Below are 55,826 nucleotides of genomic sequence, written 5' to 3'. Positions count from 1 at the left end.
TTAGGCAGGGTAAGTAAAAGATTAATAACATTAAACCGATAGGAATAATGTTATTAAGTTGAAGTGTTGGAGAGTGTATTTAATGTAAATACTTGCTGTTTTCAAGCGGTATCAGAGAGATATATATTTCTTTTGCGCAGTGTTCTTTAATTTCTTTATTACCCGACTGACCCTTTTTCTGGTTATTAGATGAAAGTCTTTTAACATGATGGGTTTTACCGTATTCACCCACCACTGATTTTGCGTATATTCGAATATATCCCCTATATTGAAATTCCTGGTTGTCATCTCTGTAAAAACATAATGACCAAGATGACCAAAAGAGAGGACATAAATACAGATTCCACCGGGAAAGATTTCCTCCTTGATTATAATCGTACCTTGCATAGACTTACCTCGTAAGGCATTACACACCGAGATGGTCGTCATAATAGATTATGCCTTTCTTAAAAACGAACTTTTTAAGAGCGCGATAGGTGTTTTAGGAAAAAACCTGAGAATGGTCGATTTTTGCTTGCACGTAAGCGAATGAAAAACAAACCTGCCCGGTTTGCAGGGAAGGTGTGATTTCGATTCGCTATCTCGCAAAAAGAGTTTTCCACCGATTCTCATTTTTAACCAAATAGTCTGAACTATAATAAGCGAAGCACTTTCGTTCAGATCCCTACGCCAATCTCACTTTTTTACTGAATCTTTAGGACATACAGCAAATGACGACGTTCTTCGTTTTTTATCGGGTCATTCGACAATCACTGATAGCGGCTTTACCGCAATCTATAGAATTCAATGCGGTAGAAACCCTCAATGGCGCATTCGTCAAGGGGTATTTGGGTGAGGAGACACGAGAGTGGCAAATCGATCGCGTGGATAGCAAAGCCGAACCGAGCAGTATTTTTGTGACAGTACCAAACTACGACTACTTTTTTGTCAATGGACAGGGCGATACCATTGAGGATGCCCCCTGGGAGGCAAGGGAACTGATGTCTGATTTCGACGCGACGGTGCATTGGATGGTCGTCAACAGCTATCTCTTTGTGGAGGGTAAGACCTATCTTTTGTTAGAAAAGTGTCTTAAAACGCCAGAGATCGTCATTCCTGAATAAAAGATCGCCAATCGGCGAGGTGCTTCAGTTACATCGGCTCTTTTGACTGCCTTTCATCATATTGATCGCTGCGCCGAGCAGGATCCGGCGCTCCGTTTCCTGCGACTGAACCAGTTGATACTCTAACTGGCTCACCAGCGATTCAGTATTGATAGCATGACCTTCATGGCGCATCTGCATCACGCAATCGCCAATAATCCTGGCAACCTCATCCCATAACGGCTGAATTTCTTTGTCCGAGAACTTCATACATCACCTCGGGTTGTCTAAATTATATTCAATGTGTCTGCTGTAACTTACCTGCTATCGCGTTCCAGTCAACCCCCACCAGATCCTTGAGGTTTCTCTCCCAAGTTATGCGATCTGTCAATTTTCAAAAATCGGCATTTTCATGGGCAGGGGTCCAATAGCTGTCGATGAAATCTTCAATCGGATAACAGGCCGCATGGCGTAAGCGCTGCTCGTCCATCGCCGCCAAACATTGGAGTTCTGTATGGAACGCATCGATGATCAGTTCGTCACAACTGCCACCCAGATAACAAATAGAAAGTACTAAAGCGTACATGTTTCCCTCAACTTGACGTGTTGCCGGCATCCTATCGACTATGGCTTTATTCCTACTCTTCTTCTTACCAAGCCTAGTCGTTATGCGCATTTAGGGTAATTCTGCCTGGTACTTACTCACTTAAAAATAGGATTATCGCTATTGTAGAAACACTCAGAAACATAATTGTTGCATTTTTGTAATTAAATTGTGACTTCATTGGCAAAAAACAACAATAGTTTGTGCCTATTAGAGGAATAGTTGATTTTTGTCACCCTTTTTTTGAGCATTTAGTGTAAGATTTATCCTAATCTCGTTGTGAGAGATACTTGAACTCAGTAGTGTATTCGAGGTAGTTATGTATATATTTCAGTCACCTTTGTCGTATGTCATCTTGAGTTGTTTGGCGTTCTGGTGTGCTGTAGCCTGGCTGGTGGTTACACTGGCAAAATAAATTGCATTTGCAAAATAAATTATATGGGCGAAATAAATTACACTGGCGAAAGAACTGCATAGATAAGTACCAGAAAACCCGCTAAGGCGGGTTTTCTGGTTTTAGCCCTTTCGTACTTGACGTCGCAGGGGGGTGTTAGCTACGCGCACTTACATGCTATTCTCTGCGCGTTTTTTCAAAACGTGTTTACGAGAGGATAGTCCCATGGCAGATATGCTGACGCAAGAGCAAGAGATTGCCTCAGACCTGGTCGCGTGCCAGTTAGTCATCAAGCAAATTCTTGACGTTATCGATGTCATCGCACCGACAGAAGTGCGCGATAAAATGTCGCACCAGCTCAAGAGTATCGACTTCACCAGGAATCCTGCTGCTGCCGATCCGGTCACAAAAAGGGCAATAGAAAAAGCCATTGCATTGATTGATCTGAAGTTTACCCAATCCTAGCGATTGGGGACCTTTATCGACAACCAGTTAAACCCCTGTTTAAGTTAATCCGCGTAATATGGTCGGTTATAGCGATAATCGAGTGGGACCTAACGTTGTGAGGCTAAAGAAAGTATTGACCGTCGTCGCTGTTGTCGCCGCCTGCATGGTGTTTTACCTGCTGGCGCTGAACAGCTATTGCGATCAGGGCGGGAATTTCACCCAGGGTGTCTGTGCCATTACCTCATTTATTCCGTTTTAACGGAAACCGCGAGCGTGGAAAGATCAAGGGCTGTTCACCTGGCGCGGCGGAATGTTAAGATAGCGGCCTGGTTTTTTAAGCAGTAGGGTTGTCAATGTTTGATTTTGGTATGGGTGCAGTGGGTATGGCTTCACTGCTGGTGTCTCTGCTGACTGCGCTTCTTTTTCTGCTGGTCTGGTTTGTGGTGAACCGGGCGAGTGTCAGGGCCAATGAACAGATCCGTTTACTGCAAGAAATTGCGGATCAACAGCGGCGCCAGACTGAATTACTCAGCGCGCTTGTTGACCATGCACGCGGGAAGTCACTGGCTGATCCTGATTCAAAAGATCCTGCGTTTAATTTCCAGGATCTGATCCCCGAGCGCTAATCCTCGTCCCTGCAAGGCGACCTCCCGGGAGTGTCGACGCTATCCGTTTTCCGTCCTATCCTACACCTGAGAGGCAGCGCTTGACGCTGCCGGTTTTGTTGGCGCAAACGGCGCATTACGGTATTCCCTCGTTTTGTAAAGACCGTAACATTGGCTTAACTTTTTCTTGCTGCGCAAAAGCGCAATTAGCGTTAGTTATATAGCTGTGTTTAGAGGTCGATAGCCAAAGTATTGGTATGCCCAAATATTGCTCAATAACGTTGTAAGATAGTAACCAAAGCCGGGGAATCTATGGTCTATAAGAATGAGTTCTATGATGCCAGTAAAGCGCATCATACCCCGCATGGTTTCCAGAACCCGGAACCTGTTGTGCGTAGGGAAGGGGACTTCAAGCGCTGGCAGCAAGAGCGTAAACAACAGGGCCTGCCCAAACCGCCCCAGCAGGGGTATCAGGCATTCATCGAGCAGTGGTGGCAACGCCCGGACTTCAGCGGCGAGCAGGACGCTGTATGGTGGTTGGGTCATGCCTGCCTGTTAGTGCGGGTTGAGGGTTTCTATATTCTTACCGATCCTGCACTCTCAGAGCGTGCATCGCCTTTCTCTTTCTATGGGCCACGCCGTAAAACGCCGGTTGCTGCTGACGTCGATGATTTTCCGCAAATCGATTATGTGATGCTCTCCCATAATCATTATGACCATCTCGACAAGACCACGATCAGGAAGTTGATCGCCCGCTTCCCGAACATTATTTTTCTGGTTCCGTTGGGATTGAAGCGTTGGCTTGAACGGCACGGCGCACGTTATGTGGAAGAACTTGACTGGTGGAATGAGGCGAGACTGGGCGATCTGTCATTCCACTGTGTTCCAGCACGTCACTGGAGCATGCGCACGCCTTGGGACAAAAATCGCTCTCTCTGGTGTGGTTGGGTGATGACTCACCCAAATTTGCGGTTCTATTTCTCGGGAGATAGTGGGTATTCTGAGCAGTTGGCGGAGATCGGCCAGCGCCTTGGCCCTTTTGATATAGCCGCTTTGCCGATCGGTGCCTATGCACCAAGATGGTTCATGGGCCCGCAACATATGGATCCCCAGCAGTCGGCATTGTTCTTCACAGAGCTTAAATGTCGCCGTGCGATTCCTATTCATTGGGGAGTGTTTGAATTGGCGGATGAGTCGCTTGATGAACCACCAGAAATATTACTGGAGGCCCTTGAGCAGCAAAATATCAGCGCTCATGATTTCTGTGCAGTTAAAATTGGTGAACGTATCATCTTTTAAAATCATTTATCGCTGACGTATTTCGCCAGCGATAAATGGTGCTCGCCGCGATGGGAAGTGGAGATGACTCAGGTGTAATTTCACTTTACAGCGCAATCCATCACGTCGTTATCCCCCTTGAATCACCGGAATCCTGCCTGATTTGCCACTGAATGATAATTAATATCATTGAAACCAATAAAAAGGGCGTAAAAGAACAATATTTTTCCCTATGAATGGTAGGGGCATTGACTGACGGGCGACGCTCGAGGCCATGTGAACTGCGGCTCAGGCGAGGAGCCGGCCAAGGGCGCGTTATAGGTATCGGACAAGCCTGCTCAAAGAACAGAGAACTTGGTGAAAATTTTTAACAATCCACAGAGCATGGCATGAAGATGAAAGTTATTTATAAAATATGACTAAAGAAAGTGAAAAATAATATTTAGAGTTCGATGATTTGTGAAATTTATTCTTTTCCTGCCTAAGTAAAATTCTGAAAATACTAAAGAATGACCATCATCACCTTGCGTGGAATCTGTTCTCGTGAAACCACTCGCTATACTTGTTACAACACCTCGTCTGTTATTAATTCGATGCACAACCCCAGTGCAGAAACATAAGTTTAAAGGCGGAGTCGCACCAAGGCAGGGAGATAGTTATTAGTGCTTACTGCATAACCAGTCAAAGATCCTGGATAACAAGTTGTGAAAAGTGAACATTCTTTCCAGTGATGTCTGGTGCCGCTGTCTGCAAAAAATGTTAGGAGAAAGTAGCTTAATCGTTGATGAGCGGCGATTTTATTTCAGCGTGAGTCGCTGATGAATGCGCAAGGTACTCGCAACTGAAGATGACCACTTCTGTCTGCAGTCGACTCAATAAAGAGGTTATCAAGGGGGCAATTTCTGCCCATCCCAGAGCCCAGGCAGAAGCGGTTCTTGCGGTGTCCAGTGAGTCACGACAGTCTAAGTAGGCTTTTATCAAGAAGATATGATCTCCCTCAAGGGCGCGGAAAACCTTGAGCCAGAGTCGTTTTTGCGTTTACGTGCCATGCAGTGCATCAGTAAGCATATCAAATTCCATAATAATTCATCATAAAGTCGATTTTGCTCTTATCTCTGGCAACTAAATGATCAATAATCAATTGAGAGTTGTTATTGCTGTTGTACGTTCAAGGTTATACCGGTTGTGCTGTGCGACCAGAGCGTGAAATACAGAGCAGAAAATTGCATGGCTATCAACTTATTTTAGCGTAAGGGCATGGCCGTAGCGTTTAACCGTTTCAAATATGTGCGACGTGTCCATCACTGATTAAAAATGGCTTGCCATTAATATCAGAGTGTGTGATAACGCATCTGGGTAAAACGAGGTACAGTTCTGTATATGTGTGGCATTTTCAGTAAAGAAGTTCTGAGTAAAGACGTTAGCGTTGAATACCGCTTCTCTGCCGATCCTTATCTTAGTGCCTCAAGCAGTAACGACTCTAGTTTGTCTATGTAACCGCCTACGGGCGATTTAAACAATCCAAAGGAAATACTCAAGATGGCAAAGATTAAAGGTCAAGTTAAGTGGTTCAACGAGTCTAAAGGTTTTGGTTTCATCACTCCTGCTGACGGCAGCAAAGATGTGTTCGTACACTTCTCTGCAATCCAGGGTAACGGCTTCAAAACCCTGGCTGAAGGCCAGAACGTTGAGTTCGAAATCCAAGACGGCCAGAAAGGCCCGTCTGCAGTTAACGTAACTGCAATCTAAGCAGCGTCAGCTGTAAAAAACCCGCCTGAGTGCGGGTTTTTTTGTTTTTGTCTGTCGGGAATCGTTATGGCTGGTGTATCACCAGACCAGAATATTGATTGCGTCCACGGATCCCAGGGTGCATTGGATCTTGTTTTTGCCGGTGGCTGTTGCGTCTGAAGCTGGTGTATTTGAAACGAGGCCCGTTTTCAGGCTCTCCGCTCAGGGTGCAAATTGTACAATGCCCAGCAATATCAACGTCATAAAACCCCAACTGCCGAATCTTGTGGACGGCAACGGCGGATAAGTCCAGATGCCGTTCGCGCGGTGAAATTACCTCAGGGGGAATATCGGGTAACGTTTGCAGAAAAGTATCGACCAGTTCTTCACTCACCTGATAACAGCAACTGCGTGCTGCTGGGCCTATCGATACGACCCAGTCCGCCGTAGAATCGTAATGATTAATCTGATCGGCCATCCTTTCGATAATGCCGTCCAGCAAACCCCGCCACCCCGCATGTACCACGCCGATGCATTTTCCGTCGCGTCGGGAGAAAAGAATGGGCAGGCAATCGGCAGTCAGAACGGCCAACAAAATGCCCGACTGGCGGGTATAAAAACCGTCAGCATCTGCGCAAATCTGACCGGGATGAGTGACCTCGACAATGCGGGTACCATGAACCTGCTTTTTTTCTGCTAGCGTGTGGCGATATTCACTCAGGGAAGCGGGCATTAGCGATCGTTTATCGCCAAATCCATAGCGAAGGGATGGGATGCTGCTCAGAAGAGGGGATTCATCAGTCATAGATAATGTTCGCGTAATGAAGGGTAAAACAGTGTAGGCAAGATCCCGTCACTATGTCCATTCTACCCCTGTGGGCGTTGCAAGGTGAGAAGGGCTTCATTAGACTACGCCGCATTGTCGCTGGCGCTTTCTCGCCACTTTTATTGCGGAAATGAACATGTCTTACCAATGTCCTCTTTGCCATACGCCGCTGGGGCAGCAGAACAATTTTTGGCGCTGCATCAATAACCACCAGTTTGATTGCGCCAAAGAAGGCTATGTGAATCTGATGCCCGTCCAGCATAAACACTCCAAACAACCCGGTGACAGCACAGAAATGATGCAGGCGCGGCGGGCTTTCCTTGATGCGGGCCACTATCAACCTTTACAGCATGAGGTGGCGGCGATACTGGATCGGGTTCTGCCGGTGACGGCTGAAAACCTGCTGGATATTGGCTGTGGGGAAGGGTATTACACCGCGGCGGTGGCGGATCGCGTGCAGAAGGCCAGGCCGGTACAGGTTTTTGGATTGGATGTTGCCAAAGTTGCCATACGTTATGCGGCACGGCGCTATCAGCAGATCAATTTCTGTGTGGCGTCGAGCCATCGCTTGCCTTTCGCCGATCGTTCCCTGGATGCCGTTTTGCGTATTTATGCCCCCTGCAAGGCACAGGAACTGGCGCGAACGGTCAAACCCCTGGGCTATCTCTTGACTGTCGCACCGGCTCCACGCCATCTGTTCCAGCTCAAGCAGGAAATCTACCAGGAGGTGCAATTGCACCCCGAAGCAGACGAAAAACTTGAGGTTTTTACCGTGCTTGAGACCCAAACGCTGAGCTATGAGATGCAACTCACGGGGTTACAGGCGCTGGATTTGCTGCAGATGACGCCATTTGCCTGGCGAGCCAGCGAGGCAACACGCCAGCGTTTAGGCGAGATGAGTGAGTTCAGGTGTGAAACCGATTTTGTGATCAGGCTGCATCAACGTCAGCCTGATTGATAATGGCACTGGGGTATCAGGCCAGATATCCCAGATGTTCTGCAAGAATATTGAAACCAATCCCGATTAATACGACGCCACCGGCTATTTCGGCGCGCTTACCCAGTAACGGGCCGATAAAACGGCCAATCAGCATGCCCAGTGTGGCCATAATCATGGTTGCCAGACCGATTGCCATAGCGGTGTGAATGATATTCACTTGTAGAAAGGCCAGGCCAACGCCGATTGCCATCGCATCCAGACTGGTGGCGACCGCGGTTGTTGCCAGAACGACGAAACTGTGGCTACGGACTTTTGGTTGATCGTCGATGCGACCGCGACAACCTTCGACGATCATTCTCACGCCAAGGATAAACAACAGGGTAAAGGCAACCCAGTGATCCCAGGACATGATGTATTGGCTGGCGAATAGCCCGATTGCCCAGCCAATCAGCGGGGTAATGGCTTCAATTACGCCAAAAATAAGACCGGTGCGGAAAGCTTCACGGAAACGAGGTTTGTGTAGTGTGGCACCTTTACCGATTGACGCGGCAAATGCATCCATTGACATGCCAAAAGCAAGAATGACTGTTGCAGATAAATTCATCATTGGAATAGTCTCAGTTGGGTGGATCCATATACACGCAGTCCGCCCCCAACTTACGGCAGAGTAACGTGCCTATGGTCTCGCCAACCTTTACTGGATGCTCGCACCACGTTTCACTACCTGAAACGAGTATGTTGACACGAGCGTTTCTGAAGCAAATTTACTTCAAAAACCGGCTACTCCCCAATGACGGCGCAACCTTATCATAATATTTCGCTTCCAGACAACAACAAATAACTTATGGATAATTGGATGCAATTGATAATTATTTTCATTTATGATGAGTGCGTTATAAAACGAGGAAATAATCAACATTATTGCTGTGGAAATAATATGCAAATCGATTCTTTCTTCGGTGGAATTAATCATGATATGAAAACTATCCTGATATTGCGGATAAACATAAATTTTCTTAATTCATTGATTTTCAATGAGTAAATTATATATTTTTTGCAAGTCGTCGATGTCACGGACATGGATAAGTAATTTTCTCTTTTCTAATTGTATGACCAGAACCCCGTCCTCGGATAAATTTATACTCTTCATCCGGTCATAGGCAATAAAGGCATTGGCATAAAAAAACCCTTTGGCTTTGAAGAGTAATTTCGGCCAGCGAATAAATGAAATATAAAAAGCGATAAGCGCTAAAGACACCAACAAATAGCTGGTTAATTGTGTACCGTCAGACGTTATATTGTTGTAAAGCAGTATGGCAATTAACCCAACAAAAATCAGGCAGTCCAACTTGTTCTTACGCAACAGGTTCACTCGCAGCAGGGTTTTTCCCTGTAACCTGTCCATGATGAACTCGTCATAAATCGCATACATCAGCATACAGGCAATAAAAATCACTATCGCAACATCAGTAACAGACATCCATCCCTCCGAAATAGAAACGCCGGGAGCAAAGCCCCCGGCGGAAACTGGCACGCTTACAGACCCAGTACACCAATCCAGTACCCGAAGATACCTATCGCAAAGAATCCAATGATGATCCACAACGCGTTGACCTTGCGGCGTAACAGCCACATACAGCCAAAGGTGAGCAGCAACGGAACCAATCCTGGCATCAACTGATCAAGAATGGTTTGGACAGTGGTGACATTGGTGTGCCCGGTTTGGTCGGTTATCCTCGATACCACAAGTGGAATATTCACATGCGTCCACTTGTTGACCAAGGCCCCCATAACAAACAAACCGAGAATCGAGGCACCCTCCGTCATTTTCTGCAAGAAACCGCCGCCCATATCATTAACGATATCGACGCCTTTCTTGTAGCCGTAGGCCACGCCGTAATAACGGGTGAGCAAACGAACCAGGTTAAACAGAACAAAGAACAACAACGGACCGAGCAGACTGCCGTCCATCGCGATACCGGCACCCAGAGCAGCAAATACCGGACGTACGGTACCCCAGAAAATCGGGTCACCCACACCGGCCAGCGGCCCCATCAAACCGACCTTCAGGCCGTTGATGGCGCTGTCGTCGATAGGTGCGCCATTGGCGCGTTCTTCTTCCATTGCCATCGTTACGCCGAGCACAGGTGCTGCAACGTAAGGTTGGGTGTTGAAGAATTCCAGATGGCGTTTGATTGCCTGCTTACGGTCGTCATTATTCTCAGGATACAGGCGACGGATCACCGGTACCATCGAGAAACAAAAGCCGAGAGCCTGCATACGTTCGAAGTTCCACGAGCCCTGGAAAAGGTTCGAGCGCAGAAACACTTCACGGACATCTCCGGGCGTGAGTTTTTTCTCTTTAATGATATCTACCATTTCTCTCACCTTTTCCTAATCGAGTTCGTTATCGAGATCGTTACTACCCGGTGCTGACACTGCCTGACCCTGAGACTTGTTGTATTTCGGGCTAAGCTGGATGTACAACACGGCCATGACGACACCAATCACACCCAAGGCAACCAGGTTGAAGTTGGTGAATGCAGCGGTAACGAAGCCCAGATAGAAGAATGGCATCAGGTAGCCAGCACGCATCATGTTGATAACCATCGCGTAACCAACCACAACGATCATGCCACCTGCGATGTTCAGGCCATTGGTGACCACTTCAGGAATCGAACTGAGCAGGTTGTGGACAACGCTGGTACCCACAGAGATAGCCACGATCACTGCCGGAACAGCAATACGCATTGCCTGCAGGACTAACGCTGAAATGTGGATCCAGGTAATGGCCCGCAAACTCCCACGTTCAGCCGCACTGTCAGCGGCATGCTGGAACGCCACGGTGATGGTACGAACGATGATGGTAAGAACCTGGCCTGCAGCTGCCAGCGGGATCGCCAGTGCAATACCTGCACCGATTGACTGACCGCCAGCAATAACCAGAATGGTAGAAATGATCGAGGCCAGAGCCGCATCGGGTGCCACTGCCGCACCGATGTTCATCCAACCCAGAGCGATCATCTCCAGCGTACCGCCGATGATAATACCGGTTTTCATATCACCCAAAACAACGCCGATCAGCGTACAGGCGACCAATGGCCGGTGGAACTGGAACTCATCCAGGATGGAACCCATCCCGGCGATACATGCAACGATAAAAACCAGCACAATCTGAAGAGTTGTGATCTCCATTGTACTTCTCCTATGAGCGTAGACCTGAGTAAAATAACTGAATCCATGGCAGCGGGAGCCTTGCCTGCCAGAGCACGTTATTTCGATAAGTGATTAATTTAATTTGCTGATCAAATCCATCATTTTAAGTTTGCTGTCGCTGGAAACCTTACGGACTTCCAGTTCAATTCCGCGCGCATCAAGCTTTTTAAACGCTTCAATATCTTTCTCGTCTACGGATACCGCATTGTTCACCTGCGTTTTACCCTGGCGGAATGCCATCCCCCCAATATTTACCGTAGTGATATTTACGCCGTCCTCAACCAGACGAACGACATCGGTCGGATTGGTAAAAAGCAGCATCACTTTGTCATTGGCATATTTGGGATTGTTGTAGACGCGAATGGCTTTCGCGACGTCAACAACGTGGGCGGTCACTCCCGGAGGTGCAACCTGGGTCAGCAGGGTCTTCCTTACGTGGTCGGCGGCAACTTCATCACTGACCACAATAATGCGGTTTACATTGGTCTCTTTGGTCCAGCGGGTAGCGACCTGACCATGAATCAGGCGGTCATCGATACGTGCAAGGCCGATCTTCATATGATCCTCAGGACCGGTAGGTTTAGCGGCGACAGCCGCTTTCGGCGCGGGTGTACTCTGTTGCGCCACGGGCTTATCACTCTCGACGTCTGGCGTTTTGAGTGCCTTGACGCCAACGCGGCCGGTTTCTACAGCAATGGCAACCAACTCCGCAAACGTGGGGTTGTCGTCACGCGCCATAAAGGTTTCCGCCAGCATAGGAATGTTAACTCCAGTGACGACCTCATAATTATCTTTATCCACCACAATACGGCTGGCGGCATTAAAAGGACTTCCTCCCCATGTATCAACCAGGAACAGCACCCCTTGCGCGGTGTCGAGCCCAGTCAGTTTGCCGTTGTATTTCTCAATAAGCGTTTCAGCGTTTTCGCCGGGAACGAATTCGATAGTGGCAACGTTCTTTTGTTCACCCAGTATCATTTCCGCTGTTTTAAGCAACTGTTCAGCTGCCCACCCGTGAGTGCCGATGATGATAGCAATACTCACTCGCGACCTCCTTTGTTAACCCGAAAAAGAGTTAATGCACATGAATACAGTGGCTGAGGATTTTTCCCGTATCGGCGGGAAAAACTCAGTCACCTTCATTATGGTTGGGAAAAATAGATTCATCCTTGAAATACCCGTATATCAACAAAAAATCTCATGAATTGAATCAGGAATATGCATCAGTTCACGCCCGTTGATGTTATTTATTTTAGTGCGTGAAAAAATAAATTTTGTGACCCGGCTCCGTTATTAAGCGTCAATTTATGTGTTGCGGTATTGTTTGCAGAATTAAACGCCAAAAGTGTTACAGATTCATGCCAGACGTAAAAAAAACTCTCTTTGAAAGCGAAATAAATCCTGATACAGTAATTACCTCATTAATAACAAAGGAGTAAAGGGCCTCAGCCCTCCCCATGGACTGTCACCGAAGTCGCTGTTTTTCATCAGGTAATCCATCGCGCAACCTGACTGGCTTGTGCAATGTTCTGGTTACCGCATCGCTGTATACCACACTCAATTTTTCTTTCATCGCTGGCACATTGCTGCACAGGCGTCGCGTTTCTGCGTCTGAAAAGGCAATTATTTCTGCTACAACCTATTCATATAACGGAGTCTGACATGGAATTTTTGCTGGACCCCTCGATCTGGGTCGGTTTGCTCACGCTGGTCATGCTCGAAATCGTACTGGGTATCGACAACCTGGTATTTATTGCTATCCTTGCTGATAAACTTCCGCCAAAACAAAGAGATAAGGCGCGTATCATCGGGTTGTCCCTGGCGTTGATCATGAGGCTGGGCCTACTGTCATTAATATCGTGGATGGTGCGTCTGACAACGCCACTGTTCAGCATCGCTAATTTCAGTTTCTCAGGCCGCGATCTCATTTTATTGCTGGGTGGACTTTTCCTGTTGTTCAAAGCCACCACCGAATTACATGAGCGGCTGGAAGGGCATGATGAACATGGGGATAGCAACCGGGGTTATGCCAGCTTTTGGGCGGTTGTCGCGCAAATTGTAGTGCTCGACGCGGTGTTCTCACTCGATGCGGTGATTACTGCCGTAGGGATGGTGGATCAGTTGGCGGTGATGATGACGGCGGTGGTGATCGCGATGGGGGTCATGTTACTGGCGTCCAAATCGTTGACTCGCTTTGTTAACGCACACCCGACCGTTGTGGTGCTCTGTTTGAGTTTCCTGCTGATGATCGGGTTGAGCCTGGTGGCTGAAGGCTTTGGTTTCCACATTCCGAAGGGTTATCTGTATGCGGCCATCGGTTTCTCGGTGCTGATAGAACTGTTCAACCAGATTGCCCGACGCAATTTTCTCAAGAATGAATCCCGTCGTCCGTTACGTGCGCGTACAGCCCAGGCGATCCTTGGCCTGATGGGAGGAACGCGTCAGACGAATGAAGATGAGGGAAGTCAGCAACATGAGAAAAATGACGAGACCTTTGCCGAAGAAGAGCGCTATATGATCAGCGGTGTGCTGACGCTGGCTTCCCGTACTTTACGCAGCATCATGACACCTCGCACGGAAATTTCCTGGGTCGACAGCGATCGATCGCCGGAAGAGATTCGGTTGCAATTGCTGGATACGCCGCACAGTTTATTCCCTGTCTGCCGCGCCTCACTGGATGACGTCGTCGGTGTGGTGCGGGCAAAAGACCTGCTGGTGGCGTTGGAAAGGGGCGAAGATATCGTCGCTTTTGCTGAACAGACTCCGCCAATTATTGTGCCGGAAACCATGGACGTCATTAATTTGCTGGCAGTATTGCGCAGGGCGAAAGGGCGACTGGTGGTGGTCAGCAATGAATTCGGCGTTATTCAGGGGTTGGTTACGCCATTGGACGTGTTGGAAGCCATTGCGGGTGAATTCCCGGATGAAGATGAAACGCCCGATATTATCCCCGACGGCAAAGGTTGGCTGGTAAAAGGTGGGGCGGATTTGCACTCCCTGGAGCAGGCCCTGAATTGTACCGGCCTGGTCAGTCCGTCATCGGATTATGCATCCCTTGCAGGCTATCTGCTGTCGCATGCGGGGCAGATGCCCGAAGTGGGTGAGGTTTTTGAACTGCATCAACTTCGATTTATCGTGCGTGAAGTGTCGGAGTATCGTATCGATTTAGTCTATATCGAGAAAATAGTGACCGAAGAACACGACGACGAATAAGTAGAGTGAGTAGTGCTTCTTAACACCACGACAAATTACCGTGGATCGGCTTCGATCCACGGTTTACCAGCCTTGAAACGGTTCTCCCGCTCGTAACTTTCAAGCCAGGTAGGGAAGAATTGCATCGACATGGGTCTGGCGAAATAGTAGCCCTGTAATGCGTTGACTTCCCGTTCCCGCAAATAATTAGCCTGTTCTGCGGTCTCCACCCCTTCAGCAACCAGTTTCAATTTCAAGCGATGCGCCAAAGTGATAATGGTGTCGGTCACTGTTGCATTGACTGCGTCCGTGCCAATCGCGGCAGTAAACGCCTGATCGATTTTCAGCACGTCCGGGTTCAATGTTTTCAGGTAGCTCAGCGAGTTATGGCCAGTGCCAAAATCGTCTATTGCCAATAAAATGCCGAGCTGTTTGAGCTGATGGATTTGCTCGGAATCGATATTCCCCAGCGTGGTCCGTTCCGTCAGTTCGAGCATCAACGAAACAATCGGCTTGGCGGGCAGCCAAATGCTGCGCACATCCTCAAGAATGCGCTGGTCGGTGAAATGTTGCGCGGCGACATTTATGCCGACGTAAAATTCTGGCGTCTGTGGAAAGAGCAGCAGATTTTCGGCCACATTTTTCATGAGGTAGCGAGTCAGCGGAATAATCAGCCCGTGTTGTTCGGCCAGCGGAATGAAAATATCCGGCGGTACCCAACCATGTCGGCGACTTTTCCAGCGCATCAGGGTTTCGACACCAATGCATCTGCCACTTTGGCTCTGGATTATGGGTTGGCAGAAAACCTCAAATTCACGTTGTGCTATCGCATGGCTGATGGGATGCGCCAGACTCATCCTGCTGCCAGCGACCAGATAAATCGCTGTCGCCGCCAACAGACTCAGCAGCATCGAAAGCGCCAGGTGTTCTGACAACTGGGACAGCGCCAATGAGGAGGCGGTGGGACCGAAGATGGAAATGGAGTAAGGATAAAGTGATGAATGATGGACAACTTGCGGTGAGAGAGTTTCTGGGCTGGTCAAAACCTGATGGTTGGCGTATTCAAGACTGCTGTTCATCACGTTCAACTTCACCTGCTCTGCAAACGGAAGTTTGGGCTCAAGCAGAAAATCTGACAATAATTCGATATTGAAAATATACAGTCGACCATTGGAATTATCGCTCCCCAAGGGTTTCCATAACATGAGCAGTGGTGCGCCTTTCTTTATTGTTGTCGCCGTGCGCAACGCCAACCGGTTATTGCCGCTTTGCAGTTCGGGCAGTGTTTGATTGAAATCTTTCCCGATGTCACCGTTCAGACTGGAGCAGGTAATAATACCATCTTTAACCACGGTGATTGAACGCAGCGTCTGTAGCCTGGCGACTTGCTGGCGAAGCTGTGGCTGAATTTGATCGCAGTCCATACCGTAGTAATTATCATAGGCAAAAGGAATACGATCGACGGGTGCCAGGAGCTTGTCCAATTTGTCGACAGTATGTAGGGCAATCTGGTGCTGCATGTTTTTAATGTTCTTCGTTTCTTCGTAAAAACGCAGGGCCAGGGTGATTATCAGTGTCAGTAAACCCACGCCAATTGCCAATGCCCAGCGATAATAGCGGTATTTTGCAACGGCCTGGTTGGACATCAGCATAGTGCCAATCCTTTCAATTGGGTGCAGATAACCGCAAACGGGTTAAATCTCCATGTTTATGATATTAGATGCAAATTACGTCTGCGTGTTGGTGCTACTCCTTTACTACCCAAAATATTCCGGGTCACAGTCTACTGCCCAGCATTTTGAATGCATGACGGGTATGTAGATCATAGCGTGAATTAAACAAGTAACAGGAAAGATGAATAAGCAGTACTGAACGGTCAAAAGCAGCATGCAGCATTTTTGCGTGTTTTAGCAATACCCAAGAAGTTAACAGTGAAAAATAAATGAAGGATAGCAGCGAGTTGCTGAATTTTTATGCGGATGAATGAAAAGTAAAAGACCCATTTTGCTGGGCAGGTAACGTTGCAGCAAACGGCGCTGCAACGTCATCCTAGCAAGAAATACCCAAGTAATTGGCGTTGCAGCCAGGCAGCAAACGCACGAATCCCGATGAGCTGACATCAGTCAGTGATTCGGGTAAGTGAGAGCGGTTAATTGTGCGGCAACGTTATATCGGCAAATACCCAAGTAATTGGCGTTGCAGCCAGGCAGCAAACGCACGAATCCCGATGAGCTGACATCAGTCAGTGATTCGGGTAAGTGAGAGCAGTTAATTGTGCGGCAACGTTATATCGGCAAATACCCAAGTAATTGGCGTTGCAGCTAGGCAGCAAACGCACGAATCCCGATGAGCTGACATCAGTCAGTGATTCGGGTGAGCGAGTGCCGCTAACAACGCTGCAACGCCAAGTACGCCGGGTATTTAGTCGCACTGGACCTTGATGGCCAAACCCCCACGCGACGTCTCGCGATATTTCGCGTTCATGTCTTTGCCCGTTTCGTACATGGTTTCTATGACCTTATCAAGAGATACGCGAGGTTCACTGGTACGACGCAACGCCATTCGCGCGCTGTTAATCGCTTTTACAGAGGCGATGGCATTGCGTTCAATGCACGGCACCTGAACCTGACCAGCGACCGGATCGCACGTCAGACCCAGATTATGTTCCATCCCGATCTCTGCTGCGATACAGACTTGCTCTGGACTGCCGCCAAGCAGTTCGGCCAAGCCTGCGGCCGCCATGGAACACGCGACGCCAACTTCACCCTGACAACCGACTTCTGCGCCAGAGATTGACGCATTCATTTTGTACAAGGTACCGATGGCACCGGAGGCCAGAAAATAACGAATATAGATATCGGGTGAGACCGACTCAATGAAATGGTCGTAGTACGCAAGCACGGCTGGAACAATCCCGCATGCACCGTTGGTGGGCGCAGTCACGACACGGCCACCGGCCGCATTTTCCTCGTTGACGGCCAGGGCATACATGTTGACCCAGTCAATAACATTCATCGGATCGCTGGAGAGTTTGTCTGACGACACCAGCAGACGGCGCAGGGCTGAGGCACGACGCGGCACCCGCAACGGCCCCGGCAGCACGCCTTCGGTGTTCAGGCCACGATCGATACAGGCACGCATGGTTTTCCAGATATTGCCGAAATAGACCTCGATTTCAGCTTTACTGTGCAGCGCCAGCTCGTTTTTCATCACCATACCAGACAGTGACAAGCCGGTTTGCTTGCAATGGGCGAGCATCTCTTTCGCCGAGTTGAAGGCATACGGCACGTTAACGTCCGTCTCTTCTGCTTTACCAAAATGCTCTTCATCCACGATGAAACCACCGCCGATGGAATAATAGGTTTTGCTGAACACTTTCTTGTCGCCAGCAAATGCATGGATTTGCATGCCGTTTTCATGCAGCGGCAGGTTGCCGCTGCGGAAAATCATGCCGCTGTCGCGCGGGAAGTCGACTTCGTGCTGTCCGTTCGCCAGCAGCAAGCGCTGACGATTCTCCACATCACGGATGAATTCAGGTATGGCATCAATTTCAACGGTATCGGGCATATTGCCCGCCAGACCAAGAATAATCGCGATGTCGGTATGGTGACCTTTGCCGGTCAATGACAGGGAGCCGTAGACATCTACCGCTACCCGCGTGATCGAGGACATAAGCCCTTGATTTACCAAATCGTCGACAAATTGTTTGCCGGCTTTCATCGGCCCAACTGTGTGGGAACTCGACGGGCCAATACCGATCTTGAACATGTCGAAAACGCTAATCACGCTATAACTCCTTGAGGCTGCTGCTGTGCAAAAAATAAGCACAGGTATTGACTGTTATTGTAGTTGGGAGGCTCCGTAAAGATCCTCTTTTTCACATGACATTAACTAATGGCTGAGAACAATTTATTTCATGCCAGTTGCTGAATCAGAATAGGGAGAGCTGACGTTGATCCTCAGTATTAATTCTTTACGCCTGATGATTTTTTATCCGAAAGCCCATTATGCTGCCGCTGAAAGGTCTTTTCAGACCACGCCCAGAGGTGGTCAAGACCGATTGGCACAAAGAGTAACGAAAAAAGGTAAAAAATACGGTGATGAGGATCGCTATATAGGTATTTTAGCAGAGATAAATAGGGGAAAACAGTGAATACACCTTATCGAATACTGGTTATTGGTTGATTTTTGTCTTATTTCACTGCCTAAGCGACGTGCATGGAGAGCTGACGGATGATTCCGGCAGTCAGGCCCCAGACAAACTGCTGTTGGTACCAGCTCAGATAGATCCGATGGTGTATGCCGCGTCTTTCAATATCCAGCGCGGTGTAGCGGGAAAGACGCAGCGCTTCCTGCAGTGGCATTTCAAACAGATCCGCGACTTCATCTTCATTGGCGAAGAATTGCGTATCACAAGGAATCAGACCAATAACGGGGGTCACCTGGAATCCGGTACTGCTGTCAATGGGCGGCAACGTGCCGATCACCCGCACTTTCTGCGGTGGGATCGCGACTTCTTCCTGCGCTTCACGCAGAGCCGTAACGATCAATGAACCGTCTTCTTTGTCGGCCATACCGCCGGGGAAGGCCACCTGCCCAGCATGCTTGCGCAGGCCATCTGACCGCCGAGTCAGCAGCAGCGTCGGTTCATCACGGCAGATTATTGGTATCAGCACAGCAGCCTGGCGGGCGTTATGTGAAATCACGCTGCGAATGGGCTGTTGCAACTGAAAGCGGGTGATGAAATCGTTCAGTGAAAAATCGGTGTTTGCCATACTCATGAGGATGTGGACTCTCCAGATGTTTGCGGAGCCAACAGCGGTAAAATCCGCGCAACTTTATCAAAGGTTTCCTGATATTCCGCGTCTTCTTCACTGTCTGCGACAATACCACCACCGGCCCAGCAGTAAATTTTGCCACGCTCAGTTAACAGTGTGCGAATGGTGATGTTGGTATCCATAGTGCCACAGGCGCTGATGTAACCGATACTGCCGCAGTAGGCATTGCGCCGCTGTGGTTCGAGCTGTTCGATAATCTCCATCGCCCGGACTTTGGGGGCGCCGGTGATTGAGCCGCCAGGGAAACAGGCCCGCAGCAATTGACTGGCGTGACAGTTGTCGGGCAGTGTTGCCGTGATGGTACTTACCAAATGGTGAACCGCCGGAAAAGGTTCGACAACAAATAATTCTGGCACACGTACAGTGCCTGGAACAGCCACGCGACCAATGTCATTGCGCAATAAATCGACAATCATCAGGTTTTCGGCTCGATCTTTTTCGGAGGCTGCCAGTTTGGCTGCCTGCGCCGCGTCGGCTTGCGCATCAGCCAGACGGGGTAAAGTGCCTTTGATGGGGCGGGTTTGTACCTGATGATTTTCCAACCAGAGAAAACGTTCCGGGGAAACACAGATGACGGCGTTTTCCGGCAGGCGCAGAAAAGCGGAGAAGGGGGCGCGATTGCTGGCGCTGAGGCGCAGGAATGCTTGCCATTCATCGCCATGGTACTGCGCGCAAAAGCGCTGCGCCAGATTGATCTGGTAGCAATCACCGCTGTGTAGCCAGGCCTGAACCTGACGGAATTTTTCGCCATACTCCTGACGATTCATATTGGGCAACCATGCGCTGTCCAGCGCAAAGTCAGCGGGTTCTGCCGCCGATGCATGGCTCTCCAGCCACGCCAGGCGCTGCTCGATATCGCCATGGCAAACCAGGGTCAGGCGCTGCAGGTGGTGATCGGCGATCAACGCCCAGTCGTAGAAACCCACAGCCATATCCGGCGCGTGAATATCCTGCTGCGCATATTCGGGGAGCCGCTCAACCCGACGGGCCAGATCGTAACCAAACAGGCCCAGTGCGCCCCCCAGAAAAGGCAGATCCTTATGCGGATCGCTGGTGATATCCAGTTTATCGAGCTGTTGCTGTAATAGCGCAAAAGGATCGGCGTCGCTGAGTTGTTTGCCGCTGCTGTCATCAATCGTGCTGGTCTGACCGTGAACGGTCAGCGTTATTCGCGGATCGGCGACCAGAATGTCAAACCGGTTGTGTGAATGTTCAGCGTGGCCCGAGTGGAGCAACATCGCCCAGGGCAGCGAAGAGATGGCCGCAAAACGGCTAAGGAGAATATCGGAACAATAAGGAAGAGAGCGAAAAACCGGAATATGTGCGTGCATGCTGTTGATAAATCTTCTCGGATAACCAGTGTAAAAGAGACGTTGCGCTGCGGCAGTACAGGGTAAACAGACTAACATAGTTTTGGCGTTGCGGGGACAGTAGGCCATTTTGCCAATAGCGGGTATACTGGCCGACCTTACAGTAGGAGATGCTCAATGCTAGCCGGTATGCCTTCACTTTCGCATCAGGAGCAGCAAGACGCTGCCGACCGAATTCACCATTTGATGGAACAGGGGATGAGCAGCGGAGAAGCGATCGCTACCGTTGCCGAAGAGATTCGCACCTTGCACAAGGACGATCGGGTTACGGTGCTGTTTGATGATGATGACGACGAATAACACCCGTCTCAGCCAATGCACGATAATTCAGGGCGCAAAATAATTTGCGCCCTGAATGTTTTTATCGGAATGCCTGTTTTTATCAGCAGATTGTTTTTATCAGCAGATCGTTTTTATCCGCAAACCGCTTAACCAGTGACGGTCACTGATGCCGCCGCCTGTTTGGCATCTTCCACTGCGTGCTCAACGCTGTCAGCAATCGCCAGCGCCACACCCAGTCGACGCTTTCCTGCAATCTCGGGTTTGCCAAACAGTCGCAGCTGGTTGTAACCCGTAAGCGCGTTTTCAAGACCACTGAATTGAATATTCGAACTGGTCAGCTCGGGCAGAATCACCGCCGAAGCGGATGGGCCAAACTGGCGGATTTTTCCTATCGGCAGGCCGAGGAAGGCGCGAACATGCAGGGCAAACTCTGACAGATCCTGCGAGATCAGCGTCACCATGCCGGTATCGTGTGGGCGCGGTGAAACTTCGCTGAATATCACGTCATCACCACACACAAACAGCTCCACACCAAACAGACCATGACCACTCAGCGCAGTGACCACCTGCGCGGCAATTTCCTGCGCCCGTGCCAGCGCCAGATCGCTCATCTGCTGCGGTTGCCACGATTCGCGGTAATCCCCCTCTTCCTGACGGTGGCCGATCGGCGCGCAGAAGTGAATCCCGTCGATGGCGCTGATCGTCAACAGCGTGATCTCGAAATCGAAATGCACCAGACCTTCGACAATGACTTTTCCTCCGCCAGCCCGTCCGCCTTGCTGCGCATAATTCCATGCGTCAAGCAGTTGCTCTTGGCTGCGAATCAGGCTCTGGCCTTTACCCGAAGAGCTCATGACGGGTTTGATAATGCAGGGATAGCCAATTTCAGCCACAGCTTGGTGGAAAGCGGATTCACTGTCGGCAAAACGGTAGCTGGACGTAGGCAATTGCAGCGTTTCTGCTGCCAGACGACGTATTCCTTCGCGATTCATCGTCAGTCGGGTCGCCTGCGCGCAGGGAACCACGTTATGGCCCTGTTGCTCCAGTTCAACCAGCATATCGGTGGCGATGGCTTCTATTTCAGGAACGATGAAATCCGGGCGCTCCAACTCGATTAATGATTTCAGCGCGTCGCCGTCCAGCATATTGATCACATGACTGCGGTGAGCAACGTGCATGGCCGGTGCATCGGCATAGCGATCGACGGCAATGACTTCCAGCCCAAGACGTTGACACTCGATAGCCACTTCTTTGCCCAACTCGCCAGAACCCAAGAGCATCACGCGGGTCGCGGCAGGGCGCAGGGCGGTTCCAATCATTAACATAATTTCGTACCTGAGTAGATGTGAGAAAATCGCATGTATAAACGGGCGGCATTATAGCGGAAAACAGCAACGAAAACGATTGCGCAGTTGGGGAAATCAAAGGGGAATTCATCGTGGGAACATTAGCGTGTGACGTAAAAAACCGGCTTTTTTAGCGGTGGCGCACGCTGTTTAAGACGTCAAACCTGCTCTCTGCTATTATGCCGGGCATTACACAGCGTTTACCTTGGGTTCCGCTGCTTCCCATTCTGTCACCATAAGAGTTATCGCCTTGAGCACACAATCATTCTCGACACCGGCATCATTTTCGACACTGACGCTTCCCGCAGAGCAATTATCCAATCTCGCCGAGCTGGGCTACGCGCACATGACGCCGGTTCAGGCGGCGACGCTTCCTGCCATCCTGCTGGGACAAGACGTCCGGGCAAAAGCAAAAACCGGCAGCGGTAAAACAGCCGCTTTTGGTATTGGATTGCTGGACAAGATCGCCGTCGGCCAATACGTGACCCAGGCGCTGATCCTCTGCCCAACGCGTGAATTGGCCGATCAGGTCAGTAAAGAACTGCGCAGGCTGGCTCGTTTTACGCAGAACATCAAAATACTGACCCTGTGCGGTGGGCAACCGATGGGGCCACAACTGGATTCGCTGGTGCATCCGCCACACATCGTTGTGGGCACACCGGGAAGGGTACAGGAACATCTTCGCAAGCGTACGCTGTTGCTGGAAGATCTGCGCGTTCTGGTGCTGGACGAAGCCGACCGCATGCTCGATATGGGGTTCAGTGAAGCCATTGATGATGTGATCAGCTATACCCCGCCTTCACGCCAGACCCTGCTGTTTTCCGCGACCTATCCGGAAGGTATTGCGCGCATCAGCGCCCGTGTTCAGCGCGAGCCGCTGGACGTGGAAATTGACGGTGAGGACGAGCAAAACGACATCGAACAGATTTTCTTTGAGACGACCCGTGAAAAACGGCTGCCGTTGCTGGTTGCGGCATTGAGCCACTATCAACCCGCCTCATGCGTGGTGTTTTGCAATACCAAACGTGACTGTCAGGAAGTCTATGAAGCGTTGGCCGGGCAGGGCATCAGCGTATTGGCACTGCATGGCGATCTTGAGCAGCGCGATCGCGATCAGGTACTGGTTCGTTTTTCCAACCGCAGTTGCCGCGTTCTGGTCGCGACGGATGTGGCGGCACGTGGTCTGGACATCAAAGATCTCGAGCTGGTGGTCAACTATGAATTGTCGTTTGATCCAGAAGTCCATGTGCACCGTATCGGGCGTACAGGCCGCGCCGGAATGAGTGGAAAGGCCATCAGTTTCACCACACCACAGGAGATGGTTCGCGTACACGCCCTGGAAGATTATCTGCAACTCCCGGCAAAATGGCAGACAACTGAAAAACTGCTGGCAAGTCCGCGTGTTGCGCTGGAGCCAGAGATGGTTACGTTGTGTCTGGATGGTGGCCGCAAGGCAAAAATCCGGCCTGGCGATATTCTGGGTGCGCTGACGGGCGACGCGGGTTTAACCGCCGCTGAGGTTGGCAAAATTGATATGTTCCCGGTGCATGCTTATGTGGCGATCCGCAAGGCCAGCGCCAAAAAAGCGTTATCGCAGTTGCAACAAGGCAAAATAAAGGGAAAAAATTGCAAAGTTCGATTGCTTAAATAACCACAAAGTCGCATTTTTGCTCAGGGCAATTTACCTCATTCCACAGCACTTGCCCTGAGCTGTAAAAACCATTTATACTGTATAAATAAACAGTAATGAAATTCACAAAAGGAAACCCACGCATGGCTGTTGAAGTGAAATATGTGGTGGTAAGAAACGGCGAGGAAAAAATGACTTTCGCGACCAAAAAAGAAGCTGATGCCTACGACAAGATGTTGGATCTGGCGGATACGCTCTCAGAGTGGTTGTCGCACTCGACGCTGGAGCTTGAAGAAGCACAGCGTGAAAGCGTGAGTTTCTTCCTTGCGGAACATAAAGATGCCCTCAGCCAGCTATTGCGCGGTGGAACATTGGAAAATGTTATCGCGGCAGAGCAGCAACCTGACGACGCACCCGTCGCAAAAGCAGGGCGCGGGCGCAAAACCACGGATGCCAAAACCACAGATGACGATCAGGCTGCCTGATTGTGCGTAGCTTTTATCAGGGAGAATGCCAACGCTATGCGTGATATCACTTTTTTCAGTCGGTTTGCGCCGGATATCCTTGCCGGACGGAAAACCATCACGCTGCGGGATGCGAGCGAGGCTGACTTCCAACCCGGCGAGACCCTGCGTGTTTCCCGCTATGAAGACAACGGCTTTTTTTGTCATATCCAGGTGCTGGCCGTGACGCCGATCGACTTTGACGATCTGACAGAAAAACAGGCCGAGCAGGAAAACATGTCGCTTGATGAACTCAAGAAAGTGATCGCGGACATCTATCCCGGTATTAAACAACTTTATCTGATTGAGTTTATCCTTGGTTAACGTTTATCATAACTTTCGTTATCATTTTGTTATGCTCATAATGACTCATGTTGCAGTCAGCGGACAGGCAATGAGAAATATGACGGGTATATCTCTGGCCGAGACGCGTCAGGAATATGCACATAACGACAGGAGAAAGTATGAAGACGACAGGATTAAGCATGGCAGCATTGGCACTGGTTATCACCAGTGCCTTCAGTAGCGTGCAGGCGGCGGAACAGCGTGAGGCAAAAATCGGCCAGTGTGTCGGTCTGGATACCTCAGGGGTTGCCGCGCAAGTCAAGCGGGACTATTTACAAAACAGAATTACGCGTTGGGAATCTGATAAGCAACTCTTGGGCACGACCACGCCGATTGTGTGGATCAGTCCGGAAAGCATTACCGGTAAAGATGATGTCTGGCAGGTACCGTTAAGTGTCCGGGGCGACAAAGGGGACAAGAGTTACAGTGTCACCTTGAATTGCCAGACGGGCGAAATCCGTTACAGCGAGCCTAAGTAGTCAGTTTTCACCGTGATCTTGTTTTCAGTCACTTGAATTTGTGATGTATCGCTTTTATCTTTTATAAATCTTGGTCTCAGCGCCCGATGAGAAGAGTTTCTCCCAGAATGGCAACGTCTAATGGATCGACTCGGTTAAACGAGTCGGACGCTGAACTACCTCAAACTGTCTGAACAGATAAGCGTTAATTCTTACCTTCAGGCACTCTACATGCGGGTCACCCATACTTGCTTATCGCGTCGCCATAATGCTGCGTGTAGCCTGTTTTAACCCCAACTATGCCACGTTTGCCGTACTGACCCAGTGCGGAGGGATCTTGCAATGATAAAAGCACCAACAGCAGAAAAGCGCCCCTTTCCTATCACGATTCACAATGAGACGCGGGTAGATAATTATTACTGGCTACGTGACGATGAGCGTGAGAATGCCGACGTACTGGCGTATCTCACGGCAGAAAATGCCTTTACTGAACAAGAGATGAAACCTTACCAGTCTCTGCGGGAAACCCTTTATCAGGAGATGGTCGATCGTATTCCACAGCAGGATCAATCGGTTCCCTATATTCGTCGTGGTTATCGTTATCAAACCCGCTATGAACCGGGGAACGAATACGCCATTTATTTGCGTCAACCTGAACAGGAAACGGCGAACTGGCAGACACTGCTGGACGGCAATGCGCGCGCTGAAGGCCACGAATTCTACACGCTGGGCGGCATTGAAGTCAGCCCGGATAATCGCCAACTGGCCGTAGCGGAAGACTTTTTGTCCCGCCGGCAATATGACATTCGCTTCAAAGCCGTGGACGGCAGCGAGTGGGCGTCAGAGGTGTTAAACAATACCTCCGGGAATTTCGAATGGGCAAATGACTCATCGACCCTGTACTACGTCCGCAAGCATGAAAAGACGTTGTTGCCGTATCAGGTTTATCGCCATGTGCTGGGTAGCGATCCGGCTCAGGATCAGCTGATTTATCAAGAGTTGGATGACACCTTCTACGTAGGTCTGGAAAAGACCACGTCGGAGCGATTCATCATCATTCATCTGAGCAGTACCACCACCTCAGAAATCCTGTTGATCGATGCGGAAAGACCGGATGCGCCGCCGCAGGTATTTATTCCCCGCCGCCGCGATCATGAATATTCCGTCGATCACTATCAGCAGCACTTCTACATACGTTCGAATCGTGAAGGCAAAAATTTTGGCCTCTACAAAAGCGCGGAAATTGATGAAGCACAGTGGCAGACACTGATCGCCCCCCGTCAAGAGGTGATGCTCGAAGGTTTCAGCGTATTCCGCGATTGGTTGGTGGTTGAAGAACGCCGCGAAGGGTTGACTCATTTACGCCAGATTCATTGGCAGAGCGGTGAAGAGAAAGGTATTACCTTTGACGATCCAACGTACGTCACCTGGCTGGCATATAATCCTGAGCCTGATACCGACCTGCTGCGCTATGGCTATTCGTCAATGACCACGCCGAGTTCAATGTTCGAAGTAAACATGAATACGGGTGAGCGCGTTTTGCTGAAACAGCAGGAAGTCAAAAACTTCGATGCGCAAAATTATCGCAGTGAACGCCTATGGATTACCGCCCGCGATGGGGTGAAGGTGCCGGTATCGCTGGTTTATCATCGGGATAGCTTCGAAAAAGGCCATAACCCGCTGATGGTTTATGGTTATGGCTCTTACGGCAGCAGCATGGATCCTGCATTCAGCACCAGCCGATTAAGCTTGCTGGATCGTGGTTTTGTGTTTGCCCTGGCGCACATCCGCGGTGGTGGCGAACTGGGCCAGCAATGGTACGAAGACGGCAAACTGTTTAATAAACTCAATACGTTCAATGACTTTATCGATGTGACTGAACATCTGGTGAAGGAGGGGTACGGGCAGGCCGATCGGGTCTACGCCATGGGCGGCAGCGCTGGCGGATTGTTGATGGGGGCAGTCATCAATCAGGCTCCAGAACTGTTTCACGGCATTGTTGCCCAGGTACCCTTTGTGGATGTGATCACGACGATGTTGGATGAGACCATTCCGCTGACGACGGGTGAATATGACGAATGGGGTAATCCCAACGACAAAGCCTATTACGACTACATCAAACAGTACAGTCCGTACGATCGGGTGAGTGCGCAAAACTATCCGCATATGCTGGTCACCACCGGTTTACATGACTCCCAGGTGCAATATTGGGAGCCAGCCAAATGGGTGGCGAAACTTCGTGATGTGAAAACGGATGAAAACCAACTCCTGATGTATACAGATATGGATGCCGGTCACGGTGGGAAATCTGGCCGCTTTAAGGCTTATGAAGATATCGCGATGGAATATGCATTTCTTCTGACGCTCGACGCCGGGCAGAAAGCGTAATACCGACATGCCCGTGCAGTTTTGCACGGGCAGTGTGTCTGGATAAAAGGGGTTATGAAAGCCAGGGCTTACGAAAGCTAGTGCTTATGAGAGATAGTACTTATGAGAGATAGTGCTTCAGCGTGTAGCGCAAATCCGGGCTGAGATCGTCGATGGATTTCAGCATCCACCGCAGATAACCCGGATCTTCAGTCGCTATGCTGGCGATACTTTTCCCGCGGTACTTACCAAATTTGAAGTTACGCAGCAGCACCGGTTGCTCGGTGATCTCGACCATTTTCTCCGCATCCCAACCTGAATCACGCATGATGCGTTGCAACAGGGCAGCAGTGACGTAGCAATCATATAAGGCGCGATGTGGGTAAAGCCCCTCAGGAACCTGCACATCGAGCTTCAACGCATGGCGCAGGTATTGGTTGCTGTATTTAATGTCGGGGTAAAGCGTTCTGGCCAGTTTTACCGTACAGATCCATCTGCCGCGCATTTCAGGCAGCATCGCCCGGTCAAATGCGGCGTTATGCGCAACGTAATACGGACTACCCTGATATCTGCCGATCGCCACAGCAATACGTGGTTTGCCTTCCACCATCTCTTCAGTGATGTGGTGAATCGCCATTGCATCAAGACCAATAGGGCGATCGGGGCTGATCAAATCACTCATTGGATTGATGATCTCACCGGCAACGACATCAACGGAAGCGATTTCGACCACGCCGCCCTCTAAACCACACGTTTCCGTATCAATCACACGCAACGTCATGGGAACTCCTTACTGATGACCTTTTACTCAGGATAAAGGATGTAAACTGCCGTGCCAACCCTGTCGATTTTTCCTGCCGATGATCAATGCATTGCCTTCTTCCTGGGCGGCAATCACCTGTTCTCCCTGCTCATCCCATAACGCACTTTTACCCGCAGGCTGCCAGCCACCGGTCGGCGCGCCATGGTTTGCCATCAGAATTGCCATACCATGTTGTCCGGCATAGCCTTGCAACATTGAAGTATCGTGTTGGTAGCCCTCATGGGAAATCAACACGCCAGCAATATAGATCGACGCGCCGGACTGTGCCGCCTTGGCGGGATGATCGGCATGGCTAATATCAGCACAAATCGCCAAACCCACGGCGTGCTGTCGCACTGTAAGCAATGGTCCACCTTCTCCACGGCTGAATAGATGGATTTCTTCACCATGCAGATGCTGCTTGGTATATGCGTAGAGAGTGCCATCGGCCGTAAAGATAATGGCACCGATATAACAGGTTTCACCGTTGCCAGCGGCCAGAGGGGCGCCCAATACCACATTCATACGATGCGTACGGGCATCGGCGCGCAGAGCATCGAGACGGGGATCTTGCAGCGTCAATGCTTGTTCACGGGCGATACTGAGTTCGTAGCCTGTCAGCGACAGTTCAGGAAATACCAGCAAGTCAACATTCTCACGAACGGCAGTGGCAATAAATTCGCGATGAAGGACAATATTACGATCAACATCTCCCGGCACACTGCAATATTGCGCCGCGGCAATCACAACCTCTTGCATGATGGAGATCCTCAACGGGAAACCAACAAAAAACCCGCCTTGGCGGGTTTTAGTACCTGACGAAGTTGCCTTACTTACCCTTGTGGATTCGCTTTTTTAGAGCGTTTGTCAGCTTTTTTTTCAGCTGGGGTTTTCAATGGTTTCTTCTTCGCATTTTTTTTGCTGTCCATTCCCTTACTCATGGTTGACCTCTCTGTACCGGTGGTTAGGTTGGTATGCGTCTCTATTAATCACTGAATGCGATTTATTTTCAATAGTAAGCGTCGCATTTTTAAGTAAGGTTTTGTAATTTAAACAAATAATGTTAAGAAAAATAGGTGGAAAGCACGACGGTGGGATGCTGAGAGACGGTATCGCTTAATAATTAACCGTTAAAGCGCAGGCAGTGTGCATAAATTAATATAACTTATTATATCTTTTTTAATTATTGATGATTTCAATAATTGACCTGAGCGCATTAATCCGCTTTTATGAAGTAAATTACTGACCTGGATGCAGGAAGAAAATGTCAGATTTGAAAGGGTTGTATCCACCATTGGCAGCCTATGCCAGTGGCTGGCTTAAAACGGGTGACGGCCATCAGGTCTATTGGGAACGTAGTGGAAATCCACAAGGAAAACCCGCGCTCTTTATTCATGGCGGGCCAGGGGGCGGTTGTTCGGCTGTGCACCGTCAGCTTTTCGACCCACAACGTTACGACGTTATGTTGTTTGATCAGCGCGGATGTGGGCGTTCAAAGCCGCACGCCAGCCTTGAAAACAATACCACCTGGCATCTCGTGGAGGATATTGAACGCCTGCGGGAGATGGTAGAGGTAGATAAGTGGCTGGTTTTTGGCGGTTCATGGGGGTCAACATTGGCGTTGGCTTATGCCGAAACGCATCCCACACGCGTGAGTGAGTTGGTACTGCGCGGCATTTTCACGCTGCGTAAAGAAGAGCTGCTTTGGTATTATCAGGACGGTGCGTCACGTTTCTTCCCTGAGAAGTGGGAACGTGTATTGTCCATTCTTTCAGAAGACGAACGTCAGGATGTGATTGCGGCCTACCGCAAACGACTGATTTCTGACGATCCGGCGGTTCAGCTTGAAGCGGCAAAAATCTGGAGCCTGTGGGAAGGGGAGACCGTGACCCTGCTACCCGCGGCGAGTTCTTCCTCGTTTGGTGAAGATGATTTTGCCCTGGCATTTGCCCGCATCGAGAACCACTACTTTACCCATATGGGTTTCCTCGAACATGATCGGCAACTGTTGCAAAATGTCAGCAAAATACGCCACATTCCCGGCGTTATCGTGCATGGTCGCTATGATATGGCGTGCCAGGTGCAGAATGCCTGGGATCTGAAAAAAGCCTGGCCTGAAGCGGAATTGAACATTATTGAAGGGGCGGGACACTCATTTGACGAACCCGGAATTCTTGATTGCCTGATTCGTGCAACGGACAAATTTGCCTCCTGATTACGGTACCCGAGGCATCCTGACCGGATGCTTCGGGTGGTCAATTATTTTACTTTCGGTTCATAAGGCAGGCGCGAGAATTTGTTGGATTCGAGGCGATAAAAGGCCACACGCTCACGGAAATATTCACGCAGGTGCTGCGGTTGCTCGCGTTCGATCAGTTCAGGGATCACCGGCATATTGTAACGTTCCTTGAAAGCGATGCCTGACGCCGCCAAATCGACATTCATTTTGTCCATCTCTTCTTTCGACAATTCAGCTAAATTGTGACTCATTGTTATGCTCCCGCTACACTGTTCAACGCTGCAAAAAGTAAAGCATGTCATTGCAAATGGCAAGATGGGGACTGTCTTTCCTGGTCCACTATTACTTGGGAATAAAGGGTACGTGGGAATAAAGGGAAATTATTGTCTGATAATATTCTAAATCTATTTTTGGCATGAGAACACACCGTCTGGCCAAATAAGAACCATTCGCTTTAATATTGATTTTTTGATTGTTAATGATTCTCAACACCATTATTATTATCAACAATGAAAATATAATAAATTCCACATAATCAATCAGTTAAATTCAATTTCGTTTATTGTGAATATTAATGTGAAGGAAGTGTTTTTATTTTGTGTTTTGCTGTGCATAATGCGCTAAAGCAAACAAATACTTTGCCTTCATTTACGCTTAAGGGCCTGCATATGTTAAAAAAAGAGATGATCCAACAACTCAACGAGCAACTTAATCTTGAGTTCTATTCTGCTAACCTTTACCTGCAAATGAGCGCATGGTGCAGTGACAAAGGTTTTGAAGGCGCAGCGGCGTTTCTTAAAGAACATTCCCAGGAAGAGATGCAGCATATGCAGCGTCTGTTCGATTATGTCAGCGACACTGGCGCACTCCCGCTGCTGGGTTCCATCGCCGCGCCGCCGGTTGAATTTGGTTCCCTGACCGATGTATTCAAACTGACCTACGAACACGAGCAACTGATCACCAGCAAAATTAACGAGCTGGCTCATCTGGCGATGAGTACACAGGATTACTCGACATTTAATTTCCTGCAATGGTATGTCTCTGAACAGCATGAAGAAGAAAAACTGTTCAAATCCGTTCTGGATAAATTGGCGCTGGTAAGTGATACCGGCAATGGTCTGTTCTTTGTTGATAAAGATCTGAAAAATATGGTGGGAGGCGCTGCGGGTCACACCGCTGCCTGATCGCGATAGCCTCACCGCTGTTGATTGCTGCACGCGCAAGTGCCGGTAATCGCAGCGGTTTTTTTTGCCTGTGCTGCGCTTTTACTGATATTGAACGTCAAAGCCATGCAATTCTGGAATCCTTCCCACTTCTGCATATATAGTAGTGCTTCTGGAACACCACGATATCTTTTCTGTCGCTGAACTGTGGACTGGACGGCGGTTCTACGCCGGGTGAAAGAAGGTCGTACAGTTCACTCCCTACGCGGTATAATCCTTATGCACAATGTGGAATATTCACTGTCCGTTATTTTACGCTAATTGACTATTGATCGTGGCGCTGGCCAGCAATATTCCGTAAGCTATGCCACTTTTCGATGTAACGTAACCCGTGAGGCAGAATAATTATGGATTCACTCATCGTCCCTGATTTGGCGTTGATGCGACGCTGGCTGGATCAGCTGGGGATTTCCTTTTTTGAGTGTGATTCCTGTCAGGCTCTTCATCTGCCACATATGCAGAATTTCGACGGTGTATTCGATGCCAAGATCGATCTGGTCGACAATGTCATTTTGTTCTCGGCTGTAGCTGAAATAAAGCCCACCGCTCTGATCCCGCTGTTTGCCGATCTCAGCCAGATTAATGCCAGTTCCCTGACCGCCAAAGCCTTTATTGATATTCAGGATGATAATCTGCCGAAGTTGATTGTCTGTCAGTCGATCGCCATTAGTGTGGGTATCACGGTGGAACAGTTTGGCCAGTTTATGCAGCAAGGCGAAGAACAGATTTCGATGATCATTCTTGAAGCGCGCGCCAACGATCTGCTGTTCCTTGGCGAAGAAGACGACAGTAACGCTGTGACTGACAATTCCCCGATCCTGCATTGATCCCTTTGCCGCTTTCGCGGCGGCAAACACATTATTCTTTTTCACGCTAAGTTATTCTGCGTTTTACCCTCTATTGCCAGATATTTCTCGCCGTTTATCGCGGTAATGGCGGATCACGTAGAGAATAACTGCATAAAAAATCGATAAAAGGCGTTTTTTAACCTAGGCTATGGTGCATTCCCCTCACTGAGGTTATGCTTCTGACTCTGCGTAGGGCGTATGATACCCGTGGAAAACCAACCGGTTATTGGCATTTTTCTGTCAGACAAAACTTCTGCATGGCTATGCAGGTCGGTTGGCGGCAATGGCGCTCAGTCAGGAAAGGTTTTGTATCTTATTGAGATACAAGTTCAATTCTATGATTCACCCCTGTTTGGGAGGTAGTAACGGATGTTCACCCATCTTAAAACGTGGTTATCGGGTGTTGTTGCCGGCTTGTTGATGGCCGCGTCCGTCACAGCGTCTGCTGAAGAAAAAACGCTGCACGTCTACAACTGGTCTGATTATATCGCACCAGACACTCTGGCCAATTTCCAAAAGGAAACCGGCATTAAAGTGGTGTATGACGTCTTTGACTCCAACGAGGTCCTCGAAGGCAAATTAATGGCCGGCAGTACCGGTTTTGATTTGGTGGTACCTTCCGCGAGTTTTCTGGAGCGCCAAATTTCAGCGGGCGTATTCAAGCCGCTGGATAAGAGCAAGTTGCCAAACTATAAAAATCTGGATCCTGAACTGCTGACGCTGGTGGCAAAACACGATCCCGACAACAAGTACGCCATTCCTTACCTGTGGGCAACAACCGGCATCGGCTATAACGTCGATAAGGTGAAAGCCGTGCTGGGTAAAGATGCGCCGGTCGACAGTTGGGATCTGATTCTGAAACCAGAGAATCTGGAAAAACTGAAGAGCTGCGGCGTGTCGGTTCTCGATGCCCCAGCCGAAGTTTTTGCTACCGTACTGAATTACCTTGGCAAGGATCCAAACAGCACCAACGCTGACGACTACACCGGACCGGCGACCGATCTCCTGCTGAAACTGCGTCCGAATATTCGTTATTTCCATTCTTCCCAGTACATCAACGATCTGGCGAATGGTGATATCTGTGTCGCGATCGGCTGGGCGGGTGATGTCATGCAAGCGTCGAACCGTGCCAAAGAAGCCAAAAATGGTGTCAACGTGGCATACAGCATCCCGAAAGAGGGCGCACTGGCCTTCTTCGATGTGTTCGCGCTGCCGTCCGATGCCAAAAACACTGACGAAGCCTATCAGTTCCTGAACTATCTGATGAAGCCGGAAGTGATTGCCAACATCAGTAATACCGTTTATTACGCCAACGCCAACAAGGCGGCCACGCCGCTGGTGAACGAAGACGTGCGCAACAATCCGGGGATCTATCCGCCGGCTGATGTACGCGCGAAAATGTTTACGCTCAGCGTGCAGACACCAAAAATCGACCGGGTGATCACCCGCGCCTGGACCAAAGTGAAAAGCGGTAAATAATCAGACGGCCCGTGCCGGGGAGCCATATACCCGGCACGTTGACGCGTCTTTTATCGACAGGCGGTTTTTAAACCGCCTGTTATTCTTATTGGAGAGTGCTGCGATCTCGCGTGGGTTGCAGCGTGTTCTGCTTTTGCCGGAGAGTTCTCTGAGTGAATGATGTTATTCCCCGTCCCCAACCCAAGTCGCAGAAGGTATTTACCCCTCTGCTTGAAATCCGTAATTTAACCAAATCCTTTGATGGACAAGCTGCCGTCGACGACGTGAGCCTGACGATCTATAAAGGCGAGATCTTTGCTTTGCTGGGCGCGTCTGGCTGCGGGAAGTCAACGTTACTGCGCATGCTGGCAGGTTTTGAACAGCCGACACAGGGGCAGATTGTCCTTGATGGGCAAGATATGTCCAATGTCCCGCCGTATCAGCGTCCTATCAATATGATGTTCCAGTCCTATGCACTTTTCCCGCATATGACGGTGGAGCAAAACATTGCCTTTGGCCTGAAGCAGGACAAATTACCCAGCGCCGAGATCAAGGCGCGGGTCGCGGAAATGTTGACGCTGGTCCATATGCAAGAATTTGCCAAGCGTAAACCCCATCAGCTTTCTGGGGGTCAGCGCCAGCGTGTGGCATTGGCACGCAGTTTGGCCAAACGGCCAAAGTTGCTGCTGCTCGATGAACCCATGGGGGCGCTGGATAAAAAATTGCGCGACCGCATGCAGCTTGAAGTGGTGGATATTCTGGAACGTGTCGGCGCGACCTGCGTGATGGTCACCCACGATCAGGAAGAAGCGATGACCATGGCCGGGCGTATCGCCATCATGAACCGCGGCAAATTTGTGCAGATTGGTGAACCCGAAGAGATTTATGAGCACCCCAACAGCCGCTTCAGCGCCGAGTTCATCGGGTCGGTCAACGTCTTTGAAGGCGTATTGCAGGAGCGCACCGACGACGCCCTGATCATCGAAAGCCCCGGTTTACGCCATGCGCTGAAAGTGGACCCGGATGCATCGGTCGTGGATGGCGTTCCCGTCTATATTGCGCTGCGCCCCGAGAAAATTACCCTGTGTGAGGAGGCACCGGAGGACGGTTGCAACTTCGCGGTCGGTGAAGTGGTGCACATCGCCTATCTCGGCGATCTGTCGATCTACCATGTAAAATTACACAGCGGTCAAATGCTCACTGCACAATTGCAAAACGATCATCGCTATCGTAAAGGCATGCCAACCTGGGGCGATGAAGTGCGCCTGTGCTGGGATGCAGATAGCTGTGTGGTGTTAACGGTGTAGTCTGGGAGTTAACGTCATGACCCTATTATCTGAACAGCCTCCTTCCGCCGAAAAACCGGTCGGGCCGTTGAAAGCGGCGATTCAGCGCCTGCAAATGGTTCACGGCCGCAAGCTGGTTATTGCGTTGCCGCTGATCTGGTTGCTGTTGCTGTTTATGCTGCCGTTCCTGATTGTCTTCAAAATCAGTCTGGCCGAAATGGCTCGCGCCGTACCCCCGTATACCGATCTGGTCACCTGGGCTGATGGTGTGCTGAATGTGGCACTGAATCTGGCCAACTACCTGCAACTGACAGACGATCCGCTGTATGTCGATGCCTATCTGCAATCGTTGCAAATCGCCGCAGTATCAACGCTGTGCTGCCTGATTATTGGCTATCCGCTGGCCTGGGCGGTCGCGCACAGCAAAGCCTCCACGCGCAATATCCTGCTGTTGCTGGTGATACTGCCGTCGTGGACGTCGTTCCTGATCCGCGTCTATGCGTGGATGGGGATACTGAAAAACAACGGTGTGTTGAATAACTTCCTGATGTGGCTGGGGGTGATAGATCAGCCTCTGGTGATTTTGCACACCAATTTGGCGGTGTATATCGGTATTGTTTATTCCTATCTGCCGTTCATGGTGCTGCCGATTTACACCGCGTTGACCCGCTTGGATTACTCACTGGTTGAAGCCTCGCTGGATTTGGGCGCACGGCCACTGAAAACATTCTTCCGGGTGATTGTGCCGTTGACCAAGGGAGGAATCATTGCCGGATCGATGCTGGTATTTATTCCTGCCGTGGGCGAGTTTGTGATCCCTGAACTGCTGGGTGGGCCAGACAGCATCATGATTGGCCGGGTGTTGTGGCAAGAGTTCTTCAATAATCGCGACTGGCCGGTGGCGTCAGCGGTGGCAACCATCATGCTGCTGTTGCTGATCGTACCGATATTGTGGTTCCACAAGCATCAGAACAAAGAGATGGCAGGTGACGAATGAATAATTTACCGGTAGTTCGTTCGCCGTGGCGAATTGTCATTCTGGTGCTGAGTTTCACCTTCCTGTATGCGCCGATGCTGATGTTGGTGATTTATTCATTCAACAGTTCAAAGCTGGTGACGGTGTGGGCGGGTTGGTCCTTGCGCTGGTATAAGGTGCTGTTTCATGACAGCGCCATGATCAGTGCGGTGGGGCTTAGCCTGACCATCGCCGCGGCGGCGGCAACCATGGCCGTTATCCTGGGGACCATTGCAGCCGTGGTGATGGTGCGTTTTGGCCGTTTCCGTGGCTCGACCGGTTTTGCCTTTATGCTGACTGCGCCGCTGGTTATGCCGGATGTCATCACCGGTTTGTCACTCCTGCTGCTGTTTGTGGCATTGGGCCACGCTATTGGCTGGCCGACAGAACGCGGCATGCTGACAATATGGCTGGCGCACGTCACATTCTGTACGGCCTATGTCACGGTGGTGATCTCCTCCCGACTGCGCGAGTTGGATCGCTCGATAGAAGAGGCGGCGATGGATCTGGGTGCCACGCCGCTGAAAGTGTTCTTCGTGATCACCGTCCCGATGATTGCCCCGGCATTGGTATCCGGTTGGTTGCTGGCCTTTACGCTCTCTCTTGACGATCTGGTCATTGCCAGTTTTGTCTCGGGGCCGGGGGCAACGACGCTGCCAATGCTGGTGTTCTCAAGTGTGCGTATGGGGGTGAATCCAGAGATCAATGCGCTGGCGTCATTGATTTTGCTGGTGGTGGGAATTATCGGCTTAATCGCCTGGTGGTTTATGGCCCGCTCGGAAAAGCAGCGAACGCGCGAATTACAAAAGGCAGCGCGTGGCTGATTTTTAAGAAAACTGCTACTCTTCCTTTTTTGACGCCGCGCTTTGCGGCGTCAAACCTTTTATTTGCGTTCCGGTAAGCTTTAATGAGGTAAACAGGGAAGAATGAGACAGTTGGCTTTTATACCGGTTCCGGTGATGATTGGCGCGACAGCGATTATCGCCACGCGTCTGTTGGGGTTTATCCTTCTCTTCGATGAGTTGGGTGGTGCAGGTGTGGGGGATTTTGTCCGTGCCAGTACTGATACATGGCTGAATACGCTTATCTTATTGGCCAGCCTGCTGATTATCCTGATCGAGTGCAACTGTGCCTACGCGATTATGCGCGGTAAAAACTGGGGGCGTTGGGTGTATCTCGGTTGTCAGGCCGTCGTGGTTGTCTACATGCTTCTTGCATCGTTTGAATGGTTTGGCCCCAAGATTTTCAGTATCGAAACCGAAACCCAATTCGAGTTCCTTCAGGCACTGCTGATGCAGAAACTGCCTGATATTGTGGTGATCTTCCTGCTGTATTTCCCTGCCAGCAGCCGTCAGTTCTTCTCCCGCCGAAGATGAACAAGCCTTTGCTGATGCGCGGTGGTACAATTTCGCCCCTTCATTTTTCATTTTGGTTATAGCGGTTATTTGTGATGCATTGCGTGCAGTATACAACCGGCACTTGCCGTTCCTGCCAATGGCTGGAAAAGCCTTACGATCGGCAACTTGACGAAAAACAGAGTCACCTGCAACAGTTGCTGGCTGACCACGTCGTGGGTGAATGGTTAACGCCGGTTTCCGGTGCGCAAACGGCATTTCGCAATAAGGCCAAAATGGTGGTCAGCGGCAGCGTTGAGCGCCCGCTGTTGGGTATGCTGCATCGCGATGGCACGCCCGTCGATCTCTGCGCTTGCCCGCTGTATCCGGCGTCTTTCGGTCCGGTGTTTGATCAACTCAAAATGTTTATCGCCCGCGCGGGGCTGACGCCTTATAACGTGGCGCGTAAACGCGGTGAGCTTAAATTTCTGCTTCTGACGGAAAGCACGCTGGATGGCGGCCTGATGCTGCGTTTTGTCTTGCGTTCCACCACTAAATTGGCGCAATTGCGTGCGGCCTTGCCCTGGTTGCAGCAGCAACTTCCGCAACTGAAAGTGATTTCCGTTAATATCCAACCGGTGCATATGGCGATTCTGGAAGGGGAAACGGAAATCGCCCTGACGCCAGAACAGGCGTTGGAAGAACGGTTCAACCAGATTCCGCTTTATATCCGTCCGCAGAGTTTTTTCCAGACCAATCCGCGGGTGGCGGCGTCTCTTTACGCTACGGCGCGTGAATGGGTGCGCCAGTTGTCCATCGCCAGCATGTGGGATCTGTTTTGCGGCGTGGGCGGGTTTGGGCTGCATTGCGCCACGCCGGAGATGCATTTGACGGGCATAGAAATCAATGCCGAAGCGATTGCCTGTGCCCGCCAATCCGCGCTGACGCTTGGGCTGAAGCACGTTGATTTTCAGGCTCTCGACTCGACCCGTTTTGCGACGGCTGAAGGGGTGGTGCCCGATCTGGTGCTGGTGAATCCACCGCGCCGGGGAATTGGTGCTGACCTATGTGATTATTTAGCGGCGATGGCACCGCCGCACATCCTCTACTCGAGCTGCAATGCGGAAAGTATGGCGAAGGATCTGGCGCTGCTGAGCGGATATTCAATTCAGAAAGTTCAGCTTTTTGATATGTTCCCGCACACCTCACATTACGAAGTGCTGGTGTTACTGCGGCGTAACGCCTGAAGCCAGCGCATGGGCAATAGCTCAGCGCGCCATTTCACCCACCACGTCCGCGAGTCGGTTAAACACTTCACCAAACAGATGCTCACAGAAGGGTGCCAGCAGCGGCATCATAAATCCTAATGTCAGTATGCCAATCGTCAGGGTGACCGGGAAACCGATCACGAACACCGACAGTTGCGGCGTCATGCGATTGAGCAGTCCCAGCGCCATATTCAACGTCAGCAACAGCGTGATGATAGGCAGCGCCAGCATCAGCCCATTGATGAAAATCAGGCTGCCAGCCTGTGACAGCGCCAGAAAACCATTGCCATTCAGTGGCTCACTCTGCACGGGCAAGGTGTGAAAACTGTCTGCCAGCAGGGAAATCAGCCAAAGATGGCCGTCAAAGGTCAGGAACAACAGCATCGCCAGCAGATTAAGTAGACGCGCCAGAACCGGCATATTCGGGCCGCCAGTGGGATCAAAAAAGGTCGCGAAAGACAGTCCCATTTGCAGGCCAATGACTTCACCCGCCATCCTCACGGCAGCAAAGGCCAACTGCATGGTCAATCCCAGCGTGGCACCAATGATCACCTGTTGAGCCGCCAGCCAGATGCCGCCGATCGAGAAAATCGTGGTTTCAACGGGGGGAAGGGAGGGCGCGACCAGAAGCGTAATCAGCACACCCAGTCCGAGCTTCACCTTTTTTGGGATCTGTTTTTCGTTGAAGACCGGTGCGGTGCTGAGCAAGGCGAGAATACGCACCAGTGGCCAGAAGAAGGTAGTGAGCCACAGGCTGAGTTGGCCGCTGTCAAATGTCAGCATAATTAGCCAATGATGTTCGGCAGATTGGTGAACAGGTTGCGCATGTAATCCAGCAACAGGTTAAGCATCCACGGACCGGCGATAACGATAGTGGCGAAGACCGCCAGAATTTTGGGGATGAAGGAAAGGGTCATTTCGTTGATCTGCGTCGCCGCCTGCAACAGGCTGACGACCAGACCGGTCAGCAGTGCCGCCAGCAGCAGCGGGGCAGCCAGCGCCAGGGCGATTTTCATCGCTTCATTGCCTAACGCCATTACCGATTCTGGAGTCATTTCAATAGGGTCTCGCTGAAGTATGACGGATAGCATCGCCAGCAGATAGAAATCAACTGTAGAAACTCTGTGCCAGCGAGCCGAGCAGCAGTTGCCAGCCATCGACCAGTACGAATAGCATGAGCTTGAACGGCAGTGAAATAGTGGCGGGTGGCACCATCATCATCCCGAGCGCCATCAGTACGCTGGCGACGACCAGATCGATAATCAGGAATGGAATGAAGACCGTAAAGCCAATTTGGAAAGCGGTTTTCAGTTCGCTGGTAACATACGCGGGTAACAGAATGCGCAGCGGGACAGCTTCCGGCCCCTGCAATTCTGGCAGCCGCGCCAGACGGGCATATAACGCCAAATCCGCTTCACGCGTTTGGCGCAGCATAAATTCGCGCAAGGGTTGAGCACCGCGATCCATCGCCACGTCCATAGTGATTTTGTCCTGACTGAAAGGTTGGTATGCGTCCTGATAGATTTTATCGAAAATGGGTGACATCACGAAAAAGGTCAGGAACAGCGCCAAACCCAGCATCACCTGATTCGGGGGGGCAGAAGGCGTACCCATGGCGTTGCGCAGTAGGCCAAGCACGATAATGATGCGTGTGAAACTGGTCATCATCAACAGCATGGCGGGCAGGAACGTCAGGGTGGTGATAAACACCAGCGTTTGTACCGGTAAAGACCAGCTCTGTCCGCCATTGGCCAATGGCTGACTGATAATGCCGGGCAATTGTGCAAATGCGCAAGGGCTGCAAAGTAACAGCAGCAGAAGCCAATTCAGAGAGAGGCTGCGCAAACGTGACGCGGTAACAAATAAATAATTGAGACGGAACAGACTCATACCGATTTTCCCGGGCGTTTCACTTTCTTTTGTAATAACTGAGCTTTCTGTAATAACTGGCGGAAGTCATTGGGTTTCTCGCGGCTGGCCGTCGATTCAAGCCCGGTCGGCGGCGACGTCAGCGTATGCAGCGGCGTAATGTTCTGCGCTGTCACACCCAATACCAGCCAGGTATTGTCTATTTCAACCACCACCACGCGCTCACGCTGCCCGACCTGACAACTGGCCGTGACTTTCAGCAGTGCACTATTTTTTCGCTGTGGGGCAAAGCCTAATCGGCGGAACAGCCACCCGGCAAACAGGATTAACAGCAGAATACCGCCCAGTGCGCTGCCGACCTGGGTCAGTACAGAGCCCGTCGGGATTGCCGGGGCTGGGGGGACCGCGCCATGGCTGGTCGTTGCAGTTCCGCCAAAAGCGCTATTTGCCGGAGCGGAGGTTTCGCTCATCAGCGACTCAGGCGACGCATGCGTTCGGACGGCGTAATGATGTCAGTGATGCGCACGCCATATTTATCGGCCACCACCACCACTTCACCCTGTGCAATAAGGTATCCATTGATCAGGATATCCAGCGGTTCGCCTGCCAGCCCATCCAGAGAGACCACGGAACCTTGCGACAGGCGCAGCAGCTCTTTGATGGTCATCTTGGTACGGCCCAGTTCTACCGTCAGTTTCACCGGAATATCGAGGATCATATCGATATCCTGCAAATTACCCAAGCCTTCCGGTTGATCGAAAGATTTGAAAATGCCCTCGGTGCTGGCGGTGGGGTTTTCCGTGGCGTGCTGTTCGTTAAACGCGTCAGCCCATAAATCGTCCACGGATTCCTTTCCATCGTCAGACGGTTGCTTAACGTCAGTCATTGGGCTGTTCCTCATTCAGGGAATTCAAAATTGGGTTTATCAGATGTTCGACGCGCAGGGCGTATTGCCCATCGAGGGTGCCGTATTGGCTGGTCAGAACCGGTACGCCGTCGACATGGGCAATCAACCGATCCGGGCGCTCAATAGGCAGTACGTCACCGGGTTGCAGCTTGAGGATTTGCGACAGACGCAGTGGGATATCAACAAAGTTAGCCACCAGTTCCAACTCAGAGTGCTGAACCTGATGAACCAATGTTTCACGCCATTGACTGTCTTCCTGCCGTGAGTTCTCCAGCGGCGGATTGGTCAGCAATTCGCGCAACGGTTCGATCATGGCAAACGGAATACAGATGTTGAATTCCCCGCTCAGGGCACCAATTTCAACGTGGAACGGCGTCGTCACAACAATATCGTTGGGCGAGGTGGTGATGTTGGTGAATTTGACCTGCATCTCCGCACGGACATATTCCACGTCGATCTTGTAAATCGCGCTCCAGGCGTCGCCGTAGGCATCAAGCGCCAGACTCAGCATGCGCTTGATCACCCGCTGTTCGGTATGGGTAAATTCGCGCCCCTCGACTTTGGTCGGAAAGCGGCCATCGCCGCCAAACAGGTTATCAACGGCAATGAACACCAGGCTGGGGGCAAAAACGAACAATGCCGTACCGCGCAGAGGTTTCAGATGCACCAGATTGAGGTTGGTCGGAACCGGCAGATTGCGGGCAAAATCGTGATAGGGCTGAATCTTGATCGCACCCACGGTGATATCGGGACTGCGGCGCAACAGGTTAAACAACCCCATGCGAAAATGGCGCGCAAAGCGCTCATTGATGATCTCCAGCGCCTGCAGGCGTTCACGCACCACGCGGCGCTGGGTCGTTGGATCGTAAGGCTTGACCTCGTTATCACCTACCAGGACAGCTTCCGGCTCTTCGCTACCGCTGTCCCCATTAAGCAATGCGTCAATTTCCGCCTGTGAAAGAATGCTATCGGCCATAATCGTTATCGCAGAATGAAGGCAGTAAACAGCACGTCGCTGACCACCTGATTGGGTTGACCCGGAATGACCGACGGGCTCAGTGCCGCTTTAATCTGGCTGACCAATTGTTGTTTACCGGCTTCACTGGACAGGGTTTCTGCCTGCTGGCGCGCGAGGAGCAGCAACAGACGGCTGCGGACTTCCGGCAGATAATCGCTCAGTTTGCTGCGCGTCGCTTCGTCTGGCAGGCGCAGCGTCAGGCCGACATACAGCACGCGATCGGTGTTGTTGTCGGTGGTTTGCAGATTAACGGTGAACGTATCCAGCGCCATAAAGACCGGGGCAGGCACGATCCTCGGCTTGAGCTCAACAACGGCACCCGTTTTGTGTTGTTCCAGCATCCACCAGCTATAACCGGCGGCCCCGCATGCGGCGACGGCGATTAACAGCAGCAGAACCACCCACACGGAGCGTTTACGTTTGGCCGCGATGGCTTGATCAGACATGAATAGGGCAAATTCCTGTATCGTTGGGTTCTGCGCAGGTGTTCTCCTTGCGCAGGACGCGAATGTTGCTGGTGATTATCCCGGTTATCCCGGTCGCCAATAGGCAGAATAGGCGGGGAAAATCACCCCACCTCAGTCGTTTGGCTTTACTCAGGCGAAAATATCGACGCCCTGACTGCCGTTGACGCGGTTTTGCAGACTGGCAGGCACCAGCAGTGCATCGGCGACTGCGATCCCGGATGTGCCATGATGTGGCGATCCCGCTGATGACGGCGAGCCACCACCTTGTTGTGATTGCTGTTGCGCCTGCTGCCACTGCGATGATGGCTCACTGCCGACGCTGCTCTGGCCGAGTTCAATTCCGCTTTCTGCCAGCGAGGTGCGCAAATGTGGCATGGCGGCTTCAATAGCGGCGCGGACCTGCCCGTGTGCAGACGCGAAGTGCAATTGCGCCTGGTTATCGTCTATCTTCAGGCTGATGTGCAGTGCGCCCAACTCTTGCGGATGCAGGCGCAGTTCCGCACTCTGCTGCCCCTGGCGATTGAACATCAGCACTTGCTGGCTGAGCGCCTGCTGCCATTGCGGGCTACCCAACGGTGAATTCAGTGGCGGCGTCGGCGGTGCTGTCACCAGTGCACTGGACGTTGCTGCCACCGCTGGGCTCGATGCCGGGATATTCACCGCGGATAAAACATGCTGTGCCACGCTATTTTTATCCCCCGCCGTTTGCGCCAGTGTGGCCAGGGCATCGGCTTTTGCCAGCACGGCCGGATCGAGCACCGTGGAAGCGCTGTGATGCAGGGCGGCTGGTTTGGTACCGTTGCCCGGCAACGTTTGTCCGGGGCTGCTTTCATCACCGATATCTGCGCGTTTACCCCATCTTGTCAGCAGATCACCGAGGCCGGCTTTGCCACTTTTAACCTCAGTCAGCAGGGGATCCGCATCGTCAGACGTTTTGCTGGTCATTGAGCGTTGTGACGTTGTGGCAGGCAAGACTGGCGCATGCTGCGCAGCCAACATGGCGAGCAGCGACTGGATCGATTGCAGATCGGTGGTGGCGGGTTGTGTACTTTTATCAGTTGGCGCCAAATCGGAAGGATCATCCGTTTCGAACAGGCCCCGGCACGCTTTACTCAGCGCGGCTTGCAAGGACGCGTCGATATCCTCAGACGCTTCTGGCTGACTCAGCGCCGCTAAAAGCGTGGCGGGGGATGCGCAGATCTTCCCGCCACTTTCCTGCAAAATGCTGTCCAATGCCTTCTTATTCAGGGTCTTACCGTTCAACAGCATGTTGGGACTCTTGGGCCCAAGCTGCGCATCCAACTGGCTGGCAAAGTCTTGCGGCAGGGTATCTGCTGTCACGGGAGCACCGGCCTGCGGTGGCTCCGCTGTCGTGACCAAAGAGGCCGCTGTTGCACTGGAGTTGACGGTTGATACATTCAGATTCATAAATCCTGGTTCCTCAGGGCGCTGCGTTGGGCAAACTCATCCATTCGTTTTTGATCCAGCCGGTTTTCATGCAACAGTCGTTGGCAGGCTGCGCGATCATATAAAGTCTGATAGGCATTCAAGCGTTGTTGTTTTTCCTGCCAGTGTTGGGTCGCCCGGTCGAGTTTTTGATTCCATTGCTGTAATTGACCACGATGCTGTTCGATAGCCTTTTCCAGCGTCGCAATAAATTGCTGATAGTTCTGCCAACGGGCCGCCTCGATACCGTCGAACAGGGTGGTATTCAGCTTCTGCCGGTATTCGTCGTGATAATTAAGCAGCATGTTCAACTGCTGTTGCGCGTTTTGATGCGACTGACGTATCTGACCCAGTTGACGCGTTGCCTGATCGAGCGCTTTCAGCGCCAGTTCACGCAGGGTGTCCATGGGTGATTGACTGCTATCCATCATGGCAATGCCTCTCTTGGCTAGATCAGCCGGTTATTCTGGCAACAGGGTGCACAAATGTTCACATGCATTGGCGTAATCACTGCGTTCAAAAATTCCCTGTTGTAGAAACTCTTCCATTTGTGGGTAGAGCCGGATCGCCCTGTCGAGCAGGGGATCGCTGCCTGCCGCATACGCCCCCACGCTGATGAGATCGCGGTTACGCTGATAGCTCGCCAGCATTTGTTTAAACTCGCGCACGCGGGCGTAATGTTTTTCGTCAATGAGCGCGGTCATCGCCCGGCTGATGGAGGCTTCGATATCGATTGCCGGATAATGGCCCGCTTCGGCCAGACGCCGTGAGAGCACAATGTGGCCGTCAAGGATGGCGCGCGCTGAGTCGGCAATGGGATCCTGCTGATCGTCGCCCTCGGTCAGGACGGTATAAAAAGCGGTAATCGATCCGCCGCCGGTAATGCCGTTCCCCGCCCGCTCCACCAGCGCCGGTAGTTTGGCGAAAACGGAAGGGGGATACCCTTTGGTGGCGGGGGGTTCACCGATAGCCAGCGCGATTTCGCGTTGCGCCATCGCATAGCGGGTGAGGGAGTCCATGATCAGCAAAACATGCTGGCCCCGATCGCGGAAATCTTCGGCAATGCGCGTGGCATAGGAAGCGCCCTGCATGCGTAGCAGCGGGGAAACGTCGGCTGGCGCGGCAATCACCACGGAGCGTGCGCGACCTTCGTCGCCCAGTATATTCTCGATAAAATCTTTGACTTCACGCCCGCGCTCGCCAATCAGCCCGACGACAATCACATCGGCCTGGGTATAACGCGCCATCATGCCGAGCAACACGCTTTTACCCACGCCGGAGCCCGCGAACAGGCCCATACGCTGTCCCCGGCCCACCGTCAGTAGCGAATTGATGGCGCGCACGCCCACATCAAGCACCTGTTCAATGGCAGTGCGTTGCAGGGGATTGACGGGCGGGGTGATCAGCGTGGCGCGAAAACCGGTGTCAGGGGGCGGCAATCCGTCCAGTGGCTTGGCGCTGCCGTCAAGAACGCGGCCAAGAAGTTGCGGGCCGAGGGGCAGTTGTTTGCTGGCGCTCTGACCTTCGGCGCTGATGCGGGCATAAACGCGCGCGCCGGGCAGTACGCCCTCGACGTCTTCCAGCGGCATCAGAAACAGGCGCTGGCCGTTAAAGCCGACCACTTCGCTTTCCACTTCCTGCACGGTATTACCATCATGGCGCTCGATCAGGCAAGTGGCACCGAGTGGCAATTGCAATCCAATGGCTTCGAGCACCAGCCCGGTCGCGCGGGTGAGACGCCCATAGCGGCGCAGCGCCGGGGTGCGGCGAATGCGCTTTTCGACCTCATCAAGGGACGCCAGCAAGCGGCCAAGGCGCGCGGTCATCATAGATCTCCCGGCGCGGCCAAGCGGCAGAGTTCATGCCAACGCGTGGCAATGCTGGCATCGAGATCGCCATCTTCTGCACTGACTTTACAGCCGCCGGGATGAATCTGGTTGTCGGCCAGTAAACGCCAGTTGTGCAGACTCAGCGTGACCCCCAGTTGCTGCTCAACACGCTCAAAATCCTGCGGATTGACCCGTAACTGCGGCGTACCGGTAAATAGGGGTTCCTGCTGGATAAGTTGCTGAATCTGGGCCAGCAACGCGGTGCCATCGCAAAGCGGTGCCTGGCCCAGGATCTGTTTGGCTGCGGTCAACGCCATTTGCATCAGGCGCGAGGCGATCACGCTATCGAGTGCGTCCAATGTGTGCTGAAACTCGGTGACCAGCCCTTGCCAATGTTCGGTCAGCGGTTTCTGCTGTAATTGTGCTTCCAGCAAACCCTGCTGCTTTCCGGCGTCCAGTCCGGCCTGATAACCTGCGTCGTAGCCTTGCTTTTGTCCCTGCTGGATGCCTTGCTGCAAACCTTCACTCTGAGCCTGCTGACGAAGCGTCGCCAACTCTTGTTGCCAGCCCGGATTCGCCTCGTCCAGGGATAGGCTCACCATTGGCGGGATGACGGCCACCGTTTCCGGCGCATCAGCTTTGGCTGAGGAAAAGTCGTTCAGTTTCCAGGTTTGCCACGGCAGATTATTCAGCGAATCAGACATAGGTATCCTCGCCGCCACCGACCATCATCTCGCCGCTCTCTGCCAGCCTGCGGACAATAAGCAGTATCGCTTTTTGCTCGCTTTCGACCTGGGACATCCGTACCGGACCCCGGTTGGCGAGATCGTCGCGCAGAATATCGGCCGCACGCTGCGACATGTTGCGCAGGAACTTCTCGCGCAATGGCTGTTCGGAGCCTTTCAGGGCGATCAGCAGCGCTTCGGTATCCACTTCCTGCAACAGGCGCTGGATGCTGCGATCGTCGACGTCGACCAGGTTTTCGAACAGGAACATCTCGTCGATAATCTTCTGTGCCAGCTCGCCATCGTATTCGCGCATGGCGTCAATAACGGCCTCTTCCTGCTGGGTTTTCATCAGGTTGATAATTTCTGCCGCTGTCCGTACACCGCCCATTTTGCTGCGCTTGAGATTCTGACCATCGAGCAGGTTGTTGAGCACTTCGGTCAATTCCGCCAATGCGGCCGGTTGAACGCCGCCGAAGGTAGCGATACGCAACATCACGTCATTACGCAAACGTTCGTCGAACTGCGCCAGAATATCGGCCGCCTGACCACGCTTCAGATGCACCAGAATGGTGGCGATGATTTGCGGATGTTCGTCGCGAATCAGATCCGCGGCGATCAATGGCTCCATGAAGTTGAGCGTTTCCATGCCCGACGTGGTTTCGCGAGATTCCAGAATATCTTCCAACAGGCTGGAGGCCCGCTCTTCGCCCAGCGCTTTTACCAGTACTGCACGCAGATAATCGCTGGCGTTGACGCTCAGGGCTGAATATTGCTCCGCATCATCCTCAAACTCGGTCAGCACTTCGCTGAGCTGTTTGGTTGAGATCTGATGAATATTGGCCATTGCGCTACTCAATTGCTGAACCTCGCGCGAAGAGAGGTGTTTGAACACCTCCGCAGCGCGATCTTCGCCCACCGTCATCAGCAAAATGGCGCTCTTTTCCGTACCTGTCAGGCTCATTGGTCGTTACTCATCCATTGGCGGATCACCAGGGCAATCACGCGTGGTTCCTTGTCAGCCAGCTCTTGTATGCGCTGCGTTTGCACTTCTACGCTGACTTTCTGCTGGGAACGGCGACGCAGGGCCAGTTCCTCGGTTGTCGGTTTGGCAATAGGTGATGACTCGTTTTTGTTCGTCGTGGTTGCGGCGGCAGCCAGAACCGCCTGTTGCATTTCCTGCTGTTTACGCAGTTGTGGGCGAATCAGTTTGCGCCACAGGAGCCAGGCGACCAGCAGGATCAGCAGATAGCGCCCGGCATTGATCAACTGATCAAAGAAAGACTGCTGTTGCCAGAATGGCAATTCAGCGCCGCTCTCCTCGGCTTGGATAAACGGCGTGTTGACGACGTTGAGGGTATCGCCGCGATTGGCAGAAAAACCCATCGCCTCGCGAACCAGTGAATCGATCTGCTTGAGTTGGCCTTCGTTCAACGGCTGGGTTTTACCGTCCGCGCCATTGACGTAGTTCACCACGACCGCCACGGACAGGCGCTCTACGTTGCCTGCGCTGTGCTGGGTATGGCGGATGGTACGGTCGACTTCGTAATTGATGATTTCATCACGGCGATTGCTTTCAGGTACGTTGCCGCGAGCACTGGTTGCGGTCGCCGACGCAGCACCGCGCGCAGCCGTGGCAGGCTTTGCCGCCGCGCCGGTGCGTGCCGTTGCTGGCGTTTCTATCGGTGCAGTGGCTGCCGCCGTCGGTTGATTGGAAAGGGCACCGGGGATGCCACCGACTTGCAGGCCACCGACTTGTTCGCTGGTACTCAACTGCTGGGAACGAACGGCGGTTTTTTCGGGTGATCCATTGGGTTGGTACTGCTCGTCGGTCTGTTCCCGACTGGCGAAATCGACCTGTGCGGTTACCTGCGCATGGACATTACCGCTACCGACCATCGGGGCAATGATGGCTTCGATGCGTCGTTGAAAGCGGCTTTCAACTTCGTTGGTATATTTGAGCTGGGTGGCATTGAGGAAACGTTCACTGCCTTCAGTTTGTGTCAGGAGATGACCATTCTGGTCAACGACCGTGACGTTGCCCGGCGGTAATCCTGCCACGCTGCTTGACACCATGTAGACGATAGCGTTGATTTGACCGTCATCCAGCGCACGACCCGGTTGCAAGGCGATCGTCACGGAGGCGGAAGGGGATTTTTGCTCACGGACAAACAGTGAGGGTTTGGGCATGGCGAGATGAACGCGGACGCTTTGCACCGGCCCGAGCGTTCCGATAGTTCGTGAAAGTTCGCCTTCCAGTCCGCGCTGATAGTTGATTTGTTCGCTGAACTGGCTGATGCCGAACTTTTCCTGATCGAGCAATTCAAAGCCAACTGCTCCACCTTTCGGCAAGCCCGCTTGCGCCAGACGCAGTCGCGTTTCATAGACTTTATCGGCGGGGATCAGCAAGGCTCCGCCATTATCGGCAAAGCGATAGGGGATGTTCATTTGGGTGAGCTGAGTCACTATGGCTCCGCCATCTTTATCACTGATGTTGCTATAAAGGACGCGGTAATCCGGACTTTTCGCCCACAGCATCAGCGCAACGACAATCGCGACCGCCGCCGCCCCGGCGATCAATAGCGGTATCTTTGGATTCGCACGCAGGCGATTTATCAACGCGGACAACCCATTCATGCGGTTATCACTGCTGGCTGCCGAAGCACTCATACTTGCTCCCAGCCACGCAGAACAATATTGGTGATGTTTTGTAGCAAAACAGACTCCCTGATACGACTCGCCGTCGAGCCTCGAAAGGCACTCGTCTGGAGAATAGGAATTTTCCCATTTTTTAGGATTGCCATTATTCTCTGGGAGAGGGGAATTCGATGGCTCGATAAGCCGGTGTTTTTGCAGTTAATTAGCCGCTTTATTCGAAAAAGCCTGTGGTAGGGTGTCGCAATCGAAAAAGAGTTTGGCCGCCCAGGATATTTGCGCCTTGTTGGCGGCTTTTTTTACAGGTGAACATCATGGCATTACAAGGTATTGAAGGCGTACTGCAACAGATGCAGGCCGCGGCACTGCAGGCCGGTAACAACCCGCAAAGCAATCCGGCAATGGACGCCGGTTTTGCCAATGACTTGAAAGCAGCGATTGGCAAGATCAGTGAAACGCAGCAAGCGGCACGCACCCAGGCACAAAAATTTGAACTCGGCGAACCGGGTGTGGCGTTGAACGATGTGATGGTCGATCTGCAAAAATCCTCGGTATCATTGCAGATGGGGATTCAGGTAAGAAACCGCCTGGTCGCGGCGTATCAGGATATTATGAATATGCAGGTGTAGGGAGTCTAACTTTCTGAATAAGATAGGTTTGCTGATTAGCTCGCTTTGGTGTGGGACAAATTCGTTGAGTTTTTCGTTCAGAAGGTTCCTTTGCGTCTCGTCGTTATCCTTCATCCAGGATCCATACACCTGATAAATCATCTGAGCATTTGCATGGCCCATCTGGTGGCAATGAAGTTTGGGTTTGCGCCAGCGGACAGTGACCAGCATGCATAAGTATGCCGGGACTGATATGGCTTGCGATAAGTCAGCCCGGCTTTTCTTATTGCTGCTCTCCATGTCTGCGGCAGAGAAGATACCGTGTAGTTGAAAAGCACATACCGAAGTGCCAAAAACATTACGCTGATTGTTGATAATTACATCATTCACAAGAGTAAAGAAACGTTGAAGTGGTTGCGGCAGACCCCGAAGTTTATTGTTATTTATCAGCCAGTTTACTCACCGTGGGTAAACAGGATAGAGCTCTTGTGGTTGGCTTTACATGAGACAGACACACGCAATCACTGTTGCCGGACTATGTGGCAATTACTGAAAAATGTGGGTCAGTTTATGAACGCAGCCTCACCATTCCCAGGTAATAAACCGGGCTTAACAAAAGTGAAGCGGTATTAGGCGCAGGTATTTAGGAGAGATCGCAATTTACAGGCAATAAAAAGGCCCTGATGGGCCTTTACTTTTTTACTTCATAATCCTTCTAATATTGAAGAGGCTATAAGAAATTAAACATATGTTGAATACATATAATACCCTTTCACCCGATGCATAAGCAGTCGGAGATAAACCGATCGCAATGGTGACGAGACAACCAGTCATTAACGTTATGAAAGCCCTGTAATCTCTTTCGCCATCGTTACGCTCAATTGACCCCGCAGCCATGCAAATTAGAGTAATCAGATAGAATAAATAGCAGCCATAAATTTTTAGGCTACCAAAATTGACATTATAAAATTTTCCGTAATATGTTAGATAATCAATATCTTTCATATAGAAAGATAATGATGTCATGCTCAATACTAGAGATGTGACAGAAAATAAAATGCAAATTTTACTGAGAAAATCATTCCTGCCACACCTAACAATGAATAGCAGAAAGATAAATAGTGATGCAATAAAGCAGATGTTCCTTCCATACGAAATATTCTCTACCAGCCTATCCACTCCAATTATAGCCTTCTGAAGCATATTCATATCAGCGATCTGAGGCATATATCTTGCTGCCTCAACCGAGAATCGTGAAGCAGATCCTGGGCTGAGCAATGTTAACGCCGAGCCTGATAAAACGATGATATAGGCAACAATTAACGCTCTTTTGCTTACCCTTTTTTCCATGTTGACAAAGTATAGAAAAGGCAGGGTTACAATCAGAAACACAGCAACTTGCTCAGAAGATGTTGCGATAAATGAGAGTGCTAAAGAAACAGATAAAAGTGCTACCTTTCCAGACGGAGAGAGCAACACCTTTATTAAAAAAAGCGCACAGGTTGTGGGGAGTAGGTAGTTATAAAATCCTGTCACCCACCACTGAGCGTCCCCTGCAACTGGAGCATTCATAAGTAGAAGAGAAGCCATTACAAGTGGGACGCCAACCTTTGATGACAGCTTTTCTTTCAGGGTTATTGACCAAAGGAGAATTGATGAAATAATGAAACACACAGGTATCATTATTTTCCAGAATACATGAACGGTTATCGTCGATACCATTATGCCTTCAATTACAACCCTCCCACTCCACGTTTTATATCGGTGGATGAGGTAGTCAACAAGAGAGATGTTGTCCAGAGCGTGAGAAAATGTTACGTCATCCGCATAAGTCATTAGTCTCATTTTGCAGGCAATAATTATGCCGACTATCAGCACAGATGCATAAAGCAACCACGATGACAAAGTTTTATTGTTTGCATTCATAACTCAGAACCTTAGTAACTTTCCCGCTGTTGTCTCTAATGTAGAAATTAAATTCTGCACTATCGTTATAATCAACAAATTTTTTGCTGATAGATACGTTAAAACCCACCTTGTCAAAGGCATCAGTCCTAGAGAAAATCTGTGAGACATCACCTCTTGCGAAAGTGAACAATGGAAGGGTGAACTCTTTTTTATTCGTCTTGGCTGTTATTATTAGTTTTCCCTCGCGAGGGTAGGTACCGTCAAACATCCAGCCTTTGACAAATAGCGTGTCGCCTTTTGTACCGCAAGAGTCGACGCTGTATTTTAGATCGGTTTTCATTTCGTATTCACTATGAGATGAGAACAATTGAATTTTGTTCCACGAAGAAAATGAAATTACTAACACAGCTATGCATAATGAAACCAGAGTGACAAAAATCACCCTTGGGTTAGAGGCGTAGTTATAAGCCTTCACTGTTCTCTCCATTGGTATTTTTAACTATATATCTTGGCCTTTGCTTGGTTTCTATATAAATCCTGCCAATATACTCACCAAGTACACCAATTCCGATAAGCTGAATGCCGCCAAGGAAAAGAATTGAAACAAGTATTGATGGATAGCCGGCTACAGGGTTGCCCCATATTACCTTATCGACGATCATCCACAAACCGTAGATAAATGACAGCGCAGCAACGAAGAAGCCGATATAAGTCCAGATTCGAAGGGGGACGGTAGAAAATGATGTAATACCCTCCAGCGCCAGATTCCAGAGTTTCCATCCGTTAAACTTCGATTCACCTATGTAACGCTCTGCTCTGACATACTCGACAATGTCAACCTTGCCTCCTACCCACGACAGAACGCCTTTCATGAACAGGTTTCTTTCGGGAAGTGATTTAATGTGCTCGACTACGCCGCGAGACATGAGGCGAAAGTCCCCTACGTTCTCCTCGATTTTTGGCGAGCTGATTTTGTTGTGAAGCCGGTAAAACCACTCGGCAGTTTTACGCTTCATATGTCCGTCAGTGCTTCTGTCTATGCGCTTAGCAAGCACCATGTCGGCACCCGCCTTCCAGCGCTCAATTAGTCTTGGAATCACCTCAACGGGGTCCTGAAGGTCAACATCAATAGGGATGATAGCGTCCCCGCTGGCATGCTCAATACCGGCAAAGAGGGCGGCCTCTTTACCAAAGTTTCTTGTGAAAAAAACGTTCTCTACCAATGGGTCCTTATCTTTAAGTTCCTTCATGAGGACCGAGGTGAAATCCGTACTTCCATCGTCAATAAAAACAATCTCAACATCATACTTATCAAGCCCCTTTAGGTGCCTGACCTCCCTGTAGAAATGCTTGATTGCATCTTCCTCATTAAACATCGGGACAACTAAAGATATTTTCATTTTTCTCACTGAAGATTATGTATTTTGAATATAGGAACCCGCATACCAGGCTTATTCCTGAGAAGAGAACAAGTGTTGCAACCGGGTTAATCTGGAGGCGATCCGCATAGCTGCCGATCAGAGTGGCTATCATCCCCATGAAGAAAACGTACATCATGTATCTGATGGTTGTTGCCTCTGCACTAAATGTCCATCTGGCGTTCGCAAAGAATGAAAACGTAACGGCTACACAGAAAGCTATGAAATTTGAAAGGGACTGTGACTGACCGTTTTTTATGCAGATAGCGAAAGTAACCCAATGAATCAGCGTGTTTAAAATACCGATGGTCATGTATTGGGTGAATAATTTTGACATAGCAATACCCAGCTCAGAAGATGCGGAATTTTGTCATTGAGGGGGGAAATTATCAAGGAATCGTTACCCTCACACAGAAAAGCAGGAACAAAAAAAGCCCGGCGACCGGGCAATGACTCAACCGCCCCTGTCTGAGCAGGTTGCGGGGTGGGTGATTTGAGATTAGTCACTCCACTTACAACGCGCCAAACAAAAAAACCTTTCCCCTCAGTGCCTTTACAAATCTGTGATCCGACCCGCCTTGATCAAAACTACCATTCGATATTGCTGCTTATTCATACAGTGTTTATCGGGGGAGGATCTATCATGGCAAGAGAGAGTGACATCAGACCAGCGTTCGTAAAGGCGATATCGCGTGACAGCAAAGGGCATCTGATAGTAACTACCGGTGCATTCCAGAAAGAGCTGGATGATGTGAATCACGTCTGGACGATCCGGTATTATCAGACGTTCTTCTATTACCAGGACGGAGAGACGATAGACGGAGAGGGTCTTGAGGGGGTAGTCGTGCTGGGGAAGGTGACTGTGACTGTGCTGGCTGTTTATGAGCCGTACCGGTCGACTCACTGAATAGAGGCCCATGGGACACCTATGGGACAAAAATTGCCGCAATCTTACTTAATCTGCGCCAACGGACAAGTAAGTGATTGTGGCAATGCTCTGCTGGTGCACGATCTGGACTATCTCTTTGTTGGCTCTTAAATTCCTACCAGCGCATTATGAATATGCAGGTGTAGAGTAGTTATATATTTGATATTGATGATGAAATATATTTTCCATTATGCATTGAGGGCATGGTGGGGAGAAGAAGGGTATAGCAAGACGCGGGTATCAGTTGAGTATCAGCCAATACGCTAAATAACCTCACACTGAAAATTCAACCCGCCATCAGGAGGTTTTTTTGTTGAATATATCAAGCAGGCCAGGTTGACGAGAAACTTAAAAACCTGAATGCGAACGAGCCAAGAAATGTCTGCGCAGTGCATAGATTGCAACTGCAGCCAAGACGAGCGCTGAAATTAATAGAATAATATTCATACAGACCTCGTGACTACAATGTTACTCATATGTGTATGGCCTGTAGTGAATGTGAATATCAAGGGTGCAAGCGAAGCAGTGTGATAGAGGTTGAAAATATCGAATTTTCCGCTGTTGAATATGGACAGAATCGCTTAAACGCACGAACACAAGATTATCCCCACAGCATCGCGGCCCAGCGCAGCAGCAATAAAGCGCCGCAGATACACACAAGTATCAGGAACATCTTCCAGTGTTTTTTTAACATGCGTTTGGTAGCGATAAATCCCCCGATGGCCGATGCCTGTATCAGGCATTGAAGTTACAGCAATAATAGAATGAAACCGCCAGCAAGAAAATCCTTACTTTTACAGGCTCTGATCGAGTCGCCCAATTTTGCTTTGCGATGAAAAAGAGTGTTGTGGTCTTCCTTTACCTGCTGTTGCATAACGGAGAACAGTAGGGTTGGTGAATACAGGGAATCTTTTCATCACTTGACCGAATGTGTACGTTCACAGAGATATTGTTTATCAACGGATTACCGCTAAATAGCAGGTATTGGAGCGAAGAACATCTGATGGGCAAGGGACCGTTTGGGTGTAACGATCCCTTTTCCTGAATTTTTCAGCAGCATTACTGCGGCTCGCCCTGCATCAACGAGTGGTCGGCAAATAAGCCGTAGGTGGTATTTATTTCCC

62 protein-coding genes, 2 pseudogenes and 1 riboswitch (1 of these 65 only partly in view) are annotated in these 55,826 nt (G+C 50.7%); of the genes and pseudogenes, 28 read left to right on the top strand and 36 right to left on the bottom strand.

All coding sequences use genetic code 11. The features are described 5' to 3' along the window. The first annotated feature begins 710 nt into the window (after positions 1-710). Positions 711-1,103, top strand: a complete 393-nt coding sequence (locus DRI82_RS10765; protein ID WP_114193499.1) for a hypothetical protein — start codon at positions 711-713, stop codon at positions 1,101-1,103. Positions 1,104-1,127: 24 nt separating this feature from the next. On the opposite strand, the gene DRI82_RS10760 is transcribed toward DRI82_RS10765, so the two are convergent. Both DRI82_RS10760 and DRI82_RS10755 read right to left on the bottom strand, forming a co-directional pair. Next, entirely contained in the window at positions 1,128-1,352 is a 225-nt protein-coding gene (locus DRI82_RS10760) for a DUF2767 family protein (RefSeq protein WP_114193498.1), read from the bottom strand. A gap of 124 nt (positions 1,353-1,476) precedes the next feature. After that, the gene (locus DRI82_RS10755) at positions 1,477-1,668 is read right to left on the bottom strand and encodes a YdfD/YebW family protein (protein WP_114193497.1); all 192 of its coding nucleotides are present in this window, start codon (positions 1,666-1,668) and stop codon (positions 1,477-1,479) included. 637 nt (positions 1,669-2,305) lie between these two features. On the opposite strand from DRI82_RS10755, the gene DRI82_RS10750 reads away from it, so the two are divergent. The 6 genes from DRI82_RS10750 to cspE all read left to right on the top strand — a co-directional run bounded on the left by DRI82_RS10750 (position 2,306) and on the right by cspE (position 6,159). Further along, positions 2,306-2,545 (top strand): DUF2766 family protein, encoded by a 240-nt coding sequence (locus tag DRI82_RS10750; protein ID WP_114193496.1) that lies wholly within the window; start codon positions 2,306-2,308, stop codon positions 2,543-2,545. Between the two features lie 115 nt (positions 2,546-2,660). Then, on the top strand, positions 2,661-2,786 hold the full coding sequence (mgrB, locus tag DRI82_RS10745) for a PhoP/PhoQ regulatory lipoprotein MgrB (RefSeq protein ID WP_462677104.1): 126 nt from the start codon (positions 2,661-2,663) through the stop codon (positions 2,784-2,786). 94 nt (positions 2,787-2,880) lie between these two features. Next, positions 2,881-3,153, top strand: coding sequence for a YebO family protein (locus DRI82_RS10740; RefSeq protein ID WP_114193494.1), 273 nt, complete (start codon positions 2,881-2,883; stop codon positions 3,151-3,153). A 291-nt stretch (positions 3,154-3,444) separates the two neighbouring features. After that, on the top strand, positions 3,445-4,431 hold the full coding sequence (locus DRI82_RS10735) for an MBL fold metallo-hydrolase (RefSeq protein ID WP_114193493.1): 987 nt from the start codon (positions 3,445-3,447) through the stop codon (positions 4,429-4,431). Between the two features lie 1,359 nt (positions 4,432-5,790). Continuing rightward, positions 5,791-5,907, top strand: a complete 117-nt coding sequence (locus tag DRI82_RS10730) for a DUF2627 domain-containing protein (RefSeq protein WP_002211058.1) — start codon at positions 5,791-5,793, stop codon at positions 5,905-5,907. A gap of 42 nt (positions 5,908-5,949) precedes the next feature. Beyond that, a complete protein-coding gene (cspE, locus tag DRI82_RS10725; RefSeq protein WP_002221949.1) occupies positions 5,950-6,159 on the top strand; it encodes a transcription antiterminator/RNA stability regulator CspE in 210 nt (69 codons plus the stop codon). A 64-nt stretch (positions 6,160-6,223) separates the two neighbouring features. On the opposite strand, the gene pgeF is transcribed toward cspE, so the two are convergent. Next, positions 6,224-6,943 (bottom strand): peptidoglycan editing factor PgeF, encoded by a 720-nt coding sequence (gene pgeF, locus DRI82_RS10720; RefSeq protein WP_114193492.1) that lies wholly within the window; start codon positions 6,941-6,943, stop codon positions 6,224-6,226. Positions 6,944-7,100: 157 nt separating this feature from the next. On the opposite strand from pgeF, the gene rlmA reads away from it, so the two are divergent. Beyond that, on the top strand, positions 7,101-7,922 hold the full coding sequence (gene rlmA / locus DRI82_RS10715; RefSeq protein WP_114193491.1) for a 23S rRNA (guanine(745)-N(1))-methyltransferase: 822 nt from the start codon (positions 7,101-7,103) through the stop codon (positions 7,920-7,922). A gap of 16 nt (positions 7,923-7,938) precedes the next feature. Here the strand turns inward: rlmA and mntP are convergent, their stop codons facing one another. The 5 genes from mntP to manX all read right to left on the bottom strand — a co-directional run bounded on the left by mntP (position 7,939) and on the right by manX (position 12,164). Next, a complete protein-coding gene (gene mntP, locus DRI82_RS10710) occupies positions 7,939-8,508 on the bottom strand; it encodes a manganese efflux pump MntP (protein ID WP_114193693.1) in 570 nt (189 codons plus the stop codon). A gap of 13 nt (positions 8,509-8,521) precedes the next feature. Further along, positions 8,522-8,705, bottom strand: a riboswitch (yybP-ykoY riboswitch). A 220-nt stretch (positions 8,706-8,925) separates the two neighbouring features. Continuing rightward, entirely contained in the window at positions 8,926-9,384 is a 459-nt protein-coding gene (locus tag DRI82_RS10700; protein WP_114193489.1) for a DUF986 family protein, read from the bottom strand. Positions 9,385-9,440: 56 nt separating this feature from the next. Further along, on the bottom strand, positions 9,441-10,283 hold the full coding sequence (locus tag DRI82_RS10695; protein WP_114193488.1) for a PTS mannose transporter subunit IID: 843 nt from the start codon (positions 10,281-10,283) through the stop codon (positions 9,441-9,443). 15 nt (positions 10,284-10,298) lie between these two features. Further along, positions 10,299-11,099 (bottom strand): PTS mannose/fructose/sorbose transporter subunit IIC, encoded by an 801-nt coding sequence (locus DRI82_RS10690; protein WP_114193487.1) that lies wholly within the window; start codon positions 11,097-11,099, stop codon positions 10,299-10,301. Positions 11,100-11,192: 93 nt separating this feature from the next. Further along, positions 11,193-12,164, bottom strand: coding sequence for a PTS mannose transporter subunit IIAB (gene manX, locus DRI82_RS10685; RefSeq protein ID WP_114193486.1), 972 nt, complete (start codon positions 12,162-12,164; stop codon positions 11,193-11,195). 618 nt (positions 12,165-12,782) lie between these two features. Here manX and DRI82_RS10680 point away from each other — a divergent pair. Beyond that, positions 12,783-14,333 (top strand): TerC family protein, encoded by a 1,551-nt coding sequence (locus DRI82_RS10680; RefSeq protein WP_114193485.1) that lies wholly within the window; start codon positions 12,783-12,785, stop codon positions 14,331-14,333. A gap of 35 nt (positions 14,334-14,368) precedes the next feature. Here the strand turns inward: DRI82_RS10680 and DRI82_RS10675 are convergent, their stop codons facing one another. Both DRI82_RS10675 and sdaA read right to left on the bottom strand, forming a co-directional pair. Further along, positions 14,369-15,964, bottom strand: coding sequence for an EAL domain-containing protein (locus tag DRI82_RS10675; RefSeq protein WP_114193484.1), 1,596 nt, complete (start codon positions 15,962-15,964; stop codon positions 14,369-14,371). A gap of 769 nt (positions 15,965-16,733) precedes the next feature. Next, positions 16,734-18,098 carry an L-serine ammonia-lyase gene (gene sdaA / locus DRI82_RS10665; protein WP_114193482.1) on the bottom strand — a complete coding sequence of 455 codons (1,365 nt, stop codon included), beginning with the start codon at positions 18,096-18,098 and terminating at the stop codon, positions 16,734-16,736. Between the two features lie 166 nt (positions 18,099-18,264). On the opposite strand from sdaA, the gene DRI82_RS10660 reads away from it, so the two are divergent. Continuing rightward, entirely contained in the window at positions 18,265-18,465 is a 201-nt protein-coding gene (locus DRI82_RS10660) for a hypothetical protein (protein ID WP_114193481.1), read from the top strand. 52 nt (positions 18,466-18,517) lie between these two features. Here DRI82_RS10660 and DRI82_RS10655 read toward each other — a convergent pair whose 3' ends face one another. Together DRI82_RS10655 and pabB are read right to left on the bottom strand one after the other, a co-directional pair. Next, positions 18,518-19,087 carry a CoA pyrophosphatase gene (locus DRI82_RS10655; protein WP_425452647.1) on the bottom strand — a complete coding sequence of 190 codons (570 nt, stop codon included), beginning with the start codon at positions 19,085-19,087 and terminating at the stop codon, positions 18,518-18,520. A gap of 2 nt (positions 19,088-19,089) precedes the next feature. Further along, the gene (gene pabB / locus DRI82_RS10650; protein WP_114193479.1) at positions 19,090-20,481 is read right to left on the bottom strand and encodes an aminodeoxychorismate synthase component 1; all 1,392 of its coding nucleotides are present in this window, start codon (positions 20,479-20,481) and stop codon (positions 19,090-19,092) included. 156 nt (positions 20,482-20,637) lie between these two features. Here pabB and DRI82_RS10645 point away from each other — a divergent pair, with 156 nt between their 5' ends. After that, the gene (locus DRI82_RS10645) at positions 20,638-20,820 is read left to right on the top strand and encodes a YoaH family protein (RefSeq protein WP_114193478.1); all 183 of its coding nucleotides are present in this window, start codon (positions 20,638-20,640) and stop codon (positions 20,818-20,820) included. A 128-nt stretch (positions 20,821-20,948) separates the two neighbouring features. Here the strand turns inward: DRI82_RS10645 and purT are convergent, their stop codons facing one another. Continuing rightward, complete coding sequence (gene purT / locus DRI82_RS10640) at positions 20,949-22,127, bottom strand: formate-dependent phosphoribosylglycinamide formyltransferase (protein WP_114193477.1); 1,179 nt, start codon at positions 22,125-22,127, stop codon at positions 20,949-20,951. Positions 22,128-22,398: 271 nt separating this feature from the next. Here purT and dbpA point away from each other — a divergent pair, with 271 nt between their 5' ends. The 5 genes from dbpA (at position 22,399) to DRI82_RS10615 (ending at position 27,472) form a co-directional block, all read left to right on the top strand. After that, positions 22,399-23,799, top strand: coding sequence for an ATP-dependent RNA helicase DbpA (dbpA, locus tag DRI82_RS10635; protein ID WP_114193476.1), 1,401 nt, complete (start codon positions 22,399-22,401; stop codon positions 23,797-23,799). A gap of 122 nt (positions 23,800-23,921) precedes the next feature. After that, complete coding sequence (locus tag DRI82_RS10630) at positions 23,922-24,263, top strand: YebG family protein (protein WP_114193475.1); 342 nt, start codon at positions 23,922-23,924, stop codon at positions 24,261-24,263. Positions 24,264-24,299: 36 nt separating this feature from the next. Next, positions 24,300-24,605, top strand: a complete 306-nt coding sequence (yqfB, locus tag DRI82_RS10625) for a N(4)-acetylcytidine aminohydrolase (protein WP_114193474.1) — start codon at positions 24,300-24,302, stop codon at positions 24,603-24,605. 140 nt (positions 24,606-24,745) lie between these two features. Continuing rightward, positions 24,746-25,105 carry a protein YebF gene (gene yebF / locus DRI82_RS10620; protein WP_114193473.1) on the top strand — a complete coding sequence of 120 codons (360 nt, stop codon included), beginning with the start codon at positions 24,746-24,748 and terminating at the stop codon, positions 25,103-25,105. Between the two features lie 321 nt (positions 25,106-25,426). After that, positions 25,427-27,472, top strand: a complete 2,046-nt coding sequence (locus tag DRI82_RS10615; protein ID WP_114193472.1) for a S9 family peptidase — start codon at positions 25,427-25,429, stop codon at positions 27,470-27,472. Positions 27,473-27,572: 100 nt separating this feature from the next. Here DRI82_RS10615 and exoX read toward each other — a convergent pair whose 3' ends face one another. Continuing rightward, on the bottom strand, positions 27,573-28,232 hold the full coding sequence (gene exoX, locus DRI82_RS10610) for an exodeoxyribonuclease X (RefSeq protein ID WP_114193471.1): 660 nt from the start codon (positions 28,230-28,232) through the stop codon (positions 27,573-27,575). A gap of 27 nt (positions 28,233-28,259) precedes the next feature. Beyond that, positions 28,260-29,012 (bottom strand): carbon-nitrogen hydrolase family protein, encoded by a 753-nt coding sequence (locus tag DRI82_RS10605; RefSeq protein ID WP_114193470.1) that lies wholly within the window; start codon positions 29,010-29,012, stop codon positions 28,260-28,262. Positions 29,013-29,517: 505 nt separating this feature from the next. Here DRI82_RS10605 and pip point away from each other — a divergent pair. Continuing rightward, positions 29,518-30,468 carry a prolyl aminopeptidase gene (gene pip, locus DRI82_RS10600; protein WP_114193469.1) on the top strand — a complete coding sequence of 317 codons (951 nt, stop codon included), beginning with the start codon at positions 29,518-29,520 and terminating at the stop codon, positions 30,466-30,468. A 44-nt stretch (positions 30,469-30,512) separates the two neighbouring features. On the opposite strand, the gene DRI82_RS10595 is transcribed toward pip, so the two are convergent. Further along, entirely contained in the window at positions 30,513-30,743 is a 231-nt protein-coding gene (locus tag DRI82_RS10595) for a DNA polymerase III subunit theta (protein ID WP_114193468.1), read from the bottom strand. Between the two features lie 417 nt (positions 30,744-31,160). Here DRI82_RS10595 and ftnA point away from each other — a divergent pair, with 417 nt between their 5' ends. The 8 genes from ftnA to rlmC all read left to right on the top strand — a co-directional run bounded on the left by ftnA (position 31,161) and on the right by rlmC (position 38,903). Continuing rightward, entirely contained in the window at positions 31,161-31,676 is a 516-nt protein-coding gene (ftnA, locus tag DRI82_RS10590; RefSeq protein ID WP_114193467.1) for a non-heme ferritin, read from the top strand. Between the two features lie 386 nt (positions 31,677-32,062). After that, positions 32,063-32,542 carry a type III secretion system chaperone family protein gene (locus DRI82_RS10585; RefSeq protein WP_114193466.1) on the top strand — a complete coding sequence of 160 codons (480 nt, stop codon included), beginning with the start codon at positions 32,063-32,065 and terminating at the stop codon, positions 32,540-32,542. 390 nt (positions 32,543-32,932) lie between these two features. Further along, positions 32,933-34,042, top strand: coding sequence for a spermidine/putrescine ABC transporter substrate-binding protein PotF (potF, locus tag DRI82_RS10580; protein WP_114193465.1), 1,110 nt, complete (start codon positions 32,933-32,935; stop codon positions 34,040-34,042). Positions 34,043-34,194: 152 nt separating this feature from the next. Further along, positions 34,195-35,328, top strand: a complete 1,134-nt coding sequence (potG, locus tag DRI82_RS10575; protein ID WP_114193464.1) for a putrescine ABC transporter ATP-binding subunit PotG — start codon at positions 34,195-34,197, stop codon at positions 35,326-35,328. A 16-nt stretch (positions 35,329-35,344) separates the two neighbouring features. Beyond that, positions 35,345-36,304 carry a putrescine ABC transporter permease PotH gene (gene potH, locus DRI82_RS10570; RefSeq protein ID WP_114193463.1) on the top strand — a complete coding sequence of 320 codons (960 nt, stop codon included), beginning with the start codon at positions 35,345-35,347 and terminating at the stop codon, positions 36,302-36,304. Continuing rightward, positions 36,301-37,146, top strand: coding sequence for a putrescine ABC transporter permease PotI (gene potI, locus DRI82_RS10565; protein WP_114193462.1), 846 nt, complete (start codon positions 36,301-36,303; stop codon positions 37,144-37,146). The genes potH and potI overlap by 4 nt, the downstream gene beginning before the upstream one ends. Positions 37,147-37,248: 102 nt before the next feature. Further along, a complete protein-coding gene (locus DRI82_RS10560) occupies positions 37,249-37,698 on the top strand; it encodes a YbjO family protein (protein WP_114193461.1) in 450 nt (149 codons plus the stop codon). A 74-nt stretch (positions 37,699-37,772) separates the two neighbouring features. Further along, complete coding sequence (gene rlmC, locus DRI82_RS10555) at positions 37,773-38,903, top strand: 23S rRNA (uracil(747)-C(5))-methyltransferase RlmC (RefSeq protein ID WP_114193460.1); 1,131 nt, start codon at positions 37,773-37,775, stop codon at positions 38,901-38,903. A gap of 21 nt (positions 38,904-38,924) precedes the next feature. Here rlmC and fliR read toward each other — a convergent pair whose 3' ends face one another. From fliR to fliF, 13 genes are all read right to left on the bottom strand, one after another. Then, the gene (gene fliR, locus DRI82_RS10550; protein WP_114193459.1) at positions 38,925-39,707 is read right to left on the bottom strand and encodes a flagellar biosynthetic protein FliR; all 783 of its coding nucleotides are present in this window, start codon (positions 39,705-39,707) and stop codon (positions 38,925-38,927) included. A 2-nt stretch (positions 39,708-39,709) separates the two neighbouring features. Continuing rightward, positions 39,710-39,979 carry a flagellar biosynthesis protein FliQ gene (fliQ, locus tag DRI82_RS10545; RefSeq protein ID WP_114193458.1) on the bottom strand — a complete coding sequence of 90 codons (270 nt, stop codon included), beginning with the start codon at positions 39,977-39,979 and terminating at the stop codon, positions 39,710-39,712. A 52-nt stretch (positions 39,980-40,031) separates the two neighbouring features. Further along, complete coding sequence (gene fliP, locus DRI82_RS10540) at positions 40,032-40,814, bottom strand: flagellar type III secretion system pore protein FliP (protein WP_245956816.1); 783 nt, start codon at positions 40,812-40,814, stop codon at positions 40,032-40,034. Beyond that, a complete protein-coding gene (gene fliO / locus DRI82_RS10535; RefSeq protein WP_114193457.1) occupies positions 40,811-41,263 on the bottom strand; it encodes a flagellar biosynthetic protein FliO in 453 nt (150 codons plus the stop codon). The genes fliP and fliO overlap by 4 nt, the downstream gene beginning before the upstream one ends. Next, complete coding sequence (gene fliN / locus DRI82_RS10530; protein ID WP_114193456.1) at positions 41,263-41,679, bottom strand: flagellar motor switch protein FliN; 417 nt, start codon at positions 41,677-41,679, stop codon at positions 41,263-41,265. The genes fliO and fliN overlap by 1 nt, the downstream gene beginning before the upstream one ends. After that, entirely contained in the window at positions 41,672-42,676 is a 1,005-nt protein-coding gene (fliM, locus tag DRI82_RS10525) for a flagellar motor switch protein FliM (protein WP_114193455.1), read from the bottom strand. The genes fliN and fliM overlap by 8 nt, the downstream gene beginning before the upstream one ends. A gap of 5 nt (positions 42,677-42,681) precedes the next feature. Beyond that, a complete protein-coding gene (gene fliL, locus DRI82_RS10520) occupies positions 42,682-43,164 on the bottom strand; it encodes a flagellar basal body-associated protein FliL (RefSeq protein WP_114193454.1) in 483 nt (160 codons plus the stop codon). Between the two features lie 150 nt (positions 43,165-43,314). Next, positions 43,315-44,613, bottom strand: coding sequence for a flagellar hook-length control protein FliK (locus DRI82_RS10515; protein ID WP_245956815.1), 1,299 nt, complete (start codon positions 44,611-44,613; stop codon positions 43,315-43,317). Further along, the gene (fliJ, locus tag DRI82_RS10510; protein WP_411705510.1) at positions 44,610-45,062 is read right to left on the bottom strand and encodes a flagellar export protein FliJ; all 453 of its coding nucleotides are present in this window, start codon (positions 45,060-45,062) and stop codon (positions 44,610-44,612) included. The genes DRI82_RS10515 and fliJ overlap by 4 nt, the downstream gene beginning before the upstream one ends. Before the next feature lie 30 nt (positions 45,063-45,092). Then, a complete protein-coding gene (fliI, locus tag DRI82_RS10505; protein WP_114193453.1) occupies positions 45,093-46,457 on the bottom strand; it encodes a flagellar protein export ATPase FliI in 1,365 nt (454 codons plus the stop codon). Beyond that, on the bottom strand, positions 46,457-47,164 hold the full coding sequence (gene fliH, locus DRI82_RS10500) for a flagellar assembly protein FliH (protein ID WP_114193452.1): 708 nt from the start codon (positions 47,162-47,164) through the stop codon (positions 46,457-46,459). The genes fliI and fliH overlap by 1 nt, the downstream gene beginning before the upstream one ends. Beyond that, the gene (gene fliG, locus DRI82_RS10495) at positions 47,157-48,149 is read right to left on the bottom strand and encodes a flagellar motor switch protein FliG (RefSeq protein ID WP_114193451.1); all 993 of its coding nucleotides are present in this window, start codon (positions 48,147-48,149) and stop codon (positions 47,157-47,159) included. The genes fliH and fliG overlap by 8 nt, the downstream gene beginning before the upstream one ends. After that, positions 48,146-49,855 carry a flagellar basal-body MS-ring/collar protein FliF gene (gene fliF, locus DRI82_RS10490; RefSeq protein WP_114193450.1) on the bottom strand — a complete coding sequence of 570 codons (1,710 nt, stop codon included), beginning with the start codon at positions 49,853-49,855 and terminating at the stop codon, positions 48,146-48,148. The genes fliG and fliF overlap by 4 nt, the downstream gene beginning before the upstream one ends. A 299-nt stretch (positions 49,856-50,154) precedes the next feature. On the opposite strand from fliF, the gene fliE reads away from it, so the two are divergent. After that, positions 50,155-50,469 (top strand): flagellar hook-basal body complex protein FliE, encoded by a 315-nt coding sequence (gene fliE / locus DRI82_RS10485; RefSeq protein ID WP_114193449.1) that lies wholly within the window; start codon positions 50,155-50,157, stop codon positions 50,467-50,469. 51 nt (positions 50,470-50,520) lie between these two features. Here fliE and DRI82_RS24320 read toward each other — a convergent pair. Continuing rightward, a pseudogene (locus tag DRI82_RS24320) lies at positions 50,521-50,777 on the bottom strand (tyrosine-type recombinase/integrase); the annotation flags it as partial. Between DRI82_RS24320 and DRI82_RS10475 the strand changes: the two are divergent. Beyond that, a pseudogene (locus DRI82_RS10475) lies at positions 50,776-51,081 on the top strand (transposase); the annotation flags it as partial. The pseudogenes DRI82_RS24320 and DRI82_RS10475 sit on opposite strands and share 2 nt — an antisense overlap. Positions 51,082-51,147: 66 nt before the next feature. Here DRI82_RS10475 and DRI82_RS10470 read toward each other — a convergent pair. The 4 genes from DRI82_RS10470 to DRI82_RS10455 are packed head-to-tail and all read right to left on the bottom strand — an operon-like array spanning position 51,148 to position 54,111. Next, positions 51,148-52,374, bottom strand: a complete 1,227-nt coding sequence (locus DRI82_RS10470; RefSeq protein ID WP_114193448.1) for a DUF6056 family protein — start codon at positions 52,372-52,374, stop codon at positions 51,148-51,150. Further along, positions 52,358-52,831 carry a hypothetical protein gene (locus DRI82_RS10465; protein WP_114193447.1) on the bottom strand — a complete coding sequence of 158 codons (474 nt, stop codon included), beginning with the start codon at positions 52,829-52,831 and terminating at the stop codon, positions 52,358-52,360. Before DRI82_RS10465 ends, DRI82_RS10470 begins: the two co-directional genes overlap by 17 nt. After that, positions 52,818-53,756: a glycosyltransferase family 2 protein gene (locus DRI82_RS10460; RefSeq protein WP_114193446.1), complete on the bottom strand. Its 939-nt coding sequence runs from the start codon at positions 53,754-53,756 to the stop codon at positions 52,818-52,820. Before DRI82_RS10460 ends, DRI82_RS10465 begins: the two co-directional genes overlap by 14 nt. Continuing rightward, a complete protein-coding gene (locus DRI82_RS10455) occupies positions 53,725-54,111 on the bottom strand; it encodes a GtrA family protein (protein WP_114193445.1) in 387 nt (128 codons plus the stop codon). Before DRI82_RS10455 ends, DRI82_RS10460 begins: the two co-directional genes overlap by 32 nt. Before the next feature lie 306 nt (positions 54,112-54,417). Between DRI82_RS10455 and DRI82_RS24130 the strand changes: the two genes are divergently transcribed. Then, positions 54,418-54,681 carry a hypothetical protein gene (locus DRI82_RS24130; protein ID WP_211317648.1) on the top strand — a complete coding sequence of 88 codons (264 nt, stop codon included), beginning with the start codon at positions 54,418-54,420 and terminating at the stop codon, positions 54,679-54,681. A 622-nt stretch (positions 54,682-55,303) separates the two neighbouring features. On the opposite strand, the gene yniD is transcribed toward DRI82_RS24130, so the two are convergent. Both yniD and fliT read right to left on the bottom strand, forming a co-directional pair. Next, positions 55,304-55,411, bottom strand: coding sequence for a small membrane protein YniD (yniD, locus tag DRI82_RS24315; RefSeq protein ID WP_245956817.1), 108 nt, complete (start codon positions 55,409-55,411; stop codon positions 55,304-55,306). 350 nt (positions 55,412-55,761) lie between these two features. Beyond that, positions 55,762-55,826: the final stretch of a flagella biosynthesis regulatory protein FliT gene (gene fliT / locus DRI82_RS10445; RefSeq protein ID WP_114193444.1), read on the bottom strand. The gene runs 298 nt beyond the window's last position; only the last 65 of its 363 coding nucleotides appear in the window; its start codon lies beyond the right edge, outside the window; the stop codon is at positions 55,762-55,764.

Origin of the sequence: Edaphovirga cremea (assembly GCF_003332275.1) — a bacterium.
Taxonomy (GTDB): Bacteria; Pseudomonadota; Gammaproteobacteria; order Enterobacterales; family Enterobacteriaceae; genus Edaphovirga; species Edaphovirga cremea.
Note: the sequence above shows the minus strand (reverse complement) of the source record. Positions and strands in the feature narration are given on the sequence as shown.

Excerpts from the sequence above, each read along its gene's own strand:
- DRI82_RS10585 (WP_114193466.1), top strand. The coding sequence starts at position 32,063 with ATGGATTCACTCATCGTCCCTGATTTGGCGTTGATGCGACGCTGGCTG.
- fliI (WP_114193453.1), bottom strand. The coding sequence starts at position 46,457 with ATGACCGCGCGCCTTGGCCGCTTGCTGGCGTCCCTTGATGAGGTCGAA.
- DRI82_RS24130 (WP_211317648.1), top strand. The coding sequence starts at position 54,418 with ATGGCAAGAGAGAGTGACATCAGACCAGCGTTCGTAAAGGCGATATCG.
- DRI82_RS10655 (WP_425452647.1), bottom strand. The coding sequence starts at position 19,087 with ATGGCAAACACCGATTTTTCACTGAACGATTTCATCACCCGCTTTCAG.
- potI (WP_114193462.1), top strand. The coding sequence starts at position 36,301 with ATGAATAATTTACCGGTAGTTCGTTCGCCGTGGCGAATTGTCATTCTG.
- fliQ (WP_114193458.1), bottom strand. The coding sequence starts at position 39,979 with ATGACTCCAGAATCGGTAATGGCGTTAGGCAATGAAGCGATGAAAATC.
- fliO (WP_114193457.1), bottom strand. The coding sequence starts at position 41,263 with ATGAGCGAAACCTCCGCTCCGGCAAATAGCGCTTTTGGCGGAACTGCA.
- fliL (WP_114193454.1), bottom strand. The coding sequence starts at position 43,164 with ATGTCTGATCAAGCCATCGCGGCCAAACGTAAACGCTCCGTGTGGGTG.
- mntP (WP_114193693.1), bottom strand. The coding sequence starts at position 8,508 with ATGAATTTATCTGCAACAGTCATTCTTGCTTTTGGCATGTCAATGGAT.
- DRI82_RS10460 (WP_114193446.1), bottom strand. The coding sequence starts at position 53,756 with ATGAAAATATCTTTAGTTGTCCCGATGTTTAATGAGGAAGATGCAATC.
- fliG (WP_114193451.1), bottom strand. The coding sequence starts at position 48,149 with ATGAGCCTGACAGGTACGGAAAAGAGCGCCATTTTGCTGATGACGGTG.
- rlmC (WP_114193460.1), top strand. The coding sequence starts at position 37,773 with ATGCATTGCGTGCAGTATACAACCGGCACTTGCCGTTCCTGCCAATGG.
- DRI82_RS10560 (WP_114193461.1), top strand. The coding sequence starts at position 37,249 with ATGAGACAGTTGGCTTTTATACCGGTTCCGGTGATGATTGGCGCGACA.
- pgeF (WP_114193492.1), bottom strand. The coding sequence starts at position 6,943 with ATGACTGATGAATCCCCTCTTCTGAGCAGCATCCCATCCCTTCGCTAT.
- yqfB (WP_114193474.1), top strand. The coding sequence starts at position 24,300 with ATGCGTGATATCACTTTTTTCAGTCGGTTTGCGCCGGATATCCTTGCC.
- fliF (WP_114193450.1), bottom strand. The coding sequence starts at position 49,855 with ATGAGTGCTTCGGCAGCCAGCAGTGATAACCGCATGAATGGGTTGTCC.
- fliE (WP_114193449.1), top strand. The coding sequence starts at position 50,155 with ATGGCATTACAAGGTATTGAAGGCGTACTGCAACAGATGCAGGCCGCG.
- DRI82_RS10735 (WP_114193493.1), top strand. The coding sequence starts at position 3,445 with ATGGTCTATAAGAATGAGTTCTATGATGCCAGTAAAGCGCATCATACC.
- DRI82_RS10515 (WP_245956815.1), bottom strand. The coding sequence starts at position 44,613 with ATGAATCTGAATGTATCAACCGTCAACTCCAGTGCAACAGCGGCCTCT.
- DRI82_RS10765 (WP_114193499.1), top strand. The coding sequence starts at position 711 with ATGACGACGTTCTTCGTTTTTTATCGGGTCATTCGACAATCACTGATA.
- ftnA (WP_114193467.1), top strand. The coding sequence starts at position 31,161 with ATGTTAAAAAAAGAGATGATCCAACAACTCAACGAGCAACTTAATCTT.
- DRI82_RS10750 (WP_114193496.1), top strand. The coding sequence starts at position 2,306 with ATGGCAGATATGCTGACGCAAGAGCAAGAGATTGCCTCAGACCTGGTC.
- rlmA (WP_114193491.1), top strand. The coding sequence starts at position 7,101 with ATGTCTTACCAATGTCCTCTTTGCCATACGCCGCTGGGGCAGCAGAAC.
- DRI82_RS10690 (WP_114193487.1), bottom strand. The coding sequence starts at position 11,099 with ATGGAGATCACAACTCTTCAGATTGTGCTGGTTTTTATCGTTGCATGT.
- yebF (WP_114193473.1), top strand. The coding sequence starts at position 24,746 with ATGAAGACGACAGGATTAAGCATGGCAGCATTGGCACTGGTTATCACC.
- purT (WP_114193477.1), bottom strand. The coding sequence starts at position 22,127 with ATGTTAATGATTGGAACCGCCCTGCGCCCTGCCGCGACCCGCGTGATG.
- DRI82_RS10680 (WP_114193485.1), top strand. The coding sequence starts at position 12,783 with ATGGAATTTTTGCTGGACCCCTCGATCTGGGTCGGTTTGCTCACGCTG.
- DRI82_RS10675 (WP_114193484.1), bottom strand. The coding sequence starts at position 15,964 with ATGCTGATGTCCAACCAGGCCGTTGCAAAATACCGCTATTATCGCTGG.
- DRI82_RS10470 (WP_114193448.1), bottom strand. The coding sequence starts at position 52,374 with ATGAATGCAAACAATAAAACTTTGTCATCGTGGTTGCTTTATGCATCT.
- DRI82_RS10695 (WP_114193488.1), bottom strand. The coding sequence starts at position 10,283 with ATGGTAGATATCATTAAAGAGAAAAAACTCACGCCCGGAGATGTCCGT.
- pabB (WP_114193479.1), bottom strand. The coding sequence starts at position 20,481 with ATGCACGCACATATTCCGGTTTTTCGCTCTCTTCCTTATTGTTCCGAT.
- DRI82_RS10740 (WP_114193494.1), top strand. The coding sequence starts at position 2,881 with ATGTTTGATTTTGGTATGGGTGCAGTGGGTATGGCTTCACTGCTGGTG.
- cspE (WP_002221949.1), top strand. The coding sequence starts at position 5,950 with ATGGCAAAGATTAAAGGTCAAGTTAAGTGGTTCAACGAGTCTAAAGGT.
- DRI82_RS10595 (WP_114193468.1), bottom strand. The coding sequence starts at position 30,743 with ATGAGTCACAATTTAGCTGAATTGTCGAAAGAAGAGATGGACAAAATG.
- DRI82_RS10645 (WP_114193478.1), top strand. The coding sequence starts at position 20,638 with ATGCTAGCCGGTATGCCTTCACTTTCGCATCAGGAGCAGCAAGACGCT.
- DRI82_RS10630 (WP_114193475.1), top strand. The coding sequence starts at position 23,922 with ATGGCTGTTGAAGTGAAATATGTGGTGGTAAGAAACGGCGAGGAAAAA.
- potH (WP_114193463.1), top strand. The coding sequence starts at position 35,345 with ATGACCCTATTATCTGAACAGCCTCCTTCCGCCGAAAAACCGGTCGGG.
- DRI82_RS10730 (WP_002211058.1), top strand. The coding sequence starts at position 5,791 with ATGTGTGGCATTTTCAGTAAAGAAGTTCTGAGTAAAGACGTTAGCGTT.
- fliH (WP_114193452.1), bottom strand. The coding sequence starts at position 47,164 with ATGTCTGATTCGCTGAATAATCTGCCGTGGCAAACCTGGAAACTGAAC.
- fliJ (WP_411705510.1), bottom strand. The coding sequence starts at position 45,062 with ATGATGGATAGCAGTCAATCACCCATGGACACCCTGCGTGAACTGGCG.
- DRI82_RS10755 (WP_114193497.1), bottom strand. The coding sequence starts at position 1,668 with ATGTACGCTTTAGTACTTTCTATTTGTTATCTGGGTGGCAGTTGTGAC.
- DRI82_RS10455 (WP_114193445.1), bottom strand. The coding sequence starts at position 54,111 with ATGTCAAAATTATTCACCCAATACATGACCATCGGTATTTTAAACACG.
- DRI82_RS10615 (WP_114193472.1), top strand. The coding sequence starts at position 25,427 with ATGATAAAAGCACCAACAGCAGAAAAGCGCCCCTTTCCTATCACGATT.
- potF (WP_114193465.1), top strand. The coding sequence starts at position 32,933 with ATGTTCACCCATCTTAAAACGTGGTTATCGGGTGTTGTTGCCGGCTTG.
- pip (WP_114193469.1), top strand. The coding sequence starts at position 29,518 with ATGTCAGATTTGAAAGGGTTGTATCCACCATTGGCAGCCTATGCCAGT.
- fliN (WP_114193456.1), bottom strand. The coding sequence starts at position 41,679 with ATGACTGACGTTAAGCAACCGTCTGACGATGGAAAGGAATCCGTGGAC.
- fliP (WP_245956816.1), bottom strand. The coding sequence starts at position 40,814 with ATGAGTCTGTTCCGTCTCAATTATTTATTTGTTACCGCGTCACGTTTG.
- DRI82_RS10700 (WP_114193489.1), bottom strand. The coding sequence starts at position 9,384 with ATGTCTGTTACTGATGTTGCGATAGTGATTTTTATTGCCTGTATGCTG.
- DRI82_RS10760 (WP_114193498.1), bottom strand. The coding sequence starts at position 1,352 with ATGAAGTTCTCGGACAAAGAAATTCAGCCGTTATGGGATGAGGTTGCC.
- exoX (WP_114193471.1), bottom strand. The coding sequence starts at position 28,232 with ATGACGTTGCGTGTGATTGATACGGAAACGTGTGGTTTAGAGGGCGGC.
- DRI82_RS10605 (WP_114193470.1), bottom strand. The coding sequence starts at position 29,012 with ATGCAAGAGGTTGTGATTGCCGCGGCGCAATATTGCAGTGTGCCGGGA.
- fliM (WP_114193455.1), bottom strand. The coding sequence starts at position 42,676 with ATGGCCGATAGCATTCTTTCACAGGCGGAAATTGACGCATTGCTTAAT.
- fliR (WP_114193459.1), bottom strand. The coding sequence starts at position 39,707 with ATGCTGACATTTGACAGCGGCCAACTCAGCCTGTGGCTCACTACCTTC.